The sequence below is a fragment of the Streptomyces sp. NPDC057543 genome (assembly GCF_042801895.1).
In the GTDB taxonomy this organism is placed as follows: Bacteria; Actinomycetota; Actinomycetes; order Streptomycetales; family Streptomycetaceae; genus Streptomyces.
The window spans coordinates 1-41,063 of the sequence record NZ_JBHVFF010000037.1 but is presented as its reverse complement, the minus strand read 5'-3'; the positions used below and the strand labels follow the sequence as shown (position 1 = coordinate 41,063).

The window sequence follows — 41,063 nt, the reverse complement described above, 5'->3', positions numbered from 1 at the left end:
GACCCGGGTTGGGCGTCCTGCCCAACCCGCCCGAGGCATGCCTCGGGCCCATGCGTTCAATGACTCACGCGTTCACTTGCCTCACGCGTTCACTGTCCGGCCGCGTTGTCGTTGGCCTGGTTGTTGCCCGGTCGTCCGGAGCTCAGTCCGTCGCCCGGCAGGATCGGGGTCTCGCTCGGCGGCGGCACGTCCGGCGACTGGCTCGGCGGCGGCTCGGGCGACTGGCTGGCCGACTCGCTGGGCGGGGCGCTCGGGCTCTGCTCCGGCGGGGTCGACGGCTGGGACGACGACGGGTCCGGGCTCTGCGACGGCGAGGTGGTCGCCGGCGGGGTGGTCGGCAGGGTGACCTGGCCGCGCTCGACGTCCTGGAGGTCGAACCGGGCGCCGGAGCCTCCGTTCAGCGCGCCGAGGGTGTAGACCGCCCAGATCTGCGCGGGGAAGCCGCCACCGTTGGCCCGGCCGGAGTTGGCGGTGCCGGTGAGGCTGACCTGGCCGCCGCCTTCCTTGGGGGATTCGCCGAAGAGCGCCACGACCGTGGTGAGCTCCGGGGTGTATCCCGCGAACAGGGCGGCCTTGTTGTTCTCCGAGGTGCCCGTCTTGCCCGCCGCCTCATAGGCCGAGGTGTTGGCCGCCTGTCCGGAGCCGCTGTCCACGACGCCCTGCAGGACGGAGGTCACGGTGTCGGCCGACTTGCGGCTGATCACCTGGTCGCCGATGCCCTTGACCGGCTCGACCGTCCGTTCGCGGTTCTTGGCGGACTTCACGATGAACGGGGTGACCTTCCGGCCGTGGTTGTCGAGCGTGGCGTACGCGCCCGCCATGTCCCAGGTCGAGGCGTTCATCGTGCCGAGCGTGATGGCGGGGCGCTCGGGGAAGTTCTCGTCGGGCAGACCGAGCGACAGTGCGGTCTTCTTCACCGTGGCGGGGCCGACATCGACGACCATCTGCGCGAAGACCGAGTTGATCGACTTGTTCATCGCGGTCTGCACGGTGACGTTGCCGTAGCTCCGGTTGTCCTCGTTCTCCGGGTTGTACGGGGTGTCGCTGCCCACGACCGGCCGCTTACTGGTGCCGTCGTAACGGGTGTTGACGCCGATCAGGTCGCCGTCCTGGGTCTTCGACTCGTTCTCCAGCGCGGAGGCGAGCACGAGCGGCTTGAAGGTGGAGGCGGGCTGGTAGTCCTGGCGCGTGGCGTTGGAGATGTAGTGCTTGGTGTAGTCCACCCCGCCGTACAGAGCGACCACGGCGCCGGTCTTCGGGTCGACGGAGGTGGCACCCGCCTGGACGGTCGCGTCGACCTTGTTGCCCTTGCGGTCCAGCTTGGACTCCAGCTGGCGGTCGACCGCCTTCTCCAGCGCCTTCTGCCGCTTCTTGTCGATGTTGAGGGTGAAGGTCCAGCCGCCGGCCTGCCGCATCTCCGCGGTGATGCCCTGCTTGTTCAGCTCCTTGTTGGCCGCGTCGACGAGGTAACCGGTCTGGCCCTCCATGCCGGGGGCGGGCTTGGGCTTGTCCGGGTAGGGGAACTTCAGGGCGTCGCGCTCGGACTTGTCGAGCCAGTGCATCTCGACCATGTTGTCGAGCGTGTAGCCCCAGCGGTCCTTGACGAGCTTCTTGCCGGTCGGCGTCGCGGTCGCCCAGTCGTACTGGCTGGGCGCCTGGAGCAGCGCGGCCAGGTAGGCGCCCTGGGAGACGTTGAGGTCCTTGGCGTCGACCCCGTAATAAGCCTGCGCCGCGGCCTGGATACCGCTCGCGCCGCGCCCGTAGTACGCGGTGTTGATGTACCCGGCGAGGATGTCGCTCTTGGTCTTCTTCTGGTCGACCTTGAGCGAGATCACCAGTTCCTTGAGCTTGCGACTGATCGTCGGGTCCTGCGTCAGGTAGTAGTTCTTCACGTACTGCTGGGTGATGGTCGAGCCACCCTGCTTGCCCTTGCCGCTCAGGGTGTTGAGGAGGCCGCGCGCGGTGCCCTTCAGGTCGACGCCCTTGTCGTCGTAGAAGGTCTTGTTCTCGGCGGCGACGAAGGTGTGCTGCACCGCCTTGGGAACCTCGGCGAGGTCGACGATCTGGCGGTTGACCCCGTCACCGGTCCGGGCCAGCACGGTGCCGTCGCTGTACTGGTAGACGTTGCTCTGCCGCTCGGCCAGGGCGTTGGCCTTGGGTATGTCCACGTACATGTACAGCGCCACGAAGGCGCCCATGATCAGCAGGCAGAACCCGAAGAACGTGCCCAGCATCTTCCGCCAGGTGAAGAGTCTGCGTATGCCGCCGCTCTTCGCGGCCCGCCGCGACCCATGCCGCTGGGCTCGTCGCGCATCCGCTCGACCCATCTCTGTGTTGCTCCCGATTCTCTGCTCGACCAGATCAGCTCAGCCCAGCCAGCTAACACCGTCGGCGAGGACAAAAGGCAAGCGATGCAGTCTTTTCCGGACGTGACAATCAGCACCTGTTCTCTAGGGAACCGACTCACCAGGGGCGCTCAGGGTTGCGAATCCCAGTAATGTGTAATCACATTGCTAGCACCGAGTCAGTCTCCGCCGGCTACGGCCGGCCTTTCGAAACGGGGGGATTCCATGCCCGACCAAGGCAATCCGCACACTGTGTCCACGCTGACCGCCGACCTCACGCCCGACGCCCCCGAGATGCCCGAACCGCAGGTGAGAGAGGTGACGGCGCACAGCATCCCCGGCGGCGTCGGCCTGCTGCTGACCGTGATCGGGCTGATCGCCGGCATCGGCCTGGCCATCGTCGGCGGCGTCGTCGGCTCGAACGGGAACAACGGAGTGGGCGTCCCGGTCTGCATCTTCGGGATCCTGCTCACCATCGCCTCGTTCTTCTGCATGACGGGTGTGAAGATGGTCGCACCGGGCGAGGCGCGGGTGATACAGCTCTTCGGCCGGTACGTCGGCACGATCCGTACCGACGGTCTGCGCTGGATCAATCCGCTCACCAGCAGCCGGAAGATCTCCACCCGGGTCCGCAACCACGAGACCGCGGTCCTGAAGGTCAATGACGCCTACGGCAACCCGATCGAGCTCGCCGCGATCGTCGTCTGGAAGGTCGAGGACACCGCGCAGGCGCTCTTCGAGGTCGACGACTTCCTGGAGTTCGTCGCCACCCAGACCGAGGCGGCCGTCCGGCACATCGCGATCGAGTACCCGTACGACGCCCACGAGGAGGGCGGCCTCTCGCTGCGCGGCAACGCGGAGGAGATCACCGAGAAGCTGGCCGTGGAGCTCACCGCCCGGGTGCAGGCCGCCGGTGTACGGATCATCGAATCGCGCTTCAGTCATCTCGCGTACGCGCCCGAGATCGCCTCCGCGATGCTTCAGCGCCAGCAGGCCGGCGCGGTGGTCGCGGCCCGGCAGCAGATAGTCGAAGGCGCGGTCGGCATGGTCGAGATGGCGCTGACCCGGATCGCCGAACAGGACATCGTCGAGCTGGACTCGGAACGGAAGGCCGCCATGGTCAGCAATCTGATGGTGGTGCTGTGCGGCGACCGCGCGGCGCAGCCGGTCCTCAATACGGGCACTCTCTACCAGTGACGGAAGACCAGTGACGGAAGAGACCCCCGGGCACAGGCCGCCGCAGCAGCGCAAGCAGATGCTGCTGCGGCTGGACCCCGCGGTGCACGACGCACTGGCCCGCTGGGCCGCCGACGAGCTGCGCAGTGCCAACGCCCAGATCGAGTTCCTGCTGCGCAGGGCGCTGGCGGAGGCGGGCCGCCTGCCGGGCACGGCCCGCCCGATCCCTCGCCGGGGACGCCCCCCGAAGGACAGGCCGAGCCGGTCCGAGGAGTGAGGGCGGGCATCCGGAGGCCGTGTCCGGGAGCCGGCGTCCGGGAGGGGGCTGGGCCCGGACCGAGGGCCCAGGAGTCCGCAGGCCGGGTCCGGGAGTCTGCTGACCACGTCCGGTAGCCGGGGTCCGGGCGTCCGGAGGCCGGGTCCGGGAGCAGGGGGTCCGGGGTCCGGGAGGGGGCCGGGCCCGGACCGAGGGCCCAGGAGTCCGCAGGCCGGGTCCGGGAGTCTGCAGACCACGTCCGGAAGCCGGCCGTCCGGGCGTCCGGAGGCCGAGTCCGGGAGGGGGCCGGGCCCGGACCGAGGGCCCAGGAGTCCGCGGGCCGGGTCCGGGAGTCTGCAGACCACGTCCGGTAGCCGGGGTCCGGGCGTCCGGAGGCCGCGTCCGGGAGCCGACGTCCGGGAGGGGGCCGGGCCCGGACCGAGGGCCCAGGAGTCCGCGGGTCGAGCCCCGGAGCCGGAGGCCGGGCCCCGGAGCCGAGGGCCCGGGAGTCCACAGGCCCGACCCTGGAGCCAGGAGTCCGGAGGCCGGAGCCCCGGTATACACGCGAGGTATACACGCCGTGTACAGTGCTGCGCATGTCTATCGGCCACACCTTGCTCGGGCTCCTGGAGTCCGGGCCCCGCCACGGCTACGACCTCAAGCGCACCTTCGACGAGAAGTTCGGCCATGACCGCCCCCTGCACTACGGGCAGGTCTACTCGACGATGTCCCGGCTCCTCAAGAACGGCCTCGTCGAGGTGGACGGCGTCGAGAGCGGGGGCGGCCCCGAGCGCAAGCGGTACGCCATCACCGAAGCTGGCATCACCGACGTCGGCGCCTGGCTCACGCAGCCGGAGAAGCCCGAGCCGTACCTCCAGTCGACGCTCTACACCAAGGTCGTCCTCGCCCTGCTCACCGGCCGCAGCGCCGAGGCCCTGCTGGACACCCAGCGCGCCGAGCACCTGCGTCTCATGCGCATCCTCACCGACCGCAAGCGCAAGGGCGACCTCGCAGATCAGCTGATCTGCGACCACGCGCTCTTCCACCTCGAAGCCGATCTGCGCTGGCTGGAACTGACCTCCGCCCGGCTGGACCGGCTCGCCGCGGAGGTACGCGCATGACCCCCGCCGGTTCCCTCCTCGTCGCCGACAGCCTGTACAAGTCGTACGGGTCGACGCCCGCGCTCGACGGCGCCTCGTTCTCCATCCACCCCGGCGAGGTCGTCGCCGTGATGGGCCCGTCCGGCTCCGGCAAGTCGACCCTGCTGCACTGCCTCGCCGGAATCGTCACCCCCGACAGGGGCACGATCACCTACGCGGGCCGCGAGCTCTCCACCATGTCCGACGCCGAACGCAGCGCCCTGCGCCGCACCGAGTTCGGCTTCGTCTTCCAGTTCGGCCAGCTCGTCCCGGAGCTGACGTGCGTGGAGAACGTCGCCCTGCCACTGCGGCTGAGCGGCACCAAGCGCAAGGCCGCCGAAGCCGCCGCCCGCCACTGGCTGGAGCGTCTGGAGGTCGACACCATCGCCGCCAAACGCCCCGGCGAGGTCTCCGGCGGCCAGGGCCAGCGGGTCGCGGTGGCCCGTGCGCTGGCCGCCTCCCCAAAGGTGATCTTCGCCGACGAGCCGACCGGCGCCCTGGACTCCCTCAACGGCGAGCGGGTCATGGAACTGCTCACCGAGGCGGCCAGGTCCGCCCATGTCGCCGTGGTCCTGGTGACCCACGAGGCCCGGGTCGCCGCGTACTCCGACCGCGACGTCACCGTGCGCGACGGCCGGGCCCGTGACCTGGAGCACGCGCTGTGACCCTGCTCGACCACAAGAACGCCCCGGCCGAGGCAGCGCCCCGCCCCACGACCGGGCCCACCGGCTTCACCGCCCTGCTGCGCGACCTCGGTCTCGGCATCCGGTTCGCCTCGTCCGGCGGGCGCGAGGGCTGGATCCGCACGCTGCTGACCGCCGTCGGTGTCGGCCTCGGCGTGACGCTGCTGCTCGTCGCCGCGTCCGTACCGCACATGCTCGACCACCGCTCCGCGCGCGACCAGGCCCGCTCCGAGACCAAGATCTCGGATTCGCCCGACGCCCGGGCCGAGAAGTCCGACACGTCGGTGCTACGGATCAACGCGGAGACCGAGTACCGCGGCCGTACCATCGGGGGCTTTCTGATGCGTGCGGACGGTACGCATCCGGTCGTCCCGCCGGGCGTCGGGCACTTCCCCGGCGCGGACGAGATGGTGGTCTCCCCCGCCCTGAAGGAACTGCTGGCCTCCCCCGAAGGCAGCCTGCTCAGGGAGCGGCTGCCGGACCGGATCACCGGCACGATCGGCGACGCGGGCCTGATCGCCCCCGGCGAGCTGTTCTTCTACGCGGGCAGCGACACCCTGACCCCCTCCGACGGCGGCCACCGGATCGCCGGTTACGGCGACCCGGGCCCGCCCGAGCCCATGTCGCCGATCCTCATCGTGCTGGTCATCATGATCTGCGTCGTGCTGCTTGCGCCGGTCGCGATCTTCATCGCGACGGCCGTGCGGTTCGGCGGCGACCGCCGCGACCGCCGACTCGCCGCGCTGCGTCTGGTCGGTGCGGACATCCGGATGACCCGCCGGATCGCGGCCGGCGAGGCGCTCTTCGGAGCGGTGCTCGGCCTGCTGTTCGGCCTCGCCTTCTTCCTGGCCGGGCGTCAGCTCATGGCCTACGTCGAGGTGTGGAACGTCAGCGCCTTCCCGGCGGATCTGGTCCCCGCAATCTGGCTGGCGGCACTGATCGCCGTCGCGGTTCCCGTGGCGGCGGTGCTCGTCACGCTCGCCGCCCTGCGTTCCGTGGTGATCGAACCGCTCGGCGTCGTACGCAACGGTCGCGACCGCGGGCGCCGGCTCTGGTGGCGGCTGCTGGTGCCGGTCGCCGGACTGGCGGTGCTCGGGCTGACCGGCAAGGTCGACGAGTTCTCCCCGGTGAATCCGTATCCGATCGCGGGCGGCGCCGTACTGGTCCTGGTCGGGCTCGCGCTGCTGCTGCCCTGGCTGGTCGAGGCGTGCGTGAACCGGCTGCGCGGCGGCCCGGTGCCCTGGCAGCTCGCCACCCGCAGGCTCCAGCTGAGCAGCGGGGCGGCCTCCCGCGCGGTCAGTGGCATCACGGTCGCGGTCGCCGGCGCGGTGGCGCTGCAGATGCTGTTCGCCGCGGTGGGCGACGAGTTCAACCGGATGACGGGGCAGGACACGAGGCGCGCCCAGTTCTACACGTTCTCCGAAACCGTCACGGGTGACGCGGCCGCCGAGACCATCAGGAAGTTCCGGGCCACCAAGGGCGTGACCGGGGTGATCGGGATGGTCGAGACGTACGTCGTCAAGCCGGGCACGTACAAGGGCGACGACGTCCAGCCCACCACCTCGCTGACCGTCGGAGACTGCGCCACCGTGCGCGAGATCGCCCGGGTCGACTCCTGCAAGGAGGGCGATGTGTTCGTCGTCCATCCCCCGAACGACAAGGAGATGTCCGACTGGATGGACCGGACGGCCCGCAAGGGCAAGCCGGTCGAGCTCAACTACGAGGCGGGTTCGGGACCCGGTGAGAAGTCGAAGCTGTGGACCCTGCCCGCCGACGCTCCGACCGTCGTCGCGCGCAGTGACCCGATGGGCAAGGACCACTGGGGCATCGTGGCGACCGTCGGTGCGATCGACCCGAGGACCCTGCCCCACGCGCAGACCAACGCGCAGATCCAGGTGGACCGGAGCGTCGAGGACGTCGCCGAGTACGTGCGGAACACGGCGGCCGAGCTCGACCGGGGTATGCGGATCGTCGCCCTGACCTCGGTGACCCGCGACCGCCAGTACGCCAGCGTCCAGTCCGGCCTCCGGGTCGGCGCCACCGCGACCCTGCTGCTGATCGCCGCGGCGATGCTCGTCTCGCAACTGGAGCAGCTGCGCGAGCGCAAGCGCCTGCTCTCGGTCCTGGTCGCCTTCGGCACCCGGCGGACCACGCTCGGCTGGTCGGTCCTCTGGCAGACCGCCGTGCCCGTGGTCATCGGCCTGGTGGTCGCGGTCGCGGGCGGCGTCGGCCTGGGCGCGGCGATGATCTGGATGATCGCTAAGAAGGTGACCGAGTGGTGGCTGTTCCTGCCGATGGTGGGGGCGGGCGCGGCCCTGATCCTGCTCGTCACCCTGCTGTCGCTGCCGCCCCTGTGGCGCATGATGCGCCCGGACGGCCTGCGCACCGAGTGACGGCTCGGTAGCCGCAGGGGTGCGGTCCCTCGGGGCCGCACCCCTCACACCTTCCCCGTCACCCGTACCGGCAGCACCCGCATCGCCTCCCGCAGCGCCGCCGCGAACTCCTCGAACTCCTCGTGCCGCGCCGCCCCCGTCCGCATCGCCAGCGCCACCCGCCGCGACGGTGCGGGCTCCCCGAAGTACCCGGTGACCAGCGCGTCGTTGCGGACGGTCTCGACCGTCACCGCGGTCCGCGGCAGCAACGTCACGCCGAGCCCGCCGGCCACCAGCTGCACCAGCGTCGAGAGTCCGGCGGCGGTCGTGGTGACCGGTGCGCCCTCCGTACGCCCCGCCTCCCGGCATATGTCGAGCGCCTGGTCGCGCAGGCAGTGGCCCTCGTCGAGCAGCAGCAACGGCAGCTCGCGCAGGGCCTCGCGCGGAATGTCGGTGCGCCCGCCCAGCCAGTGGTCCCGCTCCATCACGAGCACGAAGTCCTCGTCGAAGAGCGGGAGTTCGCTCACCCCCGGCACCCCGAGCGGCACTGCGAGCAGCAGCAGGTCCAGCCTTCCCACGGCCAGCCCCTCCAGCAGCGAGGAGGTCTGCTCCTCGTGCACCTGGAGGTCGAGCTCCGGGTAGCGTTCATGGACGAGCCGCAGCACGGTCGGCAGCAGATACGGCGCGACGGTCGGAATCACGCCGAGCCGGAGCACTCCGGTGAACGGCGCCCGGACCGCCTCGGCCTCCTCCATCAGCTCACCGACGGCCTCCAGCACCACCCGGGCCCGCACCGCGAGCCGCTCCCCGGCCGGCGAGAGCAGCACTTTGCGCGTCGTACGCTCGATGAGCTGGACACCCAGTGCCTCCTCCAGCGCGGAAACGGCTCCGGAGAGTGCCGGCTGACTCATCCCGATTGCTGCCGCCGCATCCCTGAAGTGCAGATGTTCGGCGACGGCCGCGAAGGCGCGGAGCTGCGACAGGCTGGGCTGTTTGGTCCGATTGCCCTGATTACTCTGCGCCACTGATAGGCACCTCCGATCATCACGACCGAGTGTAGCTATTTCCGCGATCAATGCACTCTGTGCCAAGGTGGGGACCGTCCAACCCTCAGGAACTCCCGTAAAAGGGAATTCCTACGCTGCAAGGAGAGCGCGTGCTCACTGTCGGTGACAAGTTCCCCGAGTTCGACCTGACTGCTTGTGTTTCGCTGGAGAGCGGCAAGGAGTTCGAGCAGATCAACCACAAGACCTACGAGGGCAAGTGGAAGATCGTCTTCGCGTGGCCGAAGGACTTCACCTTCGTGTGCCCCACCGAGATCGCCGCCTTCGGCAAGCTGAACGACGAGTTCGCCGACCGTGACGCCCAGATCCTCGGCTTCTCCGGTGACTCCGAGTTCGTGCACCACGCCTGGCGCAAGGACCACCCGGACCTGACCGACCTGCCTTTCCCGATGATGGCCGACTCGAAGCACGAGCTCATGCGTGACCTCGGCATCGAGGGCGAGGACGGCTTCGCCCAGCGCGCCGTCTTCATCGTCGACCAGAACAACGAGATCCAGTTCACGATGGTGACCGCCGGTTCCGTGGGCCGTAACCCCAAGGAGGTCCTGCGGGTCCTGGACGCCCTGCAGACCGACGAGCTGTGCCCGTGCAACTGGACCAAGGGCGAGAGCACCCTCGACCCGGTCGCGCTCCTCTCGGGCGAGTGAGCTGACAGCGACATGGCACTCGACGAACTGAAGGCCGCCGTTCCGGACTTCGCCAAGGACCTGAAGCTGAACCTCGGTTCGGTCATCGGGAACAGCGAGCTTCCGCAGCAGCAGCTCTGGGGCACCGTCCTCGCCTGCGCGATCGCCTCGCGCTCGCCGAAGGTGCTGCGCGAGCTGGAGCCGGAGGCGAAGGCCAACCTCTCCGCCCAGGCGTACACCGCCGCGAAGTCGGCCGCCGCCATCATGGCGATGAACAACGTCTTCTACCGGACCCGACACCTGCTGTCGGACCCCGAGTACGGGACGCTCCGTGCGGGCCTGCGGATGAACGTCATCGGCAACCCCGGCGTGGAGAAGATCGACTTCGAGCTGTGGTCGCTCGCGGTCTCCGCGATCAACGGCTGCGGCCAGTGCCTGGACTCCCACGAGCAGGTGCTGCGCAAGGCGGGCGTGGATCGTGAGACCATTCAGGAAGCCGTCAAGATCGCCTCGGTGATCCAGGCGGTCGGCGTGACCCTCGAAGCCGAGGCCGTGCTCGCCGAGTAGGACCAGCGGTACCCCTTGTACGAGAAGGGCCCCGAGGACGACCGACCGTCCCAGGGGCCCTTCTTCTGTTCACTTGGCGGTTTTGTCGCCCGTTCACTTGGCGGTCTTGTCGCCGCGGTCCTCGTCGTCGCCGTGGTCGATGTCCTCGGCCGGCGAGCCCGGCGCGGGCGTCGGAGCGACGTCGAGCGCGGACGCCCCGTGTGGCGACGGAGCGTGCCGCAGGGCTTCCTCCTGCCCGTACGCGCGCAGATAGCCGACCGCCGTATTGGTGACCGCCACCAGCGGCACCGCGACGACCGCTCCGCCGATGCCCGCGATCATGCCGCCCGCGGCGACCGAGAGGACGACGGCGAGCGGATGCACCCGTACCGCGCGTCCCAGGATGAACGGCTGCAGCACATGCCCCTCGATCTGCTGCACGGCGAGCACCACGACCAGCACCATCAGCGCGGTGAACACGCCCTCGGTGACGAGCGCCACGACCACCGCGAGCGCCCCGGAGATCACCGCGCCGACCAGCGGGATGAAGGCGAAGAGGAAGATGAAGACGGCGAGGGGCACCGCCATCGGCACCTTCAGGAAAAAGATCCCGAGTCCGATGAATATCGCGTCGATCAGCGCCACGACCACCGTGCCCCGCACATAGGCGGTCAGCGTCCGCCAGGCCCGCGGCCCGGCACCCGCGACACCCGGCCGGGCCTGCGCGGGCACCAGTTTCAGCACCCAGTGCCAGATCCGCTTCCCGTCGTACAGCAGGAAGAGCGTCGAGAACATCGCCAGCAGCATCCCGGTGAGGAACTCCACCATCACGGTGACGCCCTGCAGTCCGGCGGAGGTGATCTGTTCGGTGTTGGTGCCGATGGTGTCGCTGAGGTTCTTCGCGACGTCGTTGATCTGCTGCTCGGTGACATGGAAGGGGCTGTCGAGCAGCCAGTTCTTCAGGTCGTCGATACCCGTCCGCACCTTGTCGGAGAGGGTGTCGATGTTGTCCATGACCTGCCAGACCACGAACCAGCCGACCAGCCCGATGATGACGAAGCCCAGGATCGCGGTGACCGCGGTGGCCAGTCCGCGCGGCAGACCGTACGCCTTCAGCCGGGCGACGGTCGGCTGCAGCATCGCGGTGACGAGCAGCGCGGCGACGAAGGCCAGAACGACCAGCTGTACGGCGCTGATGACCCGCATCAGCACCCAGAGCGTGCCCGCCAGGACGAGCAGCCGCCAGCCGGCCTCGGCCGCGACCCGCATGCCCCAGGGGATCGCCGCGACCGGATCGGGCCGGGCGGCCACGGAGGGGGCGTACGCGGGCGGCGGCGGCACACGATCACCGGCCGCGGTGTCGGGCCGGGCCGCCTCGTCCGGTACGGCGCCGGCTCTCGCGCGTACGGCGGCGGGCACCGGCGGCTCGACGGGCCCGGCCTCGCCCCCCTCGGCCTCGACCCTGCGCTGCTCCAGCCGCTCGCCCAGGTCGGTCAGTTCGGCGCCCAGACGGCCGAGCCACCCCGGTAGTTTCGACATGGTCGTTCCTTTTCCCCCGTGATCTCTCCCCACCGCTCCCCCGCCGAGCGGTCCGGACCGACCGTACACGCGCGAAGCCCCTCACCGCAGGACGGCGAGGGGCTTCGCGAGGTCGAGACCGGGATCTCGGCACGTTCTAGTACCAGTGGTTGGCCTGCCAGAAGGACCAGGCACCGCACGGGCTCTGGTACTTGCCGTTCATGTAGCTGAGGCCCCACTTGATCTGGGTGGCCGGGTTGGTCTGCCAGTCCGCGCCGGCGGTCGACATCTTCGAACCGGGCAGCGCCTGGACGAGGCCGTAGGCGCCCGAGGACGGGTTGCTCGCCCGGTAGTTCCAGGTCGACTCGTGGTTCACGATGTTGCTGAAGCACTGGAACTGGTCGGCCGGAACGATCTGCCGCGCGATCGCCTGGACTTGAGCCACGGTGTACGAGCTCTGCTGGGCGAACGTGGAGGCGCTGCGGATCTCGGAACGACTGGCGCGCTCGGCCGCGTCCTTCTTGTCCTGGCGCTCCTTCTCCAGCTTGGCCTCGGCCGCCTGCTTCTTCGACTTGGCGTCCTTGGCAGCCTGGATGCGGGCCGCTTCCTCCACCGACCTCTTCGCCGCCGCGTCGGCCGCGGACGCCTGGGCGTCGGCCTGCTGCGTCAGCGAGGCGGTCTGCACCTGGGCCTGCTGGCCCGCAGGGATGTCGGCGAGAAGCGTCGTGTCGGCTGCGGCCGCCTCGAAGTTGTTGTCGTCGGCAGCGGGAGTGCTGCCCGAGGCAACGCCTACGACGGCGCCGACGGTGGTGACCGCGGTGGCTGACGCCACGGCGAACCCCCGGACCGAGATCCGGCTCACACGGTGTCCTTCCAGCATCGCCCGCTTAGGTGACCTCGCGGACGCAATCGTGCCCCTGGCGCTGGCCTCCCTACTGCTTGGGTCACGGGAGGCACGGACCCGGTGGGCGACTCCCCGGAGGGAGTGCCGCGTGGTGCTCGCGGGCGGCATACGGACGGCGGTTGTTGAGTTGTGTGGTGCGTGGCACCTCTGGAGGTGCGGGTGTGCCGTATGCGGGGCCTGACGGAAGCAAGACTCTGCCGGAACGGCACGCCGGGAAGCAATTCTCCGTTGCGTGTGAAAGGTCACACCTCGTTCGGAGCAAGTGATTTACGGAATCACCACCGCAGCACGGTGCCGCCCGGCTAAGCTGCTGCGCTCGCCGGGCGGCACCAACTGTCGTATCCCCTATCAGATGTGGCCGTCCTCCAGCATTTCGGTCACCAGCGCGGCGATCTGCGAGCGCTCGGAGCGGGTGAGCGTGACGTGCGCGAAGAGCGGATGCCCCTTCAGCTTCTCGACCACGGCGACGACTCCGTCGTACCTGCCGACCCTGAGGTTGTCCCGCTGGGCCACGTCATGCGTGAGCACCACCCGGGAATTTGCCCCGACCCGGGACAGCACGGTCAGCAGGACGTTCCGTTCGAGGGACTGCGCCTCGTCGACGATCACGAAGGCGTCGTGGAGCGAGCGGCCCCGGATGTGGGTGAGCGGCAGGATCTCCAGCATGCCGCGCCCCAGCACCTCCTCGATCACCTCGCGTCCGGCGACCGCCGAGAGCGTGTCGAAGACGGCCTGAGCCCAGGGACTCATCTTCTCGGCCTCGGTGCCGGGGAGGTAGCCCAGTTCCTGTCCGCCGACCGCGTACAGCGGGCGGAAGACCATCACCTTCTGGTGCTGCCTGCGCTCCAGGACGGCTTCGAGACCGGCGCAGAGCGCCAGCGCCGACTTGCCGGTGCCGGCCCGGCCGCCCAGCGACACGATGCCGACGTCCTGGTCGAGGAGGAGATCGAGCGCGATCCGCTGCTCGGCGCTGCGGCCGTGGATGCCGAAGACCTCCCGGTCACCGCGCACCAGGCGCACATTGCCGTCGGCGGTGACCCGGCCGAGCGCCTTGCCGCGTTCGGACCGGAGGACCAGTCCGGTGTGCACCGGCAGTTCGGCGGCTTCGGGTACGTACAGCGTCTCCTCTCCGTAGAGCAGGTCCACCTGCTCGGCGGCGAGGGGCAGTTCCGACATCCCCGTCCAGCCGGAGTCGGTGATGGCGAGTTCGGCGCGGTACTCCTCGGCGAGGAGGCCGACCGAGGACGCCTTGATGCGCAGCGGCAGGTCCTTGGAGACGACCGTGACGTCGTACCCCTCGGCCTGGAGGTTGCGCGCGACCGCGAGGATCCGTGAGTCGTTGTCCCCCAACCGGTAGCCGGCGGGCAGTACGCCGGGATCGGAATGGTTGAGTTCGACGCGCAGGGTCCCGCCCAGATCCCCGAGCGGGATCGGGGCGTCCAGCCGGCCGTACCGGGTGCGGAAGTCGTCCAGCAGGCGCAAGGCCTGGCGGGCGAAGTACCCCAGCTCCGGGTGGTGCCGTTTGGCCTCCAGTTCCGTGACCACGACGATCGGCAGCACGACTTCGTGCTCGTCGAACCGGGCCATCGCGTTCGGATCGGCCAGCAGGACGCTGGTGTCGAGAACATAGGTGCGCCTGTCGAGCATGCGGCGCTTCGTGCTGGTCACCACGGAAGGACGTACCCCCTCGGACGAGGTTGGGGTGCGACGGCGTCGCGGAGCATCCCAATGGGAGAGGACGGACCGGGCTGCGACCCCGATGCACGGGCCGAGCGCCGGCCCTCCGCGTCGGACGCACTGTACGTACGGGCCTTCGTGTGCAAAGGGCCTCCCGGGCGAGCGGACTCCATGCCGCTCACTGGACACGACATCCGCCTGGTTGGCGACCGGACGTCGACCTGTCAGGGGTATTCCCTCGAACACGCGAAGCCATGCCGCCCCGGGCGGGCGGTTGAGCTGGGAGTTGTGGCCCGGGTACATGGGCTCGGGCACACCACCCGCACGGTTGCGTCCTCAAACGCCGGACGGGCTTGAAATGACCGCGGCCGTCCCCCGAATGCCGGACGGGCCGGACAGAGCCGGTGAGCGGCACCACTCGGCCCGTCCGGCGTCCGAGGACGGAACCGGTGCCGCCGGGAGCGGTGCCCCGACCGGGGGCGGGGCGCCCCGTGAGCCCGGCCGGTGGCGTCAGCCGCCGTAGCGGCGGTGGCGGGCCGCGTAGTCGCGCAGGGCGCGGAGGAAGTCGACGCGGCGGAAGGCCGGCCAGAAGACCTCGCAGAAGTAGTACTCGGAGTGCGCGCTCTGCCAGAGCATGAAGCCGGACAGCCGCTGCTCGCCGCTGGTGCGGATGACCAGGTCCGGGTCGGGCTGGCCCCGGGTGTAGAGGTGCTCGGAGATCAGGTCGGTGGAGACGATCTCCGCGAGCTCCTCGAAGGACGTTCCCTTGGCGGAGTGGTCGAGCAGCAGCGAGCGGACCGCGTCGGCGATCTCCTGGCGGCCGCCGTAGCCGACGGCGACATTGACCAGTATCCCGTCGACACCGACCGTGGCCTGCTCGGCCTCCTTGAGGACGGTCTGGGTGCGGGCGGGCAGCAGATCGAGCGTGCCGACGTGGTGGACGCGCCAGCGCCCGTCCGCCGCGAGGTCGCGCACGGTGTTCTCGATGATGCCGAGCAGCGGCGTCAGCTCGGACTCGGGCCGGTCGAAGTTGTCCGTGGAGAGCAGCCAGAGTGTGACGACCTCCACATCGGTCTCACTGCACCAGCCGAGCAGCTCCTGGATCTTGTCCGCGCCTGCCTGGTGCCCTTCCGCGGCCGTGCCGCCGGACGCCTTCGCCCAGCGCCGGTTGCCGTCGAGGATGACACCGATGTGCTTGGGCACCTGGGTGAGGTCGAGGCGGGCCTCCACCCGGCGCGCGTAGAGCCCGTACACCAGGTCGCGCAAGTTCACTGAGTTCACCTCTCGGTTTTATGCGGGCCCGCCCGCCCCATGGCCCGGGGGCCGGGGTCGTCCTCCCTGGGGATGGCCGCACCCGTTCCGCGGAGTCCATCGCCCCGCCGCGCCGTGGCAGTCCCCGAGGCCGCCACATTACTGCGCAGGCGGCACACCGGCCCAACCCGGCCTGTCACAAGTCCGTGATAGGGAGAGAAACGTGACTGAATCTCCTCTCCTCTACCGGGCCGCCGGTTCGCGCTACGACTCCATGGAGTACCGCCGCACCGGCCGCAGCGGTCTCAAGCTCCCGGCCGTCTCCCTCGGCCTCTGGCACAACTTCGGCGACGACCGCACGCTGGACTCCCAGCGGGCGATCCTGCGCCGCGCCTTCGATCTCGGGGTGACCCACTTCGATCTGGCCAACAATTACGGGCCGCCGCCCGGCTCCGCCGAGCTCAATTTCGGCAAGATGTTCCGGCAGGACTTCGCCCCTTACCGGGACGAGCTGATCATCTCCACCAAGGCCGGCTACGACATGCACCCCGGCCCCTACGGCGAATGGGGCTCCCGCAAATACCTGCTGTCGTCGCTGGACGCCTCACTGAAGCGGATGGGGCTCGACTACGTCGACATCTTCTACTCCCACCGCTTCGATCCGGACACTCCGCTGGAGGAGACGATGGGGGCGCTGGCCTCCGCCGTGCAGCGGGGCAAGGCGCTGTACGTGGGTGTGTCCTCCTACAACGCGGAGCAGACCGCGGAGGCGGCCCGGCTGCTCAAGGAGATGGGTGTACCGGCCCTGATCCATCAGCCGTCCTACTCGATGATCAACCGCTGGATCGAGGACGACGGGCTGCTCGACACCCTGGAGGCGGCCGGCATGGGCTGCATCTCCTTCGTGCCGCTCGCGCAGGGCCTGCTCACGAACAAGTACCTGACGGGCATCCCGGAGGGTTCGCGCGCCACCCAGGGCAAGTCCCTGGACCCGGGCCTGCTCTCCGACGAAGTGCTCCGCCGGCTGAACGGGCTGAACGACATCGCCCGGCGGCGCGGTCAGTCACTCGCACAGCTGGCGCTGAACTGGGTGCTGCGGGACAGCCGTATGACCTCGGCGCTGATCGGCGCTTCGAGCGTGAAGCAGCTGGAGGAGAACGTCGCGGCGCTCGCCGGACCGTCGCTGTCCGCCGAGGAGTTGAAGGAGATCGACACCTTCGCCGTGGACACCGCGGGCACCAACATCTGGGCCGGACGGAGCTGACGGGGCCGACGGGGGAGGGCCGACCGCGCGGGGCCGGAGCCTGGCCGGTACGGGGCCGGAGCCTGGCCGGTACGGGGCCGGAGCCTGGCCGGTACGGGGCCGGTTCCTGGCCGGTACGGGGCCGGAGTGCCTGGGCACAAAAAACGGGCCGGTCCGTGGGGGGGATACGGACCGGCCCGAGGGGGGGTTTCCACCATAACCCTTCGTAAGTGATGCCGCGTGCCACGCCACTCCACAACTACTCTCCGAATTCATCGGACTGCGGTGCGAGCACGGCTCTCCGGTTGACGTCTCACGACGACCCGAATCGCGACCGTGCCCCGGGCCGGTCGAACGCTCACGCGGGCGCCGGGGTGCCCCGGTGGCCGCGGGTGAAGCGGATGGCCACGGTGTCGCCGCCGACGACCACGAAGCGTCCGCCCTCGCACCGGATGACGACCTCGTACACCTCGCCCCGCCCGTCCCCGCGTTCTTCGGTGCGGGTGACGGTCCAGCCGCCGTCGGGGGGCTGCGGCAGATTCGGCACGGCGGCGAACTCCCACTGTCCCGACGGTACGCACCAGCAGGGCAGCCGGGGCCAGGCGCCGGGGCCGACATGCAGGGTTCCGGCGGAGGCACAGGTCAGGAGCAGCGACTGACCGTCGGCCAGCAGGAACTCGACCGCCTCCGGCTCCCCCATCCGCCCTTCCGGCCGGTAGAAGACGCCGAGCACTCCGACGATCCGTGCGCCTCTGAGCCAGTCGGTCCTGCCCTTCTCCGGGACACGCGGTGTCTCGTCTTCGTTCCCCACCCACATGGCCGGTTCCCTCCCGTGCGCTCACCGTCAAGGGTCGCACCGTTCGGGCGAAAGCAGGGGGACCGGCCTACTCCGGTTTGCGGGCCTCGATCAGGAACCGGGTGGTGTGGGCGAGGAACGGCCCCTCGGTCTCGATCCGGTGGTGCAGTTCGGCCAGTCGTGGCCGGTACTCCTCGACAGTGAAGCCAGGCACCATCCAGATCACCTTGCGCAGGAAGTAGACGACGGCGCCGATGTCGAAGAACTCGGTGCGCAGCGTCTCCAGCCGCAGATCGACGACGTCGAGCCCGGCCGCCTCGGCATCGGCCCGGGCCCGCTCCGGGTCGCGGGCGTCGCGTACCTCGGGCGGCTGCGGGCCGAGGAAGTACTCGACGAGTTCGAACACGCTGGCCGGGCCGACCTGTTGCGAGAAGTATGTGCCCCCGGGGGTGAGCACCCGTGCGATCTCCGCCCACCAGGTGGTCACCGGATGCCGGCTGACGACCAGGTCGAAGGCGCGGTCGCCGAACGGCAGCGGCGGCTCATCCGCATCGGCGACCACGGCCGCGCCGAGCGGGTGCAGAAGGGCGGTGGCGCGGGCGATGTTCGGCGGCCAGGACTCGGTGGCGACCGTGAGCCGCGGGAGCTTCGGTACGGCGGCGAGGACCTCGCCGCCGCCGGTCTGGATGTCGAGCGCGGCGCTCGCCCGTGCCATCCGGTCCGCCATGGCGCGGGCATAGCCCCAGGAAGGGCGCTGTTCGGTGGCCCGGCCGTCGAGCCAGGAGAAGTCCCAGCCGTCGACGGAGACGGTGGCGGCCTCCTCGACGAGGGCGTCGAACCGTGCGCGTTCTGCCGCTTCGGCGGGTGCTTCGGACATACGGACATGGTGTCAGCGGGGCGGTGGCCCGCGCGACCTCAATACGGGCGGTGGCCCGCCGGGCCCCGGTCTCCGGGCGGTCGTCGGGCGGGCGCCTCCTCCTGGTGGGGGGGGCCGGTCAGGCGGACAGGCCGCCGAGCAGTATGCCCAGCAACGCGCCCGTGATCATGAACGGTCCGAACGGGATGCCCGTCTTGCGCCCGGCCCGCTTCAGGACCATCAGCCCGAACCCGTACACCGCACCGAGCACGAACCCGGCGAAGCCGCCGGCGAACACCACCGCCCAGCCGTACCAGCCGAGCGCGGCGCCCAGCGACAGGGCGAGCTTGACGTCTCCGAAGCCCATTCCGTTGGGGTTGATGAGGAAGAGCAGGCAGTAGAAGGCACCCAGGGCCGCTCCGCCGAGCAGGGCGGACAGCCAGGATCCGCCGTGCTCCGGGAGCAGCGCCGCGGCGCCCAGGAGCACGACGGCCGCCGCAGCGGCGGGCAGGGTCAGCCGGTCGGGCAGGCGGTGGACGCGGCGGTCGATGGTCGCGAGGAGTACGCCCACGGGAGCCAGCAGCAGCCACACCGCGAGTTCGGGCCGCAGGCCGGTGGCCGCCGCGAGGACGGCGCAGGCGAGGGCGGTGACGACGGGGACGAGGATGCCGGGGGCGTACCGCGCCGCGGGCCGTACGGTGTCCTCTCCGGCGCCCCGGTCTCCCGGCTCGTCGCCCGCGCGGGCGGGTACCGGCACCGCCGCCGCGCACCGGGCGCACCGGGTGGAGCCGAGCCAGCCGCGGCCGGCCCCGGTCAGGGCGTGGCCCGCCGGGCAGGTGTCCCGCCAGTCGTCCTCCGGTTCGACGGAGAACCGGTAGGCGGCGCGCGGGACCAGCAGTCCGGCCGCTGCGCCCCAGAGTGCGGCGAGCACTGTCAGCATGGCGTACACGGAGCCGACCCTAGACGGGCGCCGGGCACGGGTCATGGGTCCTGGGGCCCACTGCGTACCGTTCGCGCCCCAGGGCCCCTCTTGCATCACGCCTGATCCGGCGTGATCCGAACGAAAGACCCCAGCAGCCGTCACCGGGCGCTACCTTCATCGCCATGGGTCAATGGCGCAATGGCAAGGGGACGTTGACGGTCACCGACGCGGCGGGCGGTCAGGAGTGGGAGATACCGCTGCGGATCGCGGCCTCGTACCGGGCCCGGAGCCGGGGGCTGCTCGGGCAGGACGGGATCGACGGCGCCCTGCTGATCACTCCGTGCGGGAGCGTGCACTCGTTCCGGATGCGGTTCACCATCGATGTGGCTTATCTGGACCGGAAGTTCAACGTCGTGGCGGTCCACACGATGAAGCCGGGCCGGCTGGGGATGCCTCGGCTCAGGGCCCGTCATGTGATCGAGTCGGAGGCCGGGGCGATGGAGAAGTGGGGGCTGCGGCCCGGGGCGCGGGTGCGGATCGTCCAGACGGAGGGAAGCGGCGGGGCAAGGTGAGCCGCCGGCCGGCTCGGCGGGGCCGGGTTCTTGACACTCCGGGCCGCGCGCCCTGCCGCGTCCCGTCGGCCCTGCCGCGGGCCTGACCGGTCGTTGTCGGATTTCACCGCAAGGTGATCACGGTGGCGTCGCCGATCGCCCCCGTGGTGGGGATCGCCCGGGAGCCGGTCCCGCGCTCACCGATCAGGCGCTTCAACGACGCCTCGCCGGGCTGGAGTCGGCCCTTCTCGAACAGCACGAGGCCGACCCGCGCTCCGAAGGGCGGTGGCATCCGGCGGAACTGCCCGTACGTGGCGGTGTCGCAGCAGTGCCAGCCGATTTCCGGGCGTATCCGGTAATCACCAGGCAGGGCCCCGAAGACTTCAACTGCCGTGACACCGGCACCGTCTACCCGCTCGGCCGGTCGGGCCCCGGCATGGCGCCGTGCGCTATGACCTGAGCGGTGCCGAGCGTGGCGATGACGGCCATCGCGGCGGCGAGGAGGAACCCGTCTCCGACGAAGGCGCGTTCCGCCTCGGGGGCCGGGCGCCATGCCTCGTTGGGCCCGGGTTTGGGGCCAAGGGCCCAGGTCACCCGGCTCGTACACCCGTACGCTCACGCCACACCCGAATTGCGGAACTGCGGGCACAGGCATGTCAAGTAGGCGTCGGAGAGGAAGAACCGTGAGTGGTGGCGGGGGCTGGGAGAGCGGAAGCGGGGGCCGCATACCACCGGGCGGCGGGGGTGGTTCCGGCGCGGGCAGTGGCGTGTTCTTCGCCCTGACCCGTAGTTGGGCCGCCGGCGCCCTCGTCTACATCGCCGCCGGTTATCTGGTGTCGCGCGGGCTCGTCGAGATGCTCGCCACCGACGAGCGGCTGGCGAGCTTCGGCTGGCGCCTGGGCCTGCTGCACGTGCCGAACGTCATCACGACCGTGCTCACGGTCCTGGCCTCGGCCCGCGTCCTGCCCGACGAGCGGCGCGAGTCCCGGCCGCTGACCCTGCTCGCCTCCCTGGGTGTCCCGCTGGCCGCGCTGGCCTACGGATTCGCCGTGTCCTGGCATCTCGTGGGCCTGGAGGGCACGTTGATGCCGGTCGTCACGCTGGCGACCGGTTCGGCCGCGGGGCTGGCCGTCGACCGGCTGCTGGACGACCGCGACGAGGAGCCCGCCCCGGCGCCGTACCACCCGTACTCCTGGCGGGACGGCGGGGCCACCGCCACGGAGTACCTCGGGGTGATCGTCCTCGTCGTCACGATGATCGGCGCGATGGCCATGGCGGGGGTCGGCGGGCAGATCGGCGAACGCATCCGCTGTGCGATCAGTTCACTGGGCGGCGGCGGTGGCGGCTGCGCCACCGGCGGCGGGGACACCACCGCGAAGCCGAAGACGGACGCCGACTACGAGCCCAAGATGTGCCAGGTCTCCAGCATCTCCGAAACCGTCGGTGACAAGGTCAAGATCGGCTGGTTCGAGTGGGGCAACGAGTACGGCTTCCAGCAGAAGGTCAGCCAGGCCAAGACGGACGTGAACAACGACGGCAAGGTCGACGAGAACGACAAGCTGGTCTACATGACGTTCACCGACGCCGCTTCGGCCGGCGTCACCGCCAGCACCCCCGGCGTCAAGCTCGGCAAGCTGGGCAAGGCCGATGTGGACGTCGGCGGCGGCATCAAGATCACCAACGGTGACACCTGGGTCTTCAAGAGCGAGGAGGACGCCAAGAAGATGCGGGACGACATCGAGGAAATGAAGATGTGGGAGACCTCCACCAAGTACAGCGGCGGGTACGGCGGCGGCTGGTACTCCGGGATGAAGTGGGCCGACAAGAAGAAGGACGTCGAGGACAAGATCGGCGACAAGAAGATCTCGTACTCGACGATCGGCCTCAACGCGTACGCGGACGGCGGCCTCTCCATCAGCGCGGGCGACGAGGCGAAGCTCGGTGCCAAGCTCGGCGGCAAGGCCAAGTTCTCCCCCGAGGTGACCATCACCAAGGACGACGTCAACGGCAACGAGTCGTACACGTACACCGCCAAGCTCGACCTGGAGGGCAAGGTCAGCGGTTCGGCCGGCCCGCTCGGCGGCACGGCCGCCGCGAAGGACAGCCGGACCGGGGCGGTCACCGTCACCCGCGACCAGAAGACCGGCAAGATCGTCCGCATCGACATGACCCAGACCGTCGAGAACGGCTCGACATCGAACAAGGGTGACATCAGCGGCGACAACGGCGAGAAGGGCAAGGACAAGCGCGGCGGCAAGGTCAGCGGCACCGACTCCTCCGGCGAGACCGGCATCGAGGTCAGGACGAACTCGATCGTCTTCGGCAAGGACACGGACCAGGCCACCGAGGACAAGCGCGCCGTGGCCGAGCAGTGGCTGGACGGCTCCGGCAACAACACCGCCCCGTTCGAGTACCTGTTCGGCGACCACTCCATGCAGCAGAAGCCCACCGGAACCGACCCGTTCGACCAGCTGATGTTCCAGGACGGCCTGTCGAGCACCATGAAGTACAACGGCGAGACGGACGCCCAGGAGTTCGGCTTCGAGGTCTCCCTCGGCATGAGTCTGGGATTCTCCATCTCGGACGAGCACAAGAAGGAGACACTGACGGACGCGCAGTTCCTCGGGGCTCCGCAGGGCGACAAGCGTTCGTACCTTCCGTACAGCTACTGCGCGAAGTAGTCCGTACACCGAGTACGGCTACGGTGCGCGGCAGCACGCACGACACACCGAGTACGGCTACGGTGCGCGGCAAGCACGCACGACGACGAGGCGATAGGCGATGACGACGATGAAGATGTCCCGGGCGATCGGCGCAGCCGCTGCCGCCGTCATGGGCCTCGCCCTGCTCACCGGCTGCGGCGGCGACGACGCCGCCGCGCTCCCGGACGGCTGGGACAGGCTCGACACCGGCAGCCTCTCCGTCGGCTACCCCGCGAACAAGGGCTACAAGGAGCAGTCCGCGGCCGACCGTGCCAAGGCCAACGCCGCCGTCGCGCTCAAGGAGGAGGGCGGGCTGCGCACCGGCATGGTCTCGGTGCAGCTCGATTTCGCCTCGGGCGTGGACGACGCCGATGAGGCGGCGGCCGCGGCGGGCGCGGGCATCGGGCTCGGGGCGACCCGCAAGGAGACCTCTGAGGTGCAGCTCGCGGGCGACGACGGCGCCCTCGGCGCGCGCAGGATCGATTACGAGTTCACGTCGAGCGGCACGGAACAGACCCCGGCGCAAGGCACCCGGATGACCGGGGTCCTGGTGGCGGGTATGGACTCGAAGGACGTGCCGTTCCTGGTCCGGATCAATGCGGTGAAGGGCTCGCTGAGCCGGCAGGACCTCGACGCGTTCGTCGAGTCGATCACGGTCAAGTAGCGGATCAGGGGCCCTCGTTCATGCAGATCCTGCCCGGTGGCACGGCCACGTTCCTGCTTCTGCTCGGCCTCCTCCTCGGCGCGTTCGCCGTCCGGTCGGCGCTGCGGCTGAGCCGGGTGCTGCGGCTGGTCCGGCACGGCGAGCGCGCCGAGGGCCGGTGCGCGGACCGCCGGACGGTCGACCGGGGGCCGGGTACGGAGCGGAGTTACGTCACCGAGTACGTCTTCGCGTTCCGTACCCGCGACGGCCGCGAGATCGAGTTCACCGACCATGCCCCGGGCCCGTTCGGCTTCGCGGTCGGGGCGCCGGTCCGGGTCAGTTACGACCCGGTGGACCCGGCGAAGCACGCCACGGTGGCGGGGCCGGGGGCGTGGGGGCCGGTGGTGATGCCCGCGGTGTTCGCCGTGGTGCCGGGGGTGTTCGCGGTGGGGCTGCTGCTGGGGTTCCTGGCGCTGCGCGGGTGGCTCTGACCTGTCGGCGCCCCGCCGGGCACACATTGCCGGTCGCTAACGGCTGGGGACCTCGCTCCCGAAGAGCATCCACGGCGATTGGTCGAACGACGCCACTCCGGACAACTGCGGCTGTGTCGCGGCTATTTCATGCCGTACGGCGAGCGTGTCCGGCCAACTGTCGAAGAACGTCGTGCCGTTGATGACGACTCCGCTCCAGTCGGTCGCCGCGGAAGCGCCCTCCCGGTCGACGACGAAGCCGATGCACAGCACGGAGGCCCGCCCTATCGCCTCCCTGATCGCCCGCGCGGCCACCTCCTGCTCGTCCCGTGTCAGCCGCCCGAATCCGAATTCGAGCGCGACGACTCCGTCCCTCATCCGCCGGACGCGCGCCGGGACGTCGGTTCCGCTGTTCGTCCACAGCACGAAGTCGACCGTGTCGATCCGTTGCAGGCCGGCCAGGAGGACGAGCTGTTCCCTGGTCACCCACGAGGGAGTGCCCCACGGATCGGGTCCGGGGCCCAGGAGCGTGACCCGCCGCGTGACGGGGTGGCTGAGCCGCAGCCCCGCGGCGTCGAGATCGCCGAAGAGCGACTCGGCGTCCGGGCGGCTCCAGCCGAGGTGGTAGGAGTAGAAGAAACCGTTACTCATCGATACATCACCCCAGGGAACGGATACAGGTGGAGGGTGCAGATCAACGTGCGTATGGGCGCGCCGGACGGACGCCCGTGACGGGCGCCGGGTCGGATGTGCTCACGATCGGTCACGTACGAGCGTAATGAGCCCCGCCTGCCCGGGCGTGGGCCCACGGGCCCAGGGGCGGGCCCCAATGAGCGGGGCCCGCCGGTCACGGGCACCGGACACCACGGCCTTCGCTGTCCGTGACCACCGCGGCGCGCGCGGAGAACTCCTCGGCGGCCCATGGTGCGACAGCGGTGGAAACGGGCCGGCCCGGCCACCAGAACGTACGGCCGACGTCGAGGGCCAGGGCGGGGACCAGCACCGACCGGACGAGGAAGGTGTCGATGAGGACACCGATGGCCACCACGAGGCCGATCTCGATGAACGCCACCTGCGGTGCGGTGGTCAGTGCGGCGAAGGTCGCCGCGAGCACCGCGCCCGCGCTGGTGATGACTCCGCCGGTGGAGGTGAGGCCGGCGAGCACCCCGGCGCGATGGCCGCGATGACCGGCCTCCTCGCGAATGCGGTGGACGAGGAAGATGTTGTAGTCGACGCCGAGCGCCACCAGGAACAGGAAGCCGATCAGCATGACCTGGACGTCCACCGCCGGGAAGCCCAGGACGTGCTGGAACAGCTGCCGGCTGATGCCGAGCGCCGCGAAGTAGGACAGCACCACGGTCGCCATCAGGAGCAGTGGGGCGACCAGCGCCCGTACCAGTGCCACCAGGACGAGGAAGACGACGGCGAGGACCAGCGGGATCACCACCTCGCGGTCGTGGGCCTGGGCCGCTGCCTTCTCCTGGGCCATCGCCGTGGGCCCGCCGACCTGCGCGTCGGCGTCGGGCACGGCGTGCACGGCGGTCCGGATCCGGTCCACGGTGCGGGCCGCGGCCGCACTGTCCGCACTGTCCTTCAGCACGGCGCGCGTGACGGCGAGAGTGCCGTCGGTGGACTTCTCCGCCGGGGCGACCTCGGCGACCCCGTCGATGCCCTTGAGTGCGGCAGCGATCGCGGGAGCGGCACCGGCCTTGCCGATGACCTCGGCGGGCCGGCTCTGTCCGGCCGGGTAGTGGGCGGCGAGGAGGTCCTGGCCGGCGATCGAGCCCGGCTTGCCGACCACGAGGTGTTCGTCGTCGAGTCCGGTCCTCAGGCCGAGCGAGCCGAGCGCGAGGACGGTGAGGACCAGAGCGGAGCCGATCCACACGAGGCGGGGGCGCCGGGAGATCCGGCCGCCGATCCGGTCCCACAGGTGGTGGCCGGCGTTCTTCACGGCCGCCCCGGCGCGCGGCACGCGGGGCCAGAACACCCAGCGTCCGAGCAGCACCAGCACGGCCGGGAAGAGTGTGGTCATCGCGGCGAGTCCGCAGACGATGGCGATGGCGCCGGCCGGGCCGAGCGTGTAGTTGAAACCGACGTCCGCCCGTGTGAGGCAGAGCAGACCGATGCTGACGGTCGCGGCGGACGCGGCGATGGCGGGTACGGCCCGGCGCAGCGCGGTCCGCGCTGCCAGGTGCCGGTCGTCGTGGACCCGCAGCTCTTCGCGGTAGCGGGCCAGCAGCAGCATCGCGTAGTCGGTGCCCACACCGAACAGCAGGGCCGTCACCACGATCTCGTTCCCGCCGCCGACCGTCAGGCCGAAGCCCTTGGCGAGGAGGTACGAGACGGCCTGGGTGGTGAGGAGGGCGACGCCCACGACGAGGAGGGGCAGCAGCCACAGGATCGCGCTGCGGTAGGTGATCAGCAGCAGCCCGGCGACGACGAGGACCGTGATGACGGTCAGCGCGCGGCCGGTCGACTCACGGGCGTCGGTGGCGTCCAGCGAGTTGCCCGCCGGGCCGGTGAGCCTCGCTTCGAGGCCGTCGGGCCGGCCGGCCGTGGCCCGGTCCCGCACCTTCTTGGCGTTGTCCGCGAGCGCGGCGCCGTCCACCTTGTCGAGGGGCACCAGCGCGGTGAGCGCCTTGCCGTCGGCGGAGGGCCTGGCCGGCCCGACCGGTCCGGCCGCCAGCGTGGCGAACTCCTCGATGTCCGCGGCGACCTTCGCCCTGTCCTCGGCGGTGAGCCCCTCGGCGCGGGCGTAGACGACGATGCCGAGCGAGATCCTGCCGTCGGCGAACCGGTCGGCGAGGCCCGCGACTTCGGTGGACTCGGCCCCGCGGGGCAGCTCGACGGTGAGTTCGTCCTTCTCGATGCCGGACAGCTCTCCGGCGAGCGGTACGGACACGGCGATGATGATCAGCCACGCGATCAGCGTCAGCCACTTTCCCTTCCTTCCGGCCGGTGAAGTCACGAGCCGGTCGGCCCAGCTGTGCGGTCTTGGCATGGGGGCTCCTCGTCCAGGGTCGGGTGTGGGGGCTGCGAGTCACGGGCGGTGTGTCCGGCGAGCGGTGTGTCCGCGTCGTCGCGGACAGGCGGGAACCAGGGCCTCTCCCCCGAATGAGGTCATGCCTCATCGGGCGCGGCACGCCCGTGAAGGCTGTACGGCGCCTGTACGGCGGCGAATTTCAGGAGTTCAGATAGGCGAGGACGGCGAGGACGCGGCGGTTGTCGTCGTCGGAGGGTGCCAGGCCGAGTTTCGCGAAGACGTTCGACGTGTGCTTGGTGACGGCCTTCTCGCTGACGCCGAGCCGTCCCGCGACGGCGGCGTTGGAGCGGCCCTCCGCCACCAGCGACAGCACCTCGCGCTCACGGGCGGTGAGCCGGGCCAGTGGTTCGTCGCTCGCGTTGCCCGCAAGGAGTTTCGCCACCACGTCCGGGTCCATCGCACTGCCTCCGGCGGCCACCCGGCGCACACAGTCGATGAACTGCCGGCTGTCGAAGACCCGGTCCTTGAGCAGGTAGCCGACCCCGCCGGAGCCGTCCGCCAGAAGTTCGCGGGCGTAGAGCTGCTCCACGTACTGCGAGAGCACCAGCACCGGAAGTCCGGGGATCCTGGTCCGCGCCTCGATGGCGGCGCGCAGCCCCTCGTCGGTGAAGGTCGGGGGGAGACGTACGTCCACGAGCGCCACGTCGGGCCGGTGCTCGATGAGCGCGTCCAGGAGCTCGGGGCCGTTGTCGACGGCGGCGGCGATCTCGAATCCGTGGGCCGTCAGGAGCCGGACCAGGCCTTCCCTCAGGAGGAAGAGATCTTCGGCGAGCACAATGCGCACGGGATCTCCATGGTCGCCATCGTCGGTCCGCCCCGGGGGCTGTTCACGGCAAGTATGCCGTCGAATGCGGCGATGCGGCTCTCGATTCCGCGCAGCCCGGTCCCCGCCGAGGCGTTCGCACCGCCGATCCCGTCGTCGCTCACGCTGATGCGCAACGCGTCGTCGTCGTGCCGGATGTCGATCCAGACGCGTCCGGCACGGGCGTGCTTCGCCGTGTTCGTCAGCAGTTCACCGACGGCGAAGTACGCGGCGGACTCGACCGGTGCGTCCAGCCGCCCCGGCAGATCGACGACGACGTCGACCGGGAGAGGGCTGTCCAGCGCCAGGGCGCGTACGGCGTCGCCCAGTCCCCGGTCGGAGAGAACCGGTGGATGAATTCCCCGGACGAGGTCGCGGAGTTCGCCGAGCGCCTTCGAGGACGAGTCCCGCGTCTGCGCCAACAGGGCACGCGCGGCTTCCGGGTTGGTGTCCAGGAGTTGTTCGACGGCGTCGAGATTCATGCCCATGGCCACCAGCCGGGCCTGCGCCCCGTCGTGCAGATCGCGTTCGATGCGGCGCAGCTCCGCCGCCTGGCTGTCCACGACCGCCCCGCGCGTCCGGGTCAAATGGCCTACGCGGGCGACGAGTTCGGCCCCGGGGCGCGGACCCAGCAGCTTGCGGGTGAACCGGGCGTGGGCGGTGAGGAGCCGGGGTCCGGACCAGAGGCCGAGGCCGATGAACCCGATGCCCGCCAGGGGCATCAGCCAGGTGCCCGCGCCCCGCTCGCCGCTCACCGGGAACAGACCGGCGTAGTGGTCCTCGTAACCGGCCGACACCAGGTCGTCCCAGACGAACGGGAAGACCAGGCCCTCCAGCCCGTAGACCAGCAGCGCCGCGGGCAGCAGCGCGAGCACGGTGCCGACGACGGGATCGCCGATCGTCCACAGCATGTCCCGCCAGGTGGCGGGATCGGAGAGCAGGTGCCGGCACCGGTGCCACCGGCCCGCGAATCCCGGCTCGCGGGCCGGCAGCGGAAGGTACGGCTCGGAGATCCTCACCCCGGACCAGATGTGCGCGAGACGTCGCGACCGGTTCGCCAGTTTCCGTACACCCGCCACGACGAGCGGCAGGAGCAGCACGCCCGCGCCGAGCCCGAGATAGACGAGGGAGATCACCATCAGGACGAAGAGTGCGAGCTGTGGCACCTTCTGCGCCACCAGGGCGAGTCCCCGCAATGGCGGCTGCCAGGGTCTGGGCGGTGCTGGTGCGGTCATGACTGCTGCCTCCTGCGAGTGGCCTCTTGGTCCCGGCAGAGATCAGTCTGTCGTGCGACGACTCCGGGAGCATTGGGCCTGACCCCCTTTTCCGGGGGGACTCAAGTCCCCCTGCCCCACCGCGTCGGGGCCACCGGCCGGTGTCCGTCCCCCTTGGACTATCCGATGGACAATGGCCGGTGAATCGCCCATGGTGTACGGCGATGACACGCACCGATTCGCCTCCCGCATGGGACGAGCGCACCCAGTTGGCCACCTTCCTCGACTACGTACGCGACACCGCACGCGCGAAGTGCGAGGGCGTCTCGCCGGACGATGCCCGCCGGGCCCCGTTGCCGGGCTCCCCGCTGATGACGATCGCCGGGCTGATCAACCACCTCAGCTGGGTCGAGTACTACTGGTTCGAGGTGGTCTTCCTCGGCGGCGAGGACGAAGGCCCCTGGACGGACGAGGACCCCGACCGCGAGATGCGCATCGCGGTGGACATGCCGCTCGCCGATGTGCTGTCGCAGTACGCGGCACGGACCGCCCGCTACCGCGAACTGGTCGCCTCCCACGACTTGGACACGCCGGCCAAACGTCCACGCAGCGACGGCCGTTACCCGGATCTGCGCTGGATCGTCCTGCACCTGGTCGAGGAGACCGCCCGGCACAACGGCCACCTCGACGTGATCCGGGAGATCGTCGACGGCACCACCGGGACCTAGGGTCTTTCGTTTGGATCACGCCGGGCTCGCGTGCCCGCGCACCGTGCCTCGGCGGCGGGTCGCGATCGAACCCGCGTCGCGCGGCGTTCGGCTAACCGATCCCGGCGATCGCGGGTACGAGGTGCTCGGCGACCTGGTGGGTGAAGCTGACCGGGTGCCGGTCCGGCAGCACCTGGATCTCGCTGATGCCCAGGCGCGCGTACGCCTCCGCGTCGGCGAGGAACACGTCCGGCCGGTCCAGCACCGGGCCGTTGTACATCACGGTCTTTGTGATGGCGTCGTAGTCCCGGTCCTCCGCGGCGCAGTGGGCGCGCAGCACATCGAGTTTGTGGGCCACTTCCTCCTGGCCGGTGGCGAACAGATTGCAGGCGTCCGCGTACCGGGCGGCCAGGAGCAGCGTCTTCCTCTCGCCCCCGCCGCCGATCATGATCGACGGGCGCTCGCCGATCGGCTCGGGCACGCACAGTGTTTCGGCGAGCTGGTAGTGACGGCCGCGGAAGGGGCCGTTGTCGTCGCTCCACATCTGCAGGCAGATCAGGATCGTCTCCTCCAGCCGCTCGAAGCGCTCGGCGACCGGAACCACGGGCACTCCGAGCCCGTACTGCTCCCGCTCGTACCAGGAGGCGCCGATGCCCAGTCTGGCCCTGCCGCGCGACAGCACATCGAGGCTGGTGACGATCTTCGCCAGCAGTCCGGGGTGCCGGTACATCACCCCCGTGACCATCAGGCCGAGCGTCATGCGCTCGCTCACCGCCGCCACGTAGCCGAGCGTGGTGTACCCCTCCAGCATGGGCTCGTCGGCGACGGTCTGCCCGGTCTCCATCTGGAAGTAGTGGTCCATCACGGTGAACGACGCGATCCCCGCCTGCTCGGCGATGCGCACCGACTCCGCGAGGGTCGGCGCGATGAGGGCGGGGTCGGCCGGTGTCGAGTAGTTCCAGTAGTGCAGGCCGAGGTTCACGTCCGGCCTCCGCGGGTCAAGGGGGCACGGGGCGGGAGGCCGCCGCCCCGGCCGGGGTGTTCAGCCGGATTCGTACTCGGGATTCCCATCGGTTTTCCGTCTCCCGCCCGACGCGCTCGACCATCTTGCGTAGTCGGCTGTCACGCTATGCGAGGCGGCTCCCTCCTGCCATCCGAGCGGGGCATACAGGTCAACCGCTCGCCCTGGCCGGAGGCAGCCGCGCCGCGCTGCCCATGCGTACGCGTACGTCCCGCACGGCGTCCTTCGTCCGGCGCTCCCCGACCGGTGCGTGGGGCCATGCACGCTACCCGGCACGCCCGGCGTGTTCGGCCGCCTCTTCCACCATCGCGCGTACGAGCTCTGCCAGGGCCTGGTCGGCGCCGTTGGTGAGCGGCGGCTCGACGGCCAGGTGGGCGGCCTGCCGGGCGTCGATCAGCGCCAGCGTCTCGGCCAGGGCACACAAGGTGTCTCGGCGCAGGTTCGGATCGGTGATGCCGCGTGCGATGTTCCTGCACCGTGCCGGATCGGTCTCGGCCAGGGACATGGTCGCTTCGGCCCATCCGCTCCTCCCGGGGTCGGCAGTCTCCCGAGCGATCTGTTCGGCCTCCCGGAAGAGCTGCTTCGCCCTGTCGGGATCGCTCCGGACCAGCTCCCGCCCGACGGCCACCAACGCCTCGATACGCACGCCTGCCTGATCGTCCGGCTGGGCCATGGCGTACGCGTTCCCCGGAGCGGCATCACTGTGCCGACGGGGGTTGGCCCTTGCCCTGGAACGTGACATCCGGCCCCCTGAGTGTCACGTTTTTTCTAGACCCCCATGCTCCGGTGGCGCGCCATGAAGCTCGGCGAGATGCCGCGCGCGGAGCGGCCCTTGGAGTGCGGGCAGGGCTGCGGGAGCTACGGCAGTTGCGGGTACGGCTGCGCGGTACGGCCGAGGGCGGATTCATTCACCGTGAATCGGCACCGGGGTCCAGGCTCCTCAACTACTTTGTTGCCGTGGACCAATTGATCACCGAGGATCCGGCACGCATCGGCCCGTATCGTCTGATAGCCCGTCTGGGAGCGGGTGGCATGGGGCTGGTGTACCTGGGCCGCTCGGAAGCCGGACGGACAGTGGCCGTGAAGGTGGTGCAGGCCGAGCACGCCCAGCACCCGGAATTCCGTAAGCGGTTCGCCCGCGAGGTGGCGGCTGCCCGGCGGGTGGGCGGGACCTGGACGGCAGCCGTGCTCGACGCCGACACCGAGGCCCCGGTGCCCTGGGTGGCGACCCAGTACATCCCCGGGCCCGATCTGACCACCGTGGTCGCCAAGGACTTCGGGCCGTTGCCCGAGCACTCCGTCCGCACGCTCGCCAACCGCCTGGCAGTGGCTCTGCAGTCGGTCCACGGGGCGGGTCTGATCCACCGCGACCTGAAACCGTCCAACGTGCTGGTGACGGTGGACGGCCCGCGCGTCATCGACTTCGGTATCGCACGGGCCATGGACAGCCTCGCCGGGGACAGCCTCCACACCCGCACCGGAATGCTCATCGGCTCCCCCGGCTTCATGTCGCCCGAGCAGGTGCGCGGCCTCGAACTCACCGCGGCCAGCGATGTGTTCTGCCTGGGTGCCGTCCTCGTCTACGCCGCCACCGGCCGCCTCCTCTTCGGCGCCACGGAAACCGGCCTGAACGCGCACCTCTTCCGGATCGCGGAGGAGGAGGCCGACCTGACCGGCGTACCGGAGTCGCTCGTCGGTCTCGTACGGGAATGCCTGCACAAGGACCCGGCACAGCGGCCCACGCCCGCCGACGTGGCCGCCCGCACGGCCACCGACCAGGACGGCGAATGGCTACCCGGCTCGGTGCTCGCCCAACTCGGGCGTCATGCCGCCCAGTTGCTGGACTTCACTCCGGAGGCGCGGGCCGCACAGCCGGACCCGCGCATCCCTGCCCAGGCCCAGCGTCCCCCGCAGCCCCAGCCACTTCCCCCGCCTCCCGCGTACACCCCGACGACCCCGGCGGCGCCGGGCGGTGGTCCTCCGGGATTCACACCATCCGCGGGCCCGGTGCCCGGCGGCCTGCCCATACCCCCCGCCCCGGCCGGTGCCCAGGTCCCGCACCCCAGGCGGTGGTGGGGACTGGGGGTGACCACGCTGGCACAGCTGCTGGTGCTGCTCGGCACGGCGACCACGAGCATGGCGCTCCCGTCGATCTACGCCGCTCTGCACCCCTCTGCCGACGACCTGGACTCGATACCCATCGCCTCTGGGCTGGCATTCGGCATACTGCTGCTGCTCGGCGGACACCTTGCTGATCTCCTCGGCCGCAAACGGATGTTGATCACCGGTTTCGCCGGCTACGCCGTGGCGTGCGCTATCGGCGGCTCGGCCTCTTCTTTCGGCATGCTCATCGGGGCCTGCGCCCTGCAGGGCGCGTCCGCCGCGCTGCTCTCCTCGGCCGTGCTGGCGCTGGTGTCGACCAGCTTCACCGATCCGAAGGAACGGGGCAGGGCTTTCGGGATCTACGCGGCGATCGCCGGCGGCGGGACGGCGATCGGCCTGTACGCGAACGCATGGCTGATCGACGGTCTGAGCTGGCGCTGGTCCCTGTACGCCGGCGTCCCGCTCGCCGTGATGGCCCTGATCGGTGCGGCCGCCCTGGTGCACGACACTCCGGTCCGCACCCCTGCCCGCCTCGACGTGCCGGGCCTGCTGCTCGGCTCCGCCGGGCTTGTCGCCCTCGTCCTCGGCTTCAACCGGGCCGAGTCGCACGGCTGGACCGACCCCCTGGTCGTGATCCTCCTCGTGGGCGGACTCGCCCTGCTCCTGCTCTTCGCCTGGTGGCAGACCAGAACGACCAGCCCTCTCCTGCCGCCGTACGTCTTCCAGGACCGCAACCGTTTCGGCTCCTGCCTCGCCCTGACCTTCATCAGCATGGGCATGTTCGTCCAGTACCTGGTCCTGACCAGGTACCTGCAGGGTGCCCTCGGCTATGCCCCGTCCGAGACCGGCTTGGCCCTGCTGCCCATGGCCGGTGCGGTCGTCATCGCCTCCACCCAGGTCTCCGCCCGCCTGTACCGCCGGGTGGCACCCCGCAACATCATCGTGCCGGGCCTGGTGCTGGCGGCGATCGGCCTGGCGCTCCTGACCGGCCTCGACGCCGACAGCACGTACGCCAACCAGGTGCTTCCCGGCACTCTCCTCATCGGCTTCGGTCTCGGCCTGGCCTTCGTGCCGCTCTTCGCCACCGCGACCGGCGGGATCTCCCCGCAGGACTCCGGCGGGACCTCTGCGATGGTCAGCATGGCCCAGCAGTCGGGCGGCTGGGCCGCCTCGCCCCTGTTCGGCGGCATCCTCGCCTCGGCAGTCGCCGCCCGGATCGATCACACGCCAGGCACTCCTGAGGGCTTTGCCAAAGCAGCCGAACAAGGCATCCTGTTCGGCCGACAGGAGCTTCCGGCAGCACTGCCCAGCGTCGTGCGGGAGATGAACAGGGCGGTCCTGGGCGGCTACTCCGTCATCCTCTGGTGGGCGGTCGGCCTCACGCTGCTCGCCGGCCTGCTCACCGGCCTGCTCGTCACGGCCAAGGCTCCGACTGGTGGCCCCGGCTCCCGGTGAGCCCGTACCCCGGTTCGACGCCCAAGAGCCCCGCAGCGCATCGGGGCCCTGATCGTTGATCGTTTCGGTGGTGACCGATGAGTTTCTCCACGATCGGCGGTCAGTTCGTCATAGATAGTTGGTGCACCGCAGCCACGAAGCCGGTCGACGCGTGCACCGTCCGAACTGCTGCGAACCAGCCGCGTGACATTGGGAGATCTCAGATGCGCACCCTGATCAGCACCGCCTTCGTCTCGCTCGACGGCGTAGTGGAGGCCCCGGGCGGCGAGCCCGGATATCGGAACTCGGGATGGACCTTCAAGGACATGGAGTTCCTCCCGGAGGCATTCGAGATCAAGGGCCGTGAGCAGCAGGAAGCCACCGCGATGATGATGGGCCGGGTCAGCTACGAGGCGTTCAGCCAGGTCTGGCCGGGCATGGAGGACTTCGTCGACTACAACGCGATGCCGAAGTACGTCGTCTCCACCACCCTCACCGAGGACGCCCTGGTCTCGAACTGGGGCGAGACCACGATCCTGCGCTCGCTCGACGAGGTCGCCGCACTGAAGGAGACCGAGGGCGGCCCGATCATCATCCACGGCAGCGCCACCCTCAACCGGAACCTCTCGGACGCCGGCCTGATCGACCGCTACCACCTGCTCGTGTTCCCGCTGCTCCTCGGCGCGGGCAAGCGTCTGTTCAGCGACACGGACAAGGACGCCCAGAAGCTGAAGCTGGTCGAGCACGAGGCGTACTCCAACGGTCTGCAGAAGAACGTCTTCGACGTCGTCCGCTGACGCCGGCTCCCGCGCTCGCGCCGCCGCCCGCCGAGACGTGGGCGGGGCGGGGACCGGCCAACCGCATGGCAGACGCCATGAGGACGGAGCCTCAACGGGGCAACCTCACCCACGACTTGATGCCCAGCTGCGGCGGGTCGGCCTCGCAGGCACCCCACTCCCCGCCCCAGTCGTCCACAACAGCGGCCAGCAGCCAGAGCGCCCGCCGACGCCGCGTCTCGCAGAGCGTGGCCATGTCCGGTTCGGGGTGGTGGGGGTGCTGGTCCCAGACGAGGAGGCGCAGCGCGTCGTCCCGGTGGCGCAGGGATACGTACAGCTCCTTTCCCGGGCTCATCCTGGCCGTGACGGCGATGAGTTCGGCCGCAGCGTGCGTGACCGGCCAGACGTACGGGGCGAGCCCGTACGCCTTCAGCGCCGCGGCGATCGCCGTACGCCCGATGAACGCGCTACGGACATCGCCCGGCAGCGTGAAGCTCAGCCAGAGGCCGCGCGCGGAGCGACCCTTGGAGCGCAGGTAGGGCTGCGAGAGTTGTGGGAGTTGCTGGTGCGGGCTGTGGAGTGCGGCCGAGCGCGGATTCGGATGGGCGTGGGGATACGGATGGGGGTGCGGATACAGGCCCGTCGTACGCGCCTCGGCGAGAACCGGGCAAAGTGCGGTGAATGAATATGAGTGCATGGCTGACTCCCCTGATACGGGTGGCGAGTTGGCGGTATCCCTCTTTCGCGTGGGCGCGCACAGGTGGCTCACGCTGTTGCGCTGCGGACGAGCAGTGGCCTGTCTCCCTGACGCGGGCCCGCCCCTCCCAGGGAAGGAGAGTGCGGGCAGGACCGCGTGATGCACTTCCGGCTCGTCGTTGCGTGAGCGGTGCACTACTGAACGTAGAGTGCGATGGGTCATATTGGCCACTCAATCCAGAAAAGTTGACCCTTGCGTGGCTCAAGGCGCCATCCACACGGCAGACTTCACGGACAAGGGCACGGAAGGACTGACATGGCATCGCGAACGTCCCCGACCGAGCGGCAGAAGCGCCTGGGCCGTGAACTCCGGAAGATGCGGCTGGCTGCCGACGTCTCCGCCGAGACCGCAGCAAGGCTTCTCGGGGTCGACCGTTCCAGACTCTCCAACATCGAGCAGGGCATCCGAGCCATCAGCGAGGACCGGCTGCGCACTCTTGCCCACGCATGCGGCTGCCAGGACCACGCGTACATCGAGGCGCTGGCAGGCATGACGAGGCCAGCGAGAGGGCGTTGGTGGGAGCGGTACCGTGACTCGCTTCCTGAAGGACTCCTCGACATCGCAGAGCTGGAAGCCAACGCTCTACGGATGCGGACCGCTCACTCCGTACATATCCCGGGAATCCTCCAGACCAGCGACCACGCCCTGGCTGTCTTCCGCGTGGTCGTCCCCGCCCTCCCGGAACACGAAGTCGCCCTGCGGCTGGCCCACCGGGTGGAACGACAACAGATCCTGGAAGGAACCGCCTCGCCCGAGTACGTGGGCGTCATACACGAGGCAGCACTACGCATGCAGTTCGGCGGTCGCAAGGTGGCCCGCGTTCAGCTCGATCACCTGCTCACGGTCTCCGAAAGCCGTCACATCACGCTGCGAGTCATCCCCTTCGATGCCGGCGCATTCCCCGGTGCGGGGCAGACGGTCAACTACGCAGAGGGCCCTGTGCCTCAGCTGGACACAGTTCAGGTGGACAGCACCCATGGCCCCGAATTCCTTTACGGGGAAGAACAGTTGGCGAAGTATCGTTCACACCTCGACTGGATGGAGCGCATCGCGCTGCCACCTCAGCAGTCACGGGACTTCATCCATGGCATCGCACGTCACCTCTGAGGGGAGTCACCATGCAGGACGTCACGTGGGAACAGCCATTCTGCGGCGAAGGCGCCAGCTGCTACCGCCTCGGGACGGACGACCGGGGCAACAGCTACATCGCTGTCGTCGGCGCCGAGGCGCACTACCTCACCGACAGCCGCGAGGCGCTCCAGCAGATGATCCGCGACATCAAGGCCGGCAAGGCCGATCACCTGCTGTAGTGGGCCACTGGCCGACCACCGCCCCCAGTGCGCTCCCCCGCGCGCTGGGGCAGTAGGCGCCCGGCGACAGATTCGCGGTAGAGACAGAAGCGCCGGTAGAGGGGGTCCTGGGTTCCGAGGGTGGTGTAGATCCGCGCGAATCGTCGGCGCCGACGGGCGGGTCCGCCGCTGCCGCCAGTGCTGGAACGCGCCGGGATCACACTGGACACCGGGCTCCGACAGACCCACCGTGACGGGCGCTACCTGCCGCCGTCCCTCAAGGAGTACGCCGTGCTGGAGGTGCTGGAGGTGCTGATTCGGGCGCGGGGCACGGTGGTCAGCGCCGAGGAGCTCCTGGAGAAGGCGTGGGACGCCAACACCGACCCGTTCACCACCGTCGTCAAGGTCACGATGAGCAAGCTGTGTGCCAAGCTTGGCAACCCGCCGGTGATCGTTACCGTCCCGGGCAGCGGGTGCCGCCTGTGAAGCACGGCCGGCATCTCACGCCACTGCGCGCCTGTCCTGAACCGCCAGATCACCACATCAAACTGATCCCGCAGCCGCTCGGGGTGCGGGCCGTACTCAGCTATCGGCAGGAACGGCTAGATCAACTTCCACTGTTCGTCGGTGAGTTCCCTGCGCGTCGCGATCGTCTTCCCACCGGATCCGCCTTCCAGGCGGATCCGGATCTGCAAGATTGATCACGACATCACACAGGCCCCATTCAGGGGGCCGACCCCGTCGCCTCGCTCGAGGTCAGCCCTGCTCTGCGGCGCTCACCCGACGCTGCGCCAAAGTGCGTTGCCGATGCAGCCGCAGCCCCGCCTTGGCCATCTCCGCACGGCCTCGCTCAGCGAGATGGTCGGCACCACATCGGTCCGCCAGCTCGATACCCTCGAACAGCAGCTCGGCTACCCTGCCGGTGCGGCCGTCGCGCCTGAGCTCCGCGCCGAGGTCAATCAGCGCCTCAGCGTACGCGTGCCGGTTGGGGGACCGGCTCAGTACCTTCACCGCGCGCTCTCGCTGGGGCAGCGCCTGCCCGTCCTCGGCGACCGCCGCGCCGAAGTACAGCGCCTCACCGATGGCGGTGGGCGTGCCATAGCGCTCTGCCCGACGCAGCATCTCCGCTGCGAGGGCGCGGGCGCCCTGGGGGTCCTCCTCAGCGATGGCGATGGCGAGATATCCCGCCCAGGGACACCAGGTCGGGTTGAGGATGCCCTTGGCTTCCAGCCGTTTCCCGGCCGCGGTGAGTTGTGCCACGGCCTCCTCGCGCAGACCACGGGCGAGAAGCAGTCGTCCGTAGACGGTTTGGGAGTCGGGAAAGGCCACCGCGTTCGGGTAGGGGGGCGCGAAGTCGTACGTCTCGGCGACGCGAAGCGCCTCCTCGACGCGGCCCCGGGACAGCAGGACGTCCAGCAACAGTCCGACGGCATACCATTGGGCGGGCACCCGGGGGCCCACCCGCTCTGCCAGGCGCACTCCCTCACGCGCGCAGTCCTCTGCTTCGACGAGCATCCCGCGCCGGAACCAGACCAGGCCGAGGAGAGTGAAGCCGAAAGAGAGGTGGGCACCACTCCACCCGACCTGCTCGCACTCTGCGATGGCCGAACTGAACAGTTCTTCCGCGCGGTCGCACTCGTCGGCGTACATGTAGCTGAGCGCGGTCAGGCTCGGGAGTTCGAAACCCCAGTCCGGGTCGGTGTAGCTCAGTCCCAGGGCACGTGCGGCGATGGCCAGCGTGTTCGCGGTCGGCTCCCCGCGCAACATCGCGTCCCAGGTTCGAACGCACAGCAGGGCCCGCTCCTCGATGTCCTTTCCGGGCACGTGCTCGGCAAGCTGTACGAGCCGACGGGAGCGCTCGGACGCCTGCGCCTCGTGCGCGTCGAAGGCCAGCCACAGATAATGCGCTGCCTGCAGGCGCAGCCGCGCTCGAGCGGACTTTGCCTGTGCTGCCTCGGCGCCCGCGACGGCGGCCGCTCTGGCGGGCTGATCGTTGTGGGCGAATGCCTGAGCCAGCCGGAAGGTGGCGTCCTCCCTGAGCGCGGGGTCCAGGAAGGGCTGCTCCAGGGCTGCCGTGAGGTGATTGACGGTGACGGCCGGGGCAGTGAGCAGGGCAGAGCAGCCGAGTTCGTAGAGCACGCCCGCGCGATCCTCGGGCGCCGGCGGTTCGCGCAGCGCACGTTCCAGACAGCGTCGAGCCGCGTCGGGCGCGCCAAGACGGAGATTCTCGCGCGCGGCAGCGCGCAGTTGAAGGACGGTGTGTGGGTCGTCCTCGGGATGGGTCTCGAGCAGATGCCGAGCGGCGGCTGTGACGCCAAGGCCCGCGTCGGCCACCGCCCAGGCGGCCTGACCGTGCAGCGCGGTGCGGGTGGTCGGCGGGATGGCCTGGTACACAGCGGTGGCGACGAGTGGATGGATGAACTCGAGTGTCCGGCTGCCGGTGAGAATACGGGCGACGCGCAGCCGGTCCACGGCGTCCTGGGCCTCGGCCGGTGGCAGTCCGGCCACTGCTGCGGCCAGCTCCGGGGAGATCTCGGTGCCGAGCACCGCGGCGGCCCAGGCAAGCCGGACAGAGGCGTGGCCGAGCCTCTCCAGCCGTTTGACCAGTCCGGCGCCGCGTGCGCTCGCAGCGAGGTCACGCAACAGGGAAGCCGACTCCGCGTTCGGGGCGAGGCTGCGGTCCTGGACCTTGGCGATGAGCTCGACGGCCTCGTAGGGGTTGCCGCCGGTGACCGCCCAACACTCGCGGCAGAAGAGGTCGTCGGCTTCCGCTCCGAGCGAACTTCGCACCAGTTCGCCCACGGCCTCCGGGCTGAGAACGTGCAGGGGGATCGGGCGTCCGCTGCGGCCGTCGATCAGTTCGCGGAACGTCGCGGCCTCGGTGGGCACTTCGTCCGGGCGGTAGCCGAGGACCACCAGCATGGGAAGTTCCTGCGCTCTCACCGCGAACGCGGCGAGCCAGGCGAGTGACTCCAGATCACCCCAATGGGCGTCGTCGAGAACGATCACTATCGGTGCCCGTCGCACGGCCAGCTGGGTGACGACCCAGTCCAGACCGTCCCGGACGCCCTGCGGGTCCGGGGCGGCGGTACCGGTCTGCTGAGCGAACAGACCAACGGCCGGGCCGGCGATCTCGTACCACCCGCCGAATATCTCGCGACGCTCGGCCTCGGTGCAGGAAGCGAGGACGGGCTGCAGCAGCTGGCGTACGACATGGAAGGGGACGGTATGCTCCTGCTCGCCGCCTCGGGCAGACAGTACAGTGCAGCCGCGGGCAGTGGCGATGCGCCGGACCTCGGCCAGCACGGTCGTCTTGCCCAGCCCGGCGGCAGCGCTGAAGAACAGCAGCCCACCCTGCTTGCCTTCGCCGTCCCCGCCGCCTGCGCAGATCCCCTCCACCGCATTCCGAGCAGCGACCACCTCGTTTTGGCGCTCGTACAGGGGCTTACCCACCCGATCGCGTCCGTCCACGACGGTGGTCCTCCCGGTGCGGTAACGTTCCGACACTTTGTTCCCCCTGCTCTGCCAGCATGCGGGGAAGCCTAGCGAAACGCACATATACACGGCAGAGATGTTGGGGATTGGATGCGGGCGATCGTGCGGTGGTATCTCGCAACGCCGGCGTGGGGTTCGGCTTCACGGGCCATCGTCGCCGGGGTCTCCCGACTTCATCGGTAGGCAGACACACGTGATCGGCGGATTCGAGGGTTGACCTGGGAGAACGGCGTGCGGGACCGTCGGGGCATATCCACGGCTCCGACGGCCGTTTTCCTTGTCGTCCGGGTCGAGGCGGAACGTCGTGCGGTACCGGGCGACGCCCTGGCGGGTCCAGTCCCGCGGCAGGTCGGCGGGCTGCCACTGGTGTCGGAGAAGCCAGGCAGATGCCACCCGGCCCGGTTCTTCGTATATCCACCGGCGTTGAGCGGTCCGCGGACGGGTTCGTCCCCGGTCCCGCCCTGGATGCGCCAGGCAAGCACGGTGGCGTCGCCGTCGAGTCCGGCCGCGGTCAGCCCACGGGCCGACTTGAAGGCGTCGTTGGCCCAGGAGGGTGCTCTTCGCGCGCCACCTGTGGGACGTGGTGAGGTCGCAGAGCCGCCAGGACGAGTCGTCGAACCCGGCGTCGGCCTCGGGGTTTTCCGGGGCGTACCGCCAGCCGGTGAAGGGCCGGCAGCAGGAC

Annotated in this window: 36 protein-coding genes and 1 pseudogene; 18 read left to right on the top strand and 19 right to left on the bottom strand. The window is 70.0% G+C overall.

The window, feature by feature from the left end; all coding sequences use genetic code 11:
* Nucleotides 1-89 precede the first annotated feature (89 nt).
* Nucleotides 90-2,327: a transglycosylase domain-containing protein gene (locus tag ACFU8Q_RS09555; protein WP_384450243.1), complete on the bottom strand. Its 2,238-nt coding sequence runs from the start codon at nt 2,325-2,327 to the stop codon at nt 90-92.
* Nucleotides 2,328-2,570: 243 nt separating this feature from the next.
* On the opposite strand from ACFU8Q_RS09555, the gene ACFU8Q_RS09550 reads away from it, so the two are divergent.
* From ACFU8Q_RS09550 to ACFU8Q_RS09530, 5 genes are all read left to right on the top strand, one after another.
* Nucleotides 2,571-3,542, top strand: coding sequence for an SPFH domain-containing protein (locus tag ACFU8Q_RS09550; protein ID WP_384450240.1), 972 nt, complete (start codon nt 2,571-2,573; stop codon nt 3,540-3,542).
* 58 nt (nt 3,543-3,600) lie between these two features.
* Complete coding sequence (locus ACFU8Q_RS09545) at nt 3,601-3,798, top strand: hypothetical protein (protein WP_384450252.1); 198 nt, start codon at nt 3,601-3,603, stop codon at nt 3,796-3,798.
* A 575-nt stretch (nt 3,799-4,373) separates the two neighbouring features.
* Nucleotides 4,374-4,898, top strand: coding sequence for a helix-turn-helix transcriptional regulator (locus ACFU8Q_RS09540; RefSeq protein WP_384450238.1), 525 nt, complete (start codon nt 4,374-4,376; stop codon nt 4,896-4,898).
* Nucleotides 4,895-5,581, top strand: coding sequence for an ABC transporter ATP-binding protein (locus ACFU8Q_RS09535; protein WP_384450235.1), 687 nt, complete (start codon nt 4,895-4,897; stop codon nt 5,579-5,581). Before ACFU8Q_RS09540 ends, ACFU8Q_RS09535 begins: the two co-directional genes overlap by 4 nt.
* On the top strand, nt 5,578-7,992 hold the full coding sequence (locus ACFU8Q_RS09530; RefSeq protein ID WP_384450232.1) for an ABC transporter permease: 2,415 nt from the start codon (nt 5,578-5,580) through the stop codon (nt 7,990-7,992). Before ACFU8Q_RS09535 ends, ACFU8Q_RS09530 begins: the two co-directional genes overlap by 4 nt.
* Before the next feature lie 44 nt (nt 7,993-8,036).
* Here the strand turns inward: ACFU8Q_RS09530 and ACFU8Q_RS09525 are convergent, their stop codons facing one another.
* Nucleotides 8,037-8,996, bottom strand: a complete 960-nt coding sequence (locus ACFU8Q_RS09525; RefSeq protein ID WP_384450229.1) for a hydrogen peroxide-inducible genes activator — start codon at nt 8,994-8,996, stop codon at nt 8,037-8,039.
* Nucleotides 8,997-9,127: 131 nt separating this feature from the next.
* On the opposite strand from ACFU8Q_RS09525, the gene ACFU8Q_RS09520 reads away from it, so the two are divergent.
* Together ACFU8Q_RS09520 and ACFU8Q_RS09515 are read left to right on the top strand one after the other, a co-directional pair.
* Complete coding sequence (locus ACFU8Q_RS09520) at nt 9,128-9,682, top strand: peroxiredoxin (RefSeq protein WP_366693254.1); 555 nt, start codon at nt 9,128-9,130, stop codon at nt 9,680-9,682.
* Between the two features lie 12 nt (nt 9,683-9,694).
* Complete coding sequence (locus ACFU8Q_RS09515; protein WP_384450226.1) at nt 9,695-10,228, top strand: alkyl hydroperoxide reductase; 534 nt, start codon at nt 9,695-9,697, stop codon at nt 10,226-10,228.
* Between the two features lie 93 nt (nt 10,229-10,321).
* Here the strand turns inward: ACFU8Q_RS09515 and ACFU8Q_RS09510 are convergent, their stop codons facing one another.
* The 4 genes from ACFU8Q_RS09510 to ACFU8Q_RS09495 all read right to left on the bottom strand — a co-directional run bounded on the left by ACFU8Q_RS09510 (nt 10,322) and on the right by ACFU8Q_RS09495 (nt 15,578).
* Entirely contained in the window at nt 10,322-11,746 is a 1,425-nt protein-coding gene (locus tag ACFU8Q_RS09510; RefSeq protein ID WP_384450224.1) for an AI-2E family transporter, read from the bottom strand.
* A 136-nt stretch (nt 11,747-11,882) separates the two neighbouring features.
* The gene (locus ACFU8Q_RS09505) at nt 11,883-12,587 is read right to left on the bottom strand and encodes a lytic transglycosylase domain-containing protein (protein ID WP_384450221.1); all 705 of its coding nucleotides are present in this window, start codon (nt 12,585-12,587) and stop codon (nt 11,883-11,885) included.
* 390 nt (nt 12,588-12,977) lie between these two features.
* Nucleotides 12,978-14,300: a PhoH family protein gene (locus tag ACFU8Q_RS09500; RefSeq protein WP_384450218.1), complete on the bottom strand. Its 1,323-nt coding sequence runs from the start codon at nt 14,298-14,300 to the stop codon at nt 12,978-12,980.
* A 516-nt stretch (nt 14,301-14,816) separates the two neighbouring features.
* Nucleotides 14,817-15,578: an isoprenyl transferase gene (locus ACFU8Q_RS09495; protein WP_384450250.1), complete on the bottom strand. Its 762-nt coding sequence runs from the start codon at nt 15,576-15,578 to the stop codon at nt 14,817-14,819.
* A gap of 202 nt (nt 15,579-15,780) precedes the next feature.
* Between ACFU8Q_RS09495 and mgrA the strand changes: the two genes are divergently transcribed.
* Complete coding sequence (gene mgrA / locus ACFU8Q_RS09490) at nt 15,781-16,821, top strand: L-glyceraldehyde 3-phosphate reductase (RefSeq protein ID WP_384450215.1); 1,041 nt, start codon at nt 15,781-15,783, stop codon at nt 16,819-16,821.
* A gap of 337 nt (nt 16,822-17,158) precedes the next feature.
* Here the strand turns inward: mgrA and ACFU8Q_RS09485 are convergent, their stop codons facing one another.
* From ACFU8Q_RS09485 to ACFU8Q_RS09475, 3 genes are all read right to left on the bottom strand, one after another.
* Entirely contained in the window at nt 17,159-17,611 is a 453-nt protein-coding gene (locus tag ACFU8Q_RS09485) for a hypothetical protein (protein ID WP_384450212.1), read from the bottom strand.
* A 73-nt stretch (nt 17,612-17,684) separates the two neighbouring features.
* The gene (locus ACFU8Q_RS09480; protein ID WP_384450209.1) at nt 17,685-18,473 is read right to left on the bottom strand and encodes a class I SAM-dependent methyltransferase; all 789 of its coding nucleotides are present in this window, start codon (nt 18,471-18,473) and stop codon (nt 17,685-17,687) included.
* Nucleotides 18,474-18,591: 118 nt separating this feature from the next.
* Nucleotides 18,592-19,392, bottom strand: coding sequence for a prepilin peptidase (locus tag ACFU8Q_RS09475; protein ID WP_384450247.1), 801 nt, complete (start codon nt 19,390-19,392; stop codon nt 18,592-18,594).
* Nucleotides 19,393-19,556: 164 nt separating this feature from the next.
* Here ACFU8Q_RS09475 and ACFU8Q_RS09470 point away from each other — a divergent pair, with 164 nt between their 5' ends.
* Nucleotides 19,557-19,946, top strand: a complete 390-nt coding sequence (locus ACFU8Q_RS09470) for a DUF192 domain-containing protein (protein WP_384450207.1) — start codon at nt 19,557-19,559, stop codon at nt 19,944-19,946.
* 103 nt (nt 19,947-20,049) lie between these two features.
* Here ACFU8Q_RS09470 and ACFU8Q_RS09465 read toward each other — a convergent pair whose 3' ends face one another.
* Both ACFU8Q_RS09465 and ACFU8Q_RS09460 read right to left on the bottom strand, forming a co-directional pair.
* On the bottom strand, nt 20,050-20,217 hold the full coding sequence (locus tag ACFU8Q_RS09465; RefSeq protein WP_384450204.1) for a hypothetical protein: 168 nt from the start codon (nt 20,215-20,217) through the stop codon (nt 20,050-20,052).
* Nucleotides 20,218-20,333: 116 nt separating this feature from the next.
* Nucleotides 20,334-20,519: a hypothetical protein gene (locus ACFU8Q_RS09460; protein ID WP_384450201.1), complete on the bottom strand. Its 186-nt coding sequence runs from the start codon at nt 20,517-20,519 to the stop codon at nt 20,334-20,336.
* An 89-nt stretch (nt 20,520-20,608) separates the two neighbouring features.
* Here ACFU8Q_RS09460 and ACFU8Q_RS09455 point away from each other — a divergent pair, with 89 nt between their 5' ends.
* From ACFU8Q_RS09455 to ACFU8Q_RS09445, 3 genes are all read left to right on the top strand, one after another.
* Complete coding sequence (locus ACFU8Q_RS09455) at nt 20,609-22,606, top strand: hypothetical protein (RefSeq protein ID WP_384450198.1); 1,998 nt, start codon at nt 20,609-20,611, stop codon at nt 22,604-22,606.
* Between the two features lie 109 nt (nt 22,607-22,715).
* Nucleotides 22,716-23,291, top strand: a complete 576-nt coding sequence (locus tag ACFU8Q_RS09450; RefSeq protein ID WP_384450245.1) for a hypothetical protein — start codon at nt 22,716-22,718, stop codon at nt 23,289-23,291.
* A gap of 20 nt (nt 23,292-23,311) precedes the next feature.
* A complete protein-coding gene (locus ACFU8Q_RS09445) occupies nt 23,312-23,761 on the top strand; it encodes a DUF3592 domain-containing protein (RefSeq protein ID WP_384450195.1) in 450 nt (149 codons plus the stop codon).
* A gap of 36 nt (nt 23,762-23,797) precedes the next feature.
* Here the strand turns inward: ACFU8Q_RS09445 and ACFU8Q_RS09440 are convergent, their stop codons facing one another.
* The 4 genes from ACFU8Q_RS09440 to ACFU8Q_RS09425 all read right to left on the bottom strand — a co-directional run bounded on the left by ACFU8Q_RS09440 (nt 23,798) and on the right by ACFU8Q_RS09425 (nt 28,820).
* A complete protein-coding gene (locus tag ACFU8Q_RS09440) occupies nt 23,798-24,391 on the bottom strand; it encodes a hypothetical protein (RefSeq protein WP_384450192.1) in 594 nt (197 codons plus the stop codon).
* A 196-nt stretch (nt 24,392-24,587) separates the two neighbouring features.
* Entirely contained in the window at nt 24,588-26,741 is a 2,154-nt protein-coding gene (locus tag ACFU8Q_RS09435; protein ID WP_384450189.1) for an MMPL family transporter, read from the bottom strand.
* A 181-nt stretch (nt 26,742-26,922) separates the two neighbouring features.
* The gene (locus ACFU8Q_RS09430; RefSeq protein WP_384450187.1) at nt 26,923-27,567 is read right to left on the bottom strand and encodes a LuxR C-terminal-related transcriptional regulator; all 645 of its coding nucleotides are present in this window, start codon (nt 27,565-27,567) and stop codon (nt 26,923-26,925) included.
* Nucleotides 27,531-28,820 (bottom strand): sensor histidine kinase, encoded by a 1,290-nt coding sequence (locus tag ACFU8Q_RS09425; protein WP_384450185.1) that lies wholly within the window; start codon nt 28,818-28,820, stop codon nt 27,531-27,533. Before ACFU8Q_RS09425 ends, ACFU8Q_RS09430 begins: the two co-directional genes overlap by 37 nt.
* A gap of 203 nt (nt 28,821-29,023) precedes the next feature.
* Between ACFU8Q_RS09425 and ACFU8Q_RS09420 the strand changes: the two genes are divergently transcribed.
* Nucleotides 29,024-29,527: a DinB family protein gene (locus tag ACFU8Q_RS09420; RefSeq protein WP_384450182.1), complete on the top strand. Its 504-nt coding sequence runs from the start codon at nt 29,024-29,026 to the stop codon at nt 29,525-29,527.
* Between the two features lie 91 nt (nt 29,528-29,618).
* Here ACFU8Q_RS09420 and ACFU8Q_RS09415 read toward each other — a convergent pair whose 3' ends face one another.
* Together ACFU8Q_RS09415 and ACFU8Q_RS09410 are read right to left on the bottom strand one after the other, a co-directional pair.
* Entirely contained in the window at nt 29,619-30,488 is an 870-nt protein-coding gene (locus tag ACFU8Q_RS09415; RefSeq protein WP_384450179.1) for an LLM class F420-dependent oxidoreductase, read from the bottom strand.
* A gap of 304 nt (nt 30,489-30,792) precedes the next feature.
* Complete coding sequence (locus tag ACFU8Q_RS09410) at nt 30,793-31,200, bottom strand: hypothetical protein (protein WP_384450177.1); 408 nt, start codon at nt 31,198-31,200, stop codon at nt 30,793-30,795.
* Between the two features lie 284 nt (nt 31,201-31,484).
* On the opposite strand from ACFU8Q_RS09410, the gene ACFU8Q_RS09405 reads away from it, so the two are divergent.
* Nucleotides 31,485-34,085, top strand: a complete 2,601-nt coding sequence (locus ACFU8Q_RS09405; protein ID WP_384450174.1) for an MDR family MFS transporter — start codon at nt 31,485-31,487, stop codon at nt 34,083-34,085.
* A gap of 203 nt (nt 34,086-34,288) precedes the next feature.
* Nucleotides 34,289-34,861, top strand: coding sequence for a dihydrofolate reductase family protein (locus ACFU8Q_RS09400; protein ID WP_384450171.1), 573 nt, complete (start codon nt 34,289-34,291; stop codon nt 34,859-34,861).
* Nucleotides 34,862-34,952: 91 nt separating this feature from the next.
* Here the strand turns inward: ACFU8Q_RS09400 and ACFU8Q_RS09395 are convergent, their stop codons facing one another.
* Nucleotides 34,953-35,537, bottom strand: a complete 585-nt coding sequence (locus ACFU8Q_RS09395) for a hypothetical protein (RefSeq protein WP_384450168.1) — start codon at nt 35,535-35,537, stop codon at nt 34,953-34,955.
* Between the two features lie 315 nt (nt 35,538-35,852).
* Between ACFU8Q_RS09395 and ACFU8Q_RS09390 the strand changes: the two genes are divergently transcribed.
* The 3 genes and pseudogenes from ACFU8Q_RS09390 to ACFU8Q_RS09380 form a co-directional block, all read left to right on the top strand.
* The gene (locus ACFU8Q_RS09390) at nt 35,853-36,704 is read left to right on the top strand and encodes a helix-turn-helix domain-containing protein (RefSeq protein ID WP_384450166.1); all 852 of its coding nucleotides are present in this window, start codon (nt 35,853-35,855) and stop codon (nt 36,702-36,704) included.
* Between the two features lie 11 nt (nt 36,705-36,715).
* Nucleotides 36,716-36,907, top strand: a complete 192-nt coding sequence (locus tag ACFU8Q_RS09385) for a hypothetical protein (protein WP_384450163.1) — start codon at nt 36,716-36,718, stop codon at nt 36,905-36,907.
* Nucleotides 36,908-37,057: 150 nt separating this feature from the next.
* Nucleotides 37,058-37,372, top strand: a pseudogene (locus ACFU8Q_RS09380) (winged helix-turn-helix domain-containing protein); the annotation flags it as partial.
* Between the two features lie 270 nt (nt 37,373-37,642).
* On the opposite strand, the gene ACFU8Q_RS09375 reads toward ACFU8Q_RS09380, so the two are convergent.
* Entirely contained in the window at nt 37,643-40,357 is a 2,715-nt protein-coding gene (locus ACFU8Q_RS09375) for an ATP-binding protein (protein WP_384450160.1), read from the bottom strand.
* Nucleotides 40,358-41,063: the final 706 nt, after the last annotated feature.

Coding starts and splice junctions, on each gene's coding strand:
- ACFU8Q_RS09555 (WP_384450243.1), bottom strand. CDS start 2,327: ATGGGTCGAGCGGATGCGCGACGAGCCCAGCGGCATGGGTCGCGGCGG.
- ACFU8Q_RS09550 (WP_384450240.1), top strand. CDS start 2,571: ATGCCCGACCAAGGCAATCCGCACACTGTGTCCACGCTGACCGCCGAC.
- ACFU8Q_RS09545 (WP_384450252.1), top strand. CDS start 3,601: ATGCTGCTGCGGCTGGACCCCGCGGTGCACGACGCACTGGCCCGCTGG.
- ACFU8Q_RS09540 (WP_384450238.1), top strand. CDS start 4,374: ATGTCTATCGGCCACACCTTGCTCGGGCTCCTGGAGTCCGGGCCCCGC.
- ACFU8Q_RS09535 (WP_384450235.1), top strand. CDS start 4,895: ATGACCCCCGCCGGTTCCCTCCTCGTCGCCGACAGCCTGTACAAGTCG.
- ACFU8Q_RS09515 (WP_384450226.1), top strand. CDS start 9,695: ATGGCACTCGACGAACTGAAGGCCGCCGTTCCGGACTTCGCCAAGGAC.
- ACFU8Q_RS09510 (WP_384450224.1), bottom strand. CDS start 11,746: ATGTCGAAACTACCGGGGTGGCTCGGCCGTCTGGGCGCCGAACTGACC.
- ACFU8Q_RS09480 (WP_384450209.1), bottom strand. CDS start 18,473: ATGTCCGAAGCACCCGCCGAAGCGGCAGAACGCGCACGGTTCGACGCC.
- ACFU8Q_RS09475 (WP_384450247.1), bottom strand. CDS start 19,392: ATGCTGACAGTGCTCGCCGCACTCTGGGGCGCAGCGGCCGGACTGCTG.
- ACFU8Q_RS09470 (WP_384450207.1), top strand. CDS start 19,557: ATGGGTCAATGGCGCAATGGCAAGGGGACGTTGACGGTCACCGACGCG.
- ACFU8Q_RS09465 (WP_384450204.1), bottom strand. CDS start 20,217: ATGCCACCGCCCTTCGGAGCGCGGGTCGGCCTCGTGCTGTTCGAGAAG.
- ACFU8Q_RS09450 (WP_384450245.1), top strand. CDS start 22,716: ATGAAGATGTCCCGGGCGATCGGCGCAGCCGCTGCCGCCGTCATGGGC.
- ACFU8Q_RS09445 (WP_384450195.1), top strand. CDS start 23,312: ATGCAGATCCTGCCCGGTGGCACGGCCACGTTCCTGCTTCTGCTCGGC.
- ACFU8Q_RS09440 (WP_384450192.1), bottom strand. CDS start 24,391: ATGAGTAACGGTTTCTTCTACTCCTACCACCTCGGCTGGAGCCGCCCG.
- ACFU8Q_RS09435 (WP_384450189.1), bottom strand. CDS start 26,741: ATGCCAAGACCGCACAGCTGGGCCGACCGGCTCGTGACTTCACCGGCC.
- ACFU8Q_RS09425 (WP_384450185.1), bottom strand. CDS start 28,820: ATGACCGCACCAGCACCGCCCAGACCCTGGCAGCCGCCATTGCGGGGA.
- ACFU8Q_RS09420 (WP_384450182.1), top strand. CDS start 29,024: ATGACACGCACCGATTCGCCTCCCGCATGGGACGAGCGCACCCAGTTG.
- ACFU8Q_RS09410 (WP_384450177.1), bottom strand. CDS start 31,200: ATGGCCCAGCCGGACGATCAGGCAGGCGTGCGTATCGAGGCGTTGGTG.
- ACFU8Q_RS09400 (WP_384450171.1), top strand. CDS start 34,289: ATGCGCACCCTGATCAGCACCGCCTTCGTCTCGCTCGACGGCGTAGTG.
- ACFU8Q_RS09395 (WP_384450168.1), bottom strand. CDS start 35,537: ATGCACTCATATTCATTCACCGCACTTTGCCCGGTTCTCGCCGAGGCG.
- ACFU8Q_RS09390 (WP_384450166.1), top strand. CDS start 35,853: ATGGCATCGCGAACGTCCCCGACCGAGCGGCAGAAGCGCCTGGGCCGT.
- ACFU8Q_RS09385 (WP_384450163.1), top strand. CDS start 36,716: ATGCAGGACGTCACGTGGGAACAGCCATTCTGCGGCGAAGGCGCCAGC.